Origin of the sequence: Catellatospora paridis (assembly GCF_009720365.1) — a bacterium.
In the GTDB taxonomy this organism is placed as follows: Bacteria; Actinomycetota; Actinomycetes; order Mycobacteriales; family Micromonosporaceae; genus Catellatospora; species Catellatospora paridis.
The window spans coordinates 230,687-288,357 of record NZ_ML769312.1 but is presented as its reverse complement, the minus strand read 5'-3'; the positions used below and the strand labels follow the sequence as shown (position 1 = coordinate 288,357).

Sequence of the window (57,671 nt, the reverse complement as noted above, 5' to 3'; positions counted from 1 at the left end):
CTGCCACACCGGGGCGCTGATCGCCCCCGACGGCTCGGTCGACTGGCTGTGCGTGCCCGCCTTCGACTCCCCCAGCGTCTTCGGCAGCCTGCTGGACCGCGAAGCCGGCATGTTCCGGTTCGGCCCGTACTCCATCGCGCATCCGACCGCGCGGGTGTACCGGCCCGGCACCAACGTGCTGGAGACCACGTGGCGCACCCCGGCGGGCTGGCTGCTGGTCACCGACGCGCTGGTCATCGGCCCACGGGAGGGCGCGTGCGTGGTCACCCCGCACACCCGGCCGCCGGCCGACAACGACGCGGCCCACCTGCTCGTACGCACCGCCGTGTGTCTTAAGGGTCAGGTCGAGCTGGAACTGGTCTGCGAACCCGTCTTCGACTACGGGCGCACACCCGCCGCGTGGGCCCTGGCGGCCGACGACCCGTGCATCGCCGCGACCGTCAACGGCCAGCCCGACCTGCGGCTGCGTTCCGATCTGCCGCTGGGCATCGAGGGCACCCGCATCCGGGGCAGGCACGTGCTGCACCCGGGCGAGCGGGCGTACTGCGTGCTGTCCTGGGCGGACCCGTCCACGACACCGCCGGACAGCGACCAGGCGCACGCCATGATCGAGGCCACCACCGAGTACTGGCGCACCTGGCTGGCCGGGGCGCGCATCCCCGACCACCGCTGGCGCGACCCGCTGCAGCGCTCGGCCCTGGTCATCAAGGGCCTGACCTACATGCCCACCGGGGCCACCGTCGCCGCCCTGACCACGTCGCTGCCCGAGACGCCCGGCGGCGAACGCAACTGGGACTACCGGTTCACGTGGATGCGCGACACCACCTTCACGCTCAAGGCGCTGCATTGGCTCAACCTCGACTGGGAGGCGGAGGAGTTCATGCAGTTCATCGCCGACGTGGAGGCGACCGAGGACGGTTCACTACAGATCATGTACGGCATCGACGGCCGCCGCGACCTGCCCGAATCGACCCGCGACGAGCTGTCCGGCTACGAGGGCGCGCACCCGGTGCGCATCGGCAACGCCGCGTTCGACCAGCGGCAGAACGACGTCTACGGCGCCGTGCTCGCCTCGATCCTGCTGCACACCCGGCACAGCAGGCGGCTGCCCCGGCGGCTGTGGCCCATCGTGGTCTCCCAGGCCGAATGCGCGACGAACGTCTGGCAGCAACCCGACCAGGGCATCTGGGAGGCCCGCGGCGAGCCGCAGCACTATGTGTCGTCGAAGCTGATGTGCTGGGTGGCCCTGGACCGGGCCGCGACCCTGGCCGGCATCAGAGGCGACAGCACGCGGGCGGCGGCCTGGCGCGACACGGCCGAGCAGATTCGCGCCGACATCCTCGCCAACGGCGTCACCGAGCAGGGCGTGCTGCGCCAGCACTACGGCACGGACTCCCTCGACGCCTCGACGCTGCTGGCGGTGCTGTTCGGCTTCCTGCCGCCGGACGACGAGCGGATGCGCAACACCGTCGACGCGATCGCCGACGACCTGACCGAGCACGGTTACGTGCTGCGATACCGCACCGAGCAGACCGACGACGGCATGAGCGGCAAGGAGGGCACCTTCCTGATCTGCTCGTTCTGGCTGGTGTCGGCGATGGCCGCGGTCGGGCAGCTGGATCGCGCCCGCGACATGATGGAGCGGCTGCTAACCATCGCCTCGCCGCTGGGCCTGTACGCCGAGGAGTTCGACGCCGAAGCCGGCCGGCACCTGGGCAACTTCCCGCAGGCATTCTCACACCTGGCGCTCATCGAGGCCGCCGGGCGCATCATCCTGGCCGAACTCCTTGAGGAGCTATAGCGATGGAAAGCTACGACGTCATCATCATCGGCACGGGCGCCGGCGGGGGCACGCTCGCGCGGCACCTGGCGCCGTCGGGCAAGCGCATCCTGCTGCTGGAGCGCGGCAGCTGGCTGCCCCGCGAGCCGGCCAACTGGTCCGCCGCCGACGTGTTCATCGACAACCGCTACATCTCGCCCGACACCTGGTACGACTCCGGCGGCAAGCCGTTCCAGCCGCAGGTCCACTACTTCGTCGGCGGCGCGACCAAGCTCTACGGCGCGGCGCTGTACCGGCTGCGCCGCGAGGACTTCGGCGAGCTGCGCCACCACGACGGCATCTCACCGGCGTGGCCCATCGCCTATGAGCAGATGGAGCCTTACTACACCCTGGCCGAGCAGCTGTACCAGGTGCACGGCGCCCGCGGCGAGGACCCGACCGAGCCGCCCGCCAGCGCCGACTACCCGTTCCCGGCCGTGTCGCACGAGCCGCGCATCCAGCAGCTGTCCGACGACCTGGCCAAGGCCGGCTACCACCCGTTCCACGCACCGTGCGGGATCCGGCTCACCGAGACGAACATGCCCTACAGCGTCTGCGTACGCTGCCCGTCCTGCGACGGCTTCCCGTGCCCGCTGCACGCCAAGTCCGACGCCGAGGTGTTCGGCGTCCGCCCGGCGCTGGAGCACAACAACGTCACGCTGCTGACCAACGCGCACGTGATTCGGCTGGAGACGAACCCGCAGGGCACCGCCGTCACCACCGTGGTGGTCGAGCACGAGGGCCACGAGGAGCGCTACGCCGCCGACATCGTCGTCGTGTCGGCCGGTGCCGCGAACTCGGCGAAGCTGCTGCTGCGCTCGGCCAACGAGCGGCACCCCAACGGGCTGGCCAACGGCTCCGACCAGGTGGGCCGCAACTACATGTTCCACGCCAGCCAGGCCGTGCTCGCGCTGTCGAAGGAACCGAACCCGACCGTGTTCCAGAAGACGCTCGGCGTCAACGACTTCTACTTCCGCGGCCCGGACTTCGACTACCCGATGGGCAACATCCAGATGATCGGCAAGTCGCAGGCGGACATGTTCCGCGGCGAGAAACCGATCGCGACCATGCTCGCCCCGACGTGGGCGCTGGCCGACGTCGCCCGTCACGCCGTCGACTTCTGGCTGTCCACCGAGGACCTGCCGATGCCCGAGAACCGGGTCACCCTCACCGAGGACGGCAACGTCAGGCTGAGCTACCGGCAGAGCAATCCGACCGCCGCCGATCGGCTGTATCACCAGCTCAAGTCGATGCTCGGACACCTGGGCATGCATTCGGGCCATCTGCTGCACCGCTTTGCGTACATGAAGAGCGAGATCCCGGTGGCCGGGGTCGCACACCAGGCCGGCACCTGCCGCTTCGGCACCGACCGGGCCAGCTCGGTGCTCGACACCGACTGCAAAGCCCACGAACTCGACAACCTCTACGTCGTCGACACCAGCTTCTTCCCGAGCATCGGCGCGGTCAACCCGGCACTCACCGCCATGGCCAATGCCCTACGCGTCGGGGATCACCTGCTGCGCCGCCTCGGCGCCACCACCGCCGCCACCACCGCGGCCGGACCGGGCAGCACACGGTGACCTGCTGATCCATCGGCCTCGACGAAGGGCTGGACATGGTTACCCTCGGCGCCGGCGACGTGGCGGAGCCCAAGCACCGGATCACGAAATGGCTGGTCTTCGTCGGCGCCGTGGTCATGCTCGCCGGTCTGCTGTTCGGCTACGACCAGGGTGTCATCGGCGGCGCGCTCAACGGCATCGAGGACACGTTCCACCCGAGCACGTTCGTCATCGAGATCATCACGAGCTGGGTGACGCTCGGGGCGCTGTTCGGCGCCCTGGCCGCCGGTGTCATGGCGGAGAAGCTCGGCCGCCGGGTGGCGGTCATCTGGGCCGCCGTCCTGTTCACCATCGGCGCGCTCATCGAAGCCCTGGCACCGGGCACCGACGTCATGATCGTGGGACGCCTCGTCGTCGGGTTCGGCGTCGGCGTCGCGTCGCTGGCCGCTCCGCTCTACGCCGCCGAGATGGCGCCCACCCGGCTGCGCGGCCGGTTCGTGTCCATGTACCAGCTGGCGATCACCTTCGGCATCCTGATCGCCGACATCGTCGACGAGCTGCTGTCGTCCGGCAGCCAATGGCGGCTCATGCTGGGCCTGTCGGTCATACCCGGCGTCCTGCTGATTCTGGCCATGTTCCCGCTGCCGGACTCCATGGTCTGGTACATGAAGACCGGGCAGCGGGACAAGGCAGTCGACGCGATCCGCAAGGTGCGTCCCGAGGAGGACGTCGAGGCGAACCTGCGCGACATCAAGGCCAGCCTGGGCACGGGGCAGGCGTCCTGGGGCGAGGTCTTCTCCGCGAAGTGGCGGGCCCCGCTCGTACTCGGTGTCGGCCTGGCTATCTTCCAGCAGTTCACCGGGATCAACGCGGTGATCTACTACTCCGACAAGATCTTCGCGGCGGCCGGGTTCAGCACACCGCAACAGCAGACCGCCGCCACCACCTGGTCCATCGGCGTGGTCAACGTCCTGGCCACCCTCATCGCCGTCGCCTACGTCGACCGGCTGGGCCGCCGGCCGCTGATGTTCGCCGGCCTCATCGGCATGGGACTGTCCCTGCTCGTGATGAGCCTGTCCTTCCGCTACCTCGGCAAGATCGCCACGGCCACCACCGGCGCAACCGCCAACACTCCCAGCGACGCCGGAGTCGTCATGCTGGTGGCGATGGTGGTCTTCATCGCCAGTTTCGCGTTCTCGCTGGGGCCGGTGGTGTGGACGGTCATCAACGAGATCTACCCGGGCTTCGTCCGCGGCCGCGGCGTCGCCATCGCCACCGCCGCGAACTGGGGCGCCGCCTGGCTCGTCACCCGCTTCTTCCTGACCCTGGTCGACTGGATCGGAGAGTCAGGCGTCTTCTTCCTGTTCGCCGTCATGTGCGTGGTCACCTACGTCTTCGTCTGGAAGCTGCAACCCGAGACCAAGGGCCGCACCCTCGAACAGATCCAGCAGATGTGGATGACCAAGGCGGCGGCCAAGCACCCGGCCACGTCGTCGTAGCCGCGCAATGGCCTGGCGTCGCCGGGTCCGGCTGCCCGACTCCGCCCGACCGACTCCGCGAGTAACATCACGACTACTAAACGTAACTGCCCGTTCGTGCCGGAAGGTTCTGCGAGATGGATCTGAAGTTCGAAGCCGTCGTCATTCCCGTCTCCGACGTCGACCGCGCCAAGGCGTTCTACGCCGACACGCTGGGCTGGCGGATGGACATCGACCATGCGGCGGCCAGTTACGGCGAGGCCATCGGCCACCGCAATCCCGGAGCCGCCAGGTACCGCATCGTGCAGCTGACGCCGCCGGGTTCCGCGTGCTCGATCCACATCGGCGAGGGAATCACCGAGGCGACCCCCGGCTCCTATCGCTGGATGCACCTGGTCACCAACGACATCGAGGCCACCCGGGCAGATCTCGTCGGCCGCGGGGTGAACGTGAGCGAGCCGTTCCATCTCGGCGCTCAGGGCGAGGAGCCCGGCCCGGAGCCGGCCCGTGCCGACTACTCCAGCTTCCTGACCTTCGAGGATCCTGACGGCAACACCTGGCTGGTGCAGGAGATCGTGAACCGCGCTCCCGGCCGGTGAGCGGTCATGCGTTGTCGGCGGTCCAGCTGGCGAGCAGGCGCAGCGCGTCTTCGGACGGTGATCCGGTGCAGGGTGTCGAAGTCCGCGAAAAGCACATGTCCCAGGTGATTGATCGCCGGCACGTCCAGGCGATGCCCCAGCAGCTCGGCCGGTATCTCGGTGATGCTCTCCAGGACTCGCTGCAGCCCGGGTCGCGCCTGCTGCTCCACCGCCGCACGTGGCCGCGGCCGTTCGGGTCCGGCGAGCGCGAAGAGGTGGCGGCGCTCGGTGTCGTCGAGTTGCAGGGCCCGAGCCACCGCCGCCAGCACGGAGGCGGAGACGTTCGCGCTGCGCCCGCGCTCCAGCCGGACGTAGTAGTCGACGCTGACCCCGGCCAGCTGTGCCACTTCCTCGCGCCTGAGGCCGGGTACTCGGCGCGAGCCCGGAAGCGGGGCGATGCCGGCGTGAAACACGCCCTTCCAGGACATCTCCGACCGTGGTGACCTGGGGCCGGGTCCGGTCAGCCGAGCCGGGAGACCTGATAGTGGCCGATGAGCCAGGAATCGCCGACCCGGCGCAGGATCACGCCGAGATTCACCGCCAGCGTCGGACGGTCGGTGAAGCCGAAATCGACGCCGAGGTAGCCGAGGATCACGTCTTCGGCCAGACGCCGGGTCTGCAGGATGTCGTAGTCGGCGGTCAGGCCGATCGGTTGCGAGTCGTAGTAGGCGGCCACGCCCTGCGGGCCGATGCTGTACGGGTGCAGGCCCTGGAAGATTGCGTCATCGGTGAAGCACGACGCGACGCGCCTCGGGTCGTGCGCGTCGACGGCCGACTTCCACTGGTCGAGGACGGTTCGGAGAATCTCGTCTTCGGTGCCGGTCATGAACGGTCTCCCCTCCTGGCTGGTCGTGAACGGCCGCGGCCCGGTCGACACGTCATGGTCAGTGGCCGGCGCTCTGACCGCCGTCGACGTGCAGGATCTCACCGGTGACGAACGGGGCGTTCTCCAGGTAGACGATGGCCTCCACGACGTCGCTGATCTCGCCCAGGCGGCCCATCGGGTGCATACCGGCGAGAGCCTCGTAGGTCTCGGCGGGATGCATCGGCGTACGGATGACGCCGAGTGCGACGGCGTTGACCCTGATGCCGCGGGCGGCGTACTCGATCGCCAGGGACTTGGTGACGGCGTTGAGGCCGCCCTTGGTAAGCGACGCCAGCGCAGACGGCACCTGGGAGCTGGCGTGGTCGACCAGGCTGGTCGAGAGGTTGACGACGTGCCCGCCGCCCTGGGTGAGCATGGCTGCGACGGCCCGCTGCGTCACGTCGAAGAACCCGCGCAGGTTCACCCCCGTGACGAACTCGTAGTCCTCGGCGGTGTACTCGGTGAACGGCTTGGCCACGAAGACGCCGGCGTTGTTGACCAGTGTGTCGATGCGGCCGAACGCCGCCAGGCCCTGCTCGATCACGCGGGCGCCGACCGCCGGGTCGGCGATGTCGCCCGCGACGGTCAGGATCGCGGGGTCTTCCGACGGCGCGATGGAGCGGGAGTTCGCGACGACCGCGTAGCCGAGCTTGCGGTACGCGGGCACGAGAGCCGCGCCGATGCCCTGGGACGCGCCGGTGATGACGGCGACCTTGTGCGCACTCATGGATGCCTCTTCCTTCACGGAGATCTGGTGCCCGGGGTCGGCCCCAGCATCCGGACGGACCCCTCGGGGGCCTGGCCGTCATCCTGCTCCCGGGCCTGGTACATGGCCGCGTCGGCGCGAGCGATCAGCTCCTCGACCGTGTGCGGGGTGTCGTGGTCGAAGATCGTCGCCCCCACGGTGAGGGCGAGCCGGTACGGCTGGCGGCTCGTGTCGTTGTGCCGGGCGACGTGCTCCCGCAGCCGGCCTGCCCACAGGTCGACGTCGGAGAGCCTGCTCGCCTCGGTCAGCAGCACGCAGAACTCGTCACCGCCGATGCGGCCCAGCACGTCGCGGCGGCGGATGTTGGCCCGCAGCAGCCGGGAGGTGCTCTCCAGGGCGTGGTCGCCGGCGCCGTGGCCGTAGCTGTCGTTGATCTTCTTGAGTCCGTCGAGATCGATGAAGAGCAGCACGCCAGGGCGACTCGCCCGCTCTGCCAGCGCCAGCTCGTTGCGCGCGGCGAGCAGGAATCCCCGCCGGTTGTTGACTCCGGTCAGCTCGTCGATCACCGAGAGCTGGCGGAGTTCCTCGGCCATCTCGCGCTCCGAGGTGATGTCGGCGAAGGCGGTCAGCACGTAGCGGACCTGGTCGCCGTCGCGAATCGGCGTCGCCACCACCTGCAGCTGCCGACGCTGCGCATCCCGCTCGACCTCGATGTCGTCCGCGGTCACGACGTGGCCCTGCCGTGCCAGCGTCCCCGGCAGCCGCTCGGCAGGGAAGGGCTGGTCGGTGCCGCCGTGGTAGAGGTGGGGCAGTTCCCCCGGCACGTCGACCCGCCCCGGGTCGTAGCCGAGGATGCGTCCGGCCACCTGGTTGACATATACGGGGTGGCCGGTGCCCGCGTCGCGGACGTCGACCCCGACGGGTATCGCCTCGAGGAACTGCTGGAGCCGCTCGTGTTCGCGACGGCCCGCGGCGAGGATCTTCGTCAGCAGGTCGCCCACCCGCAGCATGACGAGGAGGAACATGATCGCCGAGGCGACCGAGAGCACGATCGGCTCGATGCGCCGCCCGTCGCGCACCGAGTCCACCACCAGCGCCGGCACCGCCAGACCGCAGAGGCCGAGCGCGATCAGCCGTACGCGGCCCGCAACCTCGGGCTGCTCGCGACACGTGGCGACGTCCCGCATCGCCGGATGGAGCGCGGCCACGCCCACGAAGAGGAATGACGCCAGGTAGCCGAAGAACGGCAGGTCGCCGTCCCGTCCGATGCCCTGGACCTGCTGAAGGCCGTAGACGACGTCGGCCAGGAACAGCGCGGCGGCCCACGCGGCGAGCGGCGCAAGCGCGCGCCATGAGTTCCCGGCGCCGAAGAACAACCTGGTCGCCAGCAGGAAGAAGATCATGTCCAGGAACGGATAAACCCCCGCGAGAAACTGGGCATACGGGGACAGCCGCGTCGTGGTGAGCAGGGGCGCGACGATGAGTACGAAATAGGCGCTGGTGATGGCGACGGTGACGATGAGGGCGTCGAGCAATGCCGACCAGTCCCTGCCGGCACGCCTGGCTCGGACGAGCCGCAGCAGGGCGAGCGCGTTGAGCAGATAGGAAGCCAGGAAGACCTCCACGGCCGGCGATGGGAACATGGTCGGTCTGCCTTGCGCCGCCGCGGTGACGTACCAGAGCACGTTGCCCACCAGGTACGCCGCCTGCCCGGCGGCGAGCAGATACCACGCGCTCGGGCAGGTGGGCCGGTTCATCCGGATACCGACCAGGATCGCCACGACCGCGGCCAGGTTCGAGCCGGTGAATATGATCGCCTGGGCCAAGCCGTTGCTGGCTGTGGCCAGATAAGCCGCGATGAAGGCCAGCGACACGGCTGCGTATGCCATCCACAGCCGCGTGTGGGCGGGCGTGCGCGGGAGTGCGTTCCCGCCGGCGGCTGTGCCGGAGCTTGCGTCTGTGGACATGCCGACCGCCTCCGAACACGCAGCCTTCGTCCCCAGGATGCCCTAGGTAACTTCTCTGGGCAAATGTTACTAAACGTCGATAATAGGACGCCGCTAAGGCTGGTGCGCGGCACCGGCTCGATCCGGCCGGGCCTGCCCGCCGGCGAGCCACGTGAGCGTGTCCGCTTCGGGCATGGGGGTGGCGAAGAGGTAGCCCTGGCCGTAGGTGCAGCCCGTGGCGGCGGACGCCCGCCGCTGGTGCTCGGTCTCGATGCCCTCCGCCACGATGTCGAGGCTCAACGCGCGGGTCAGCGTGACGATCCCCTCCACCAGATCACGCTGCCTTCGGGAGGTGGTCAGTCCCCGGACGAACAGTCGGTCCAGCTTGACGATGTCGAGCGGTATCTGCCGCAGGTAGCCCAGGGCGGAGTAACCGGTGCCGAAGTCGTCGATGGCGACCCTGGCGCCCCTGCCCCGCAGCAGTTCGAGCGCGAGCCACACCTTGTCGTCGTCGCGCAGGAGCATGCTCTCGGTTATCTCGAGGACGAGCCGATGCGCCGGCAGGCCCGTCTCGGCGAGCAGGCGCGTGACGGTCTCGGCGAAGTCGTCCGATCGCAGCTGCTGCGCCGATACGTTGACGCTCACATACGGGGCACGGACCTGCGCCGCGGCGGGCCAGCGGCAGGCCGTCCGCATCGCCGTCGCGAGCACCCACTCGCCGATCGGCACGATCAGCCCCGACTCCTCGGCGAGCTCGATGAATTCGGCCGGCGGGAGCCGGCCGTAGGTCGGGTGCTGCCAGCGCAGCAGGGCCTCGAACCCGACGGTGCGGCCGGTGCCGAGGGCCACGATCGGCTGGTACTCCAGGAACAGGGCACCCTCCTCGGCCGCCCGGCCCAGGTCCGCACGCAGCTCCGAGTGCCGAGCCTGGTCGGTCATCGACGGCTCATACCGGTGCCACTGACCGGCGCCGGCGGACTTCGCCGCCCGCAGCGCCAGGTTGGCGTTGCGGAGCAGTTCGTGCGCGCTGCCGGCGTGCGCGGTGGTGGCGACCCCGATGCTCGCGCCGTAGACGACCACCGTCCCGCCACTGGTGTGCACGGGTGCGGCAAGCGAGCCGCACAGACGCACCACGGTGCGCTCGACGTCGGCGGCGGTGATGGCGTCCTGGATGAGTGCGGCGAATTCGTCGCCGCCGAACCTGGCGGCGACCTCGCGGTCGCCGACGACGTCGCGGAGCCGCCGGCTCACCTGGTGGAGGACCTCGTCGCCGACGGCGTGGCCGAAACTGTCGTTGACGGACCCGAAGTCGTCGAGATCGACGAGAAGGACGGCGGTGAGCCCGGTGTTCGCGGCGACGGCGTGTTCGGTGCGCTCGGCGAACAGCACACGGTTGGGCAGGCCGGTCAGCGAATCGTGGAACATGCGCTCGGTCAGATCGTGTTCCAAGCGCCGCTGCGCGGTCACGTCGTGCATGGTCAGCGCCACGTCGCGGGCCGCGTCCCCCGGCCGCAGCTCACGGCAGCTGACCTCGACCACCGGTGCCCGGCCGTCCAGCGCCCGGACCGTCCAGTCCGCGCGGCTCTCCCCCGCACCGGCGGCGCCGGCGCGTACATGACGAAGGAGGAATTCGGCCGCCGGCCGTTGCGCGGCGTCGATGAAGTCCAGCAGTTTGACGTGACGGAGTGCGGACGTGCCGAAGACGTTGCGGGCCGACGGGCTCGCATACCGGATGCAGTCGTCCCCATCGACGATCAATACCACGTCGTGGGTCTGCTCCATCAGTGCTTCGATCTCGCGGAAGCTGCGATAGCGGCTCACCTCGGCGGCCAGCCGAATCCGCTCCATCGCGAGCGCGGCCTGCGCCGACATGACCTCGAGCACCGGCCGCAGGTGGGCAATGGCCGCGGTGTCCCGGTCCACCAGGAGTATGCCCACCCTCCCCACCCCGGGCGTACTCACCTCGATCGGCAGGAGCACGCCGGGTAAGTCCCCGCCCGGACCGCCGGCGGAGTCCTCCAGCAGGCGGATGCGCAGTTCGTGCGACGAGCCGGGTGCGGTGAGCCGGGTGACGGCGCGGTCCAGGGCCGCCATGACGTCCTCGGCGCCCGCGGCCACCGCGAGTTCGGCTGCGGCATCGCGCAGCGTCGCGTCGACCTCAGCCCGTTCGGGCGGCGGTGGGTCCACGTCACGCATGTCGGCGGTCATCCTCGCCGCCGCAGGCTGTCCGGTCGCGTCTCAGACGGCCAGGGCGCCGTCGGCCGGGCTGCGGTCTGCCCCTGATCGACCGGCGAGGGCCGAGACCTTTGTCAGCGCACGGCCCGCCGCTGCGGCAAGCCTTTCGAGGACGGCCACCTCCTCATGGCTGGCCTGGTGCAGGTCTGCCCAGTAGGCGCCGATCGCGCCGACCGGCGACCCGGCGACCCGGATCGGCACCATGAGCAGGCTCCGGACGAACGTCGGACGATAGGCGGCCTGCGGGATCCGGCTGTCGGTGCGGATGTCCCGGATCGTTACGGTCTGGTCGTTGAGCATCGCCCACCCGCTGATGCACGACTCGGCCGGGAACCGCTGGCCCTTCCACAGCGGGCTCATCGCATCCTCGTCCAGATAGTGGCACTGGCCGTCCTCAAGCTGAACCACAGTCACCCCCTGGGCCTGGACCGCGGCACGAGCGCTGCAGCGCAGAACGGTCTGGACGTCCTCGGCGGTTTTCGCCTCATCCAGCATGTCGATCGCCCAATCGATGGGACTGACCGAATTAATCTGCATTATCCGTCCCTCCCACTCTTGGCTTGGCAAATATAAATATACCGGGCGAAAACGGCGACCACGCCATCTTGCTGGGCGAGCGCCTGCCCGCGGCAGGATGCCGACCGCCGGACCAGTCGATGATCTAGGAGTGCGGCGACCAGGTCATCCCGGCCGCCCGGCCCCCGCATAGATGCCCGTCTTGACGGGACGTGCCAGGCACCGGAGACTTGAGCCGCATCCGGAGAGCGCTCTCCCGATCTCGTCGCACGCCTGGGCACGTCCACCTACTCCCCTGGAGTGAATCCATGAACCGTCGACGGCCCGCGCTGCGCCTCTGCGCCGCGACGATCGCTGCCATCCTGCTCGCCGCCTCCGCCGGCACGCCCGCGTCGGCGCTCACCCTGGGCAACACCGGCAGTGGCCGCCCGGCGCTGGCGCTGGCCGGCTCCAGGATGTACATCGCCTGGGCGGGTTCCTCCGGCACCGCTGCCGCGAAGCAACTGGTAGTCGGTTACTCCACCAGCGCCGGCCTGCGCATCACCAAGGTGGCCGGCACCGAGCGGGTGCCCCAGGGCGAGGGCGCCGCGCTCGACACCGACGGCGCCGGCGTCTACGTGGCCTGGCCCGCGGGCGACAACGGCAACACGCTGACCGCCGCGTACACCACCGGGCCGGCGCTGACCTGCCGGACCGCCTTCACCGGGGTCGTCTCCGCGCACGCGCCCGCCCTGGCCTCCGATCCCGCCGGCGTACGCCACCTGGCCTGGACCGACCCGGCCGGCCACCTCAACGTCGGCCGCCTCAACACGTCGGCATGCGCGGGCGGCGGAACGATGACCCTGACCAACCGCGTGGTGCTGCCCGACACCAGCGTCGCCGGGCCGGCCCTCGTCTACGACGACAGCGGCAGCAGCAACCTGGGGCTGGTGCTGGCCTGGGCGGCCGGCGACGGCGCGCACAGCATCCAGGTCGGTTCGTTCACCGGGTCAGCGGTGCTGAGCCACCGTTCGCGGGTCAACGCCGCGGTCGGCAGCACCGCCGCGCCCGGCCTGTCGTCGGCGATCGCCGACCTGTACGTCACGTTCCGCGGCGACAACGGCTCCGTCTTCTACGGATACTCCGAGGGCTGCATCCCGACCTGCTTCAACGCCAGCGACCTGGGCGAGCAGGCCGGCGCAGGCGTCGGGCAGCCCGCCGACGGCGACTACCACTACTACACCTATTTCGACCTCACCGGGCATCTGGTCATCTCACGCCTGTGACGGGCCCGGCGTCCGGCGGGCGGTTCCTCTTGCCCCGATCGTCCTCCTTCGATACCGTCCGGTGAGGTGCGGCGACCGTCCCGCTCATTACATGCCGCGCCGGTTGGGCCCCCTCGACACGAGAGGCGCGACACATGACATCCACCTCGAGACGCACTGTCCGCAGTGCACTGGCCGCCACCGCGGCCGCCCTGCTCCTCGCCGCGCTGACGCCGGGTGTGGCATCAGCCGATGATCCGGACCCCCGCATCGGCCTCGGCCCTGGTTGGCTCGACGCGCCGTCGGCGATCAGCAACCTCGAACACCTCGCCCACGTCGACAAACCGCCGGGCTTCGTCAACCCCGCGAACCCCGGCGACTTCGGGTTCGTCGCGTCGGACCTCGCGTTCACCGGCGACTACGCGATCATGGGCAACTTCAACGGGTTCAACGTCTTCGACGTCTCCGACCCGTCCGCACCGTCGGTCGTGACGAGCGTGGTCTGCCCCGGCGGGCAGGGCGACGTGTCCGTCCACGGCGACCTGCTGTTCATGTCGGTCGAGGAGAGCCGCGCGCGCGTCGACTGCGGCACGAACCCCACCGTCGGCGAGCGCTTCCAGGGCGTGCGCGTGTTCGACATCAGCGACATCACCACGCCGACGCAGGTCGCGGCCGTCCAGCTGTGCCGCGGCTCGCACACGCATTCCGTGGTGACCGATCCGGACGACCCGGCCAACGTGTACGTGTACGTGTCGGGCACCGCCGGCGTCCGGCCGGTGGCCACGATGGCGGGCTGCAACAACAACCCGGCGAACGGCGAGAACCCGTCGCGGTGGCGCATCGACGTCATCAAGGTGCCGGTCGCCAGTCCCGCATCGGCGGCCGTCGTCAACGGTCCGCGGCTGTTCGCCGATCCCGCGACCGGCGCGGTCGACGGGCTGCAGAACACGCCACCGGCCCCGACCCACCCGTCCGGCATGAACTGGGGTCCCACGCCGATCACCGACGCCTGCCACGACATCACCGCCTATCCGGAGCTCGGTCTGGCGGCGGGCGCCTGCGAGGGCAACGGCATCCTGATCGACATCTCCGACCCGGCCAACCCCGTGCGCCTGGACGAGGTCGCGGACCCCAACTTCGCGTACTGGCACTCGGCGACGCTGACCAATGACGGCAAGAAGGTCATCTTCACCGACGAGTGGGGCGGTGGCACGGCGGCCCGGTGCCGTCCGACCGACCAGGCCAGCTGGGGCGCGAACGCGGTCTTCGACATCGTCGCCGGCAAGATGGAGTTCCGCAGCTACTACAAGCTGCCGGTGCCCCAGACGCTGACCGAGAACTGCGTCGCGCACAACGGTTCGCTGATCCCGGTGCCCGGCCGCGACATCATGGCTCAGGCCTGGTATCAGGGCGGCATCTCGCTGGTGGACTACACCGACTCGGCGCACCCGAAGGAGATCGCGTACTTCGACCGCGGCCCGATCTCCGCCACCGGGCTCGTCCTGGGCGGCATGTGGTCCGCGTACTGGTACAACGGCGAGGTCTACGGCAGCGAGATCGCGCGCGGGTTCGACGTCTTCGGCCTCAAGCCGAGCACGCACCTGACCGCGGCGGAGATCGCCGCGGCCCGGCAGGTCCGGCTGACCGAGTTCAACGCCCAGAGCCAGCAGAGGATCACGTGGGCGCCGAGCTTCGCGGTCGCGCGGGCGCGCTTCGACCAGCTGGCACGTACCTGCACCACGACCATCGACGGCCGCCATAACGGCCCGCTGACGGTCTCGGGCGTGACCTGCCTCGACGGCGCGACCGTCAGCGGCCCGGTCTCCGTCCGCAGGGGTGCGACGCTGCTCGCGATCGACTCGACGATCTCCGGCCCCGTATCGGCGTCGTCGGCGGCCGCGGTGCACGTCTACCACAGCACGGTCCGCGGTCCACTGTCCGTCTCGGGTGCCACGGGCAGCGTGGCGGTGGTCGACTCCACGGTGCACGGCCCGGTCTCGCTGTCGGGCAACACGACGCCCGGCGTGGAGCCGATCGTCGCGGGCAGCACAATCAACGGTCCGCTCGCATGCTCGGGCAACTCCCCCGCGCCGATCAACCTCGGTGCGGCCGACACGGTCCGCGGCCCTGCCGGCGGCCAGTGCGCCACGCTCGACTGAGCGCGACGCGAAACCGTCAGGGGGCGGCTCACCGGCGACGGTGGGGCGCCCCCTCCACGTATCGGGCAATATAGACAGCATGCCCGTACAGCTCAATCACACGATCGTCATGGCCACCGACCGCGACCGGACCGCGGACTTCCTGGTCGATCTGCTCGGCCTCGCACCGGCCGCGACCTACGGCCCGTTCCGGGTGGTCGAGCTGGCCAACGGCGTCTCGCTCGACGTCGTCAAGGCCGACGGCCCGATCCGCACCCAGCACTACGCGTTCCTGGTGACCGAAGACGAGTTCGACCAGATCTGGGCGCGCATCCGCGCCCATCGGCTGCCGTTCTGGGCCGACCCGTTCCACAGCCGGCCGGGCGAGATCAACCACAACGACGGCGGCCGCGGTCTCTACTGGGAAGACCTCGACGGGCACAACCTCGAGATCATCACGCGGCCCTACGGCGGCTGACCGGCAGGGGCGGGCCGTCACGCTAGGTGCTGGCGTCCCATCAGGACGCCGGTCGCAACGCTCGCCGTGCGGGCCGTACATCGGTTAACGTCTTGACTCATGCTCGGATCCCGCCGCCTCGTCATCGCCGCCGTGGCCGCCGTCGTGACGGCCGGTCTCGCGGTGTTCGCGGTCGTCGCACTGTCGGGCGACGACGCCGGCCCGGTCGCGGCCGCACCGACGCTGCGGGTCGTGCAGCCGGGCGCACCCGGCCAGTCCGCGCGCACACTCTCGCCCGAGGATGTCGCCCGGCTGTCCGCGCCGCCGCACAACGCGGCCGACACCGAGTTCATGCGCAGGATGATCCCGCACCACGGGCAGGCGCTGGAGATGACCGCGCTGGTCGCCGGGCGCAGCCAGAGCCCCGAGATCGCCCAGTTGGCAGCACGGATCAAGATCTCACAGCAGGATGAGATCACGCTGATGGAGCAGTGGCTGGCGAGCCGGCGGGAGGCGCTGCCGTCGCCGCACGCGAACCACGTCGGCCACGGTGAGCTGATGCCCGGCATGCTCGACCAGACCGACCTGACGCGTCTCGCGCAGGCGAAGGGATCGGCGTTCGACAGGCTGTTCCTCGATTACATGATCCGGCACCACCAGGGCGCGGTCACGATGGTCGAACAGCTCTACCAGGCCGGTGGGGGCATCGAACCGTCCAGCGACCGGCTGGCCCGCGACGTCAACGCCGACCAGCAGATCGAGATCCGGCGCATGAAGGAGACTCTCGCCAAGCTCGCGGCGTGAGGCCCTATGAGCGGGCCGGCGCGATACCGGCCGGACTCGTCACGAAGGGCGGCATATCGAAGGTGTTGACATTCTGGAGATCGACCCTGTTTAGTAAGGAAAGTTACCTTACAGTTCATGGCTTGGCCGCTCCCGAGCCCTGGAGTCTTCAGGGAGGACGCCGATGCTCCACACCCGACGGCGGATGCCGCTCGCCCTCGCCACGGCCCTGATCGCGCTGCTGGGCACCACGCTCGCCGTGATACCCGGCGGGTCGGCCCGGCGCGCCGAGGCCGCACCCGCCATCTTCGCCCACCCCGGCGTGCTCGTCAGCCGCGCCCAGCTCGACTTCGTCCGCGGCAAGGTCAACAGCAACGCCCAGCCCTGGCGGCAGGCCTACGACCAGATGATGGGCAGCCGTTACGCCTCGCTGAGCCGCGCCCCGAAACCGCGCGCCGTGGTCGAGTGCGGCTCCTACTCCAATCCGAACCTCGGCTGCACCGACGAACGCGAGGACGCGATCGCGGCGTACACCATGGCGCTCGCCTGGTACATCACCCGCGACAGCCGGTACGCGGACAAGGCCATCCAGCTCATGGACGCCTGGTCGGCCGTGATCGTCGACCACACCAACAGCAACGCCCCGCTGCAGACCGCGTGGGCAGGGTCCACCTGGCCGCGCGCCGCCGAGATCATCCGCTACACGTACACCGGCTGGCCCAACGCGACCCGGTTCGCCACCATGCTGCGCAACGTGTACCTGCCCGAGGTCATCAACGGCAACACCACCAGCAACGGCAACTGGGACATGTCCATGATGGAGGCCGTCATCGGCATCGCGGTCTTCCTGGAGGACCGCATCGCCTACGACCGGGCCGTCACCAGGTTCCGCAACCGCATGCGCGCCTACTTCTACCTGGCCACCGACGGCACCGTGCCGTACGGACCCGGAGGCGGCATCGACACCCCCAGCGAGATCATCAACTACTGGCAGGGCCAGAGCACCTTCGTCGACGGGCTGTCGCAGGAGACCTGCCGCGACTTCACCCACACCGGATACGGCATCTCCTCGGCCACCCACATCGCCGAGACCGGCCGCATCCAGGGCCAGGACCTCTACCCGGAGTTCACCGACCGGCTGCGCCACGCGCTGGGCCTGCACGCCAAGTACCAGCTCGGCACCGCCGCGCCGTCGTGGCTGTGCGGCGGCAGCCTGCACCTGGGCCTGGGGCCGATCACCGAGGTCGGTTTCAACGCGCTGAACTTCCGGCTGGGCATCGGCATGACCAACACCCAGACGCTCACCCTCAACCAGCGCCCCGCCGGCACCAACAACCTGTTCGTGGCCTGGGAGACACTCACCCACGCCGCCAACCCGAACTGACCCGCCCGGCCGCAGCGCCCTGGAGACCCCGGCTTGCCGGCTCTCCTGGGCGCTGCCCCGTCACCGGCCCGACGTCACGCCCCGTAGGGCGACTCGATCTCCAGGTCGAAGTCGAGGCCGTGTTTCTGGAACCAGGCCAGCGGGTTCTGCGCCGCGCCGTCGACGTGCACCTCCAGGTGCAGGTGCGGGCTGCGGGACAGGCCGGTGTTGCCCAGTAGCGCGAGCTCGGTGCCGGCGGCCACCTGCTGGCCGACCTTGACCAGGACCTTGCTGGCGTGGGCGTACACGGTCTGCACGCCGTCGCCGTGGTCGACGATCACGGAGTAGCCGAACGCGCCGTTCCAGCCCGCCTGCGCCACCGTGCCCGCGTGCACCGCCGCGAACGGCGTGCCCTCGGGCAGGCCGGTCAGGTCGATCCCCGGGCGCGAGTCGCCGTGGCTGGTGCGCAGTTCGTACCCGTGCAGCGGCAGCACCCAGCCGTCGGCGGTGCTTGCCGCCAGGGTCGGGGCGCGCTCGTCGGCACGGTTGGCGCGCTCGGCCGCATCGGCACGGGCGCTCAGGTCCGGGGACTGGGCGTAGGCGGCGACCTCGCCCGCGGCGGCGTCGGTCTTCGCGTCGTCGACGGCCGCACCGGTGCTGAGCGCCACGGCCCCCGCGCCGACCGCGGCGGTCGCGAGCACGGCGGCGTACCTGCGACGTGAGGGCACCGGAGCACGACGGCGACCTCGGTAGCGCTCGCTTTCCTTCAGCAGCTCTGGCCGGTAGGTCACGAACGCTCCATAGCTCTCGGGTGGTCTCCGGACCAGCCGGAGTCGGTTCAACCGTGATGCGGCCACCAACGTAACGAGACTCGACGGCACCGCCAAACACGACGGCGTCACCGCGTGATCACTTCCCGTAGCGGTCGTGGTCGATGGCGCAGGCCGGAGCCGCCGTCGGCGACCACGGCTCTCGGACGCTGGGAGTGACGAACGTCTCCTTCGCCGACGTCCAACCTTGCGGCGGGTCGCCTTGCTCAGGAAGCCGTCGCGGCGATACTCCATACCCCCAGCCGGTTGCCGTCGTAGACACAGGCGATCCGCTGCCGCGTGTGGAAGCACCGCTGCACCGGGGGCAGTGTGCCCAGCAGCCGGACCTGCCCGTCCTCGATCCGGGCGAGCTGGACTCCCTCGGGCGTCGACCGGGTGAGCAGCGCCTGCCTGCTCTCGTCGAACGCGAGCTGGACGGCCCATCCGGTCAGATCGAGCAGCGTACGGCCGTCAGCCAGGTCGATCAGCCGGTCGGCGGGCACGCCGAGCTGCGCCGACCCGTCCGCCCGGACCGTGATCGCGCCCTGCGCGCTCGGTATCAGGTGCACGCCCGGTTCGAACCGGTAACGCACCTGCAGGGTGTCGCGGTCCAGCACCGCCAGCGGCGTGCGCACGCCGCCGTCGTCACCCACCTCGCACAGGTAGTCGCCGCACCCGAACCGCAACGGCGAGGAGGTCGCGGCGACCACGCGCATGGTCCGCGTGTCGTACCTGGTCTCCAAGAACTCACCGCCGGGCAGGCGGGCGGACAGCACCAGCATCCCGCCGTAGACCGTCGCGAACTGCGGGACGCCGGGCGGGAACGCGACCGCGCCGGTGCGCAGCACGCGGCCGTCGCTCAGGTCGGACACCGTGAACTCGCCCTGTGGGGAGACCGTCCAGGCCTCCAGCCTCGACTCGTCGGCGGCAGCGAAAGGCGTCCCCCGCAGGACCCAGCGCTCCCGGCCGGTCCTCAGGTCGCGCACCGTCAGCTGCATCGGATCGGGCGGGGTCGGCGACGCCTCGTCGCGCGACACCGTGGAGACAGGGCTTTCCAGCGCGTACGCCCCGACGACCCAGACGTCGTTCCGCGTGCTCCAGCGCACGGCCCCGGTGTGCGGGTCGACGGCCGCCACATACACGCCGCCGTCCTCGAGGTCGTCGGCGACGACCACGACGTCCGGCACCTGCGGGACGGCCACCAGGTTGCGCTGGCGGCCCGCGGCGTGCGGCAGCCGCCAGCGAAGCGAGCCGTCGTCCAGGTCGTACGCGGACAGCGCCCCGTCACCACGCACCAGCAGCAGGTCATTCACCAGTTCGACGTTGTCGATGCGCATGTCGCCGGCATCGCCCAGGGCCGGCACCGCAAGCTGCGTGAGCATCGGCGTCACGGGAGTTGCGGCGCCGAGCGCGCCGGTGAACAGCAGCGCGACGGCCAGCGCCACCGGTCTGAGGTAGCGGGCCGGTCGGCGCGGGCCGGTGTCGGGATCCGGGTCGGTCCAGTCCTCGCCCAACTCGATGATCTCCGGCTTCACCCGCAGCCTCCCCGCCGACATGTGGACAGTCACCACCGCATGAGTGAGCGCAGACTAATCCACTGGCCGACGCTGCGTGGCGACCGTTCGAGACGGGTCCCGCCCAGCCCGACGAGCTGGGCGGGACGCACCGACGCCCGGCCGGGTGCCGCCCGGTGGCGATGCAGGGCCGCTCAGCCTGCCGATTCAGGCGTCAGGCGGAGCTGTGTGTCGACACGGGAGTCCCGCCGCCGCCGAGCCAGCGCGGCCCGGTATGCCTGCACGTACCCGGCCGCCATCCGCTGGGCGCTGAAGCTGCGCGCAACGTGCTCACGGCACTGCACCGGATCGAGCATTGCGGCAGCGTGCAGCGCGGCGGGCAGATCGCTCTGCTGACTGCAGACCAGTCCTGTGACGCCGTGCCGCACGACTTCGGGCACCGCTCCGGCACGCAGCGCCACCACGGGCGTGCCGCAGACCATCGCCTCGATCATCACCATGCCGAAAGGTTCCTCCCACTGCACAGGGAACAGCAGACAGCGGGCATTCGCCAGCAACTCACGCTTGAGTGTCGCGTCGGCGATGCCGATCATCTGGTCGTTCGGCCCGAGCAGCGGCTCGACCTGCTCGGCGTAGTACTTCTTCTCCGCGGGCTCGGCGCACTTGCCGGCCAGGATCAGCGGCAGCCCGGCCGCCTGCGCGGCGAGCACCGCGGTGTGCGCGCCCTTGTCGGCGTTGAAACGCCCCAGGAACAGCGCGTAGTCCTTCTTCTCCCGCTCGAACGGCCAGTCGGCTGGACGCAGCCCGTTGTGGACGGTGCCGACCCACCTCAGTTCCGGAGCCAGTGAGCGCTGCCGGGCGCTGATCGCCACCAGGGAAAGGTCACGGCCCAGCGTCTGGTAGTAACCGCGCAGCTCCGAGTCGACCGGACCGTGCACGGTGGCGATCGTGGGCAACCCCATCGCGTCGTACGCCGGGGCGTTGAGCGGCCCCGCGAACGTGTGGTCGTGCACGATGTCGACCTCGCCCGCCTCGGCCAGCTTCTGCACCACCCGCCGGGTCAAGGTCGCGTAGATGATCTCCGGTCCCGGTTCGCCCAGCCGTTCCGGCACGGCCCGCTCCCACACCTGCCAGAACCGCGCCTGGGTGCCGTCCCGACCGGCACCGATCACGGTCACCTGGTGGCCGAGTTCGACCAGGGCGTTGGACAGGTCGGCGAGGACCGCCTCGATGCCGCCGTACGCCGCCGGCGGCACGTCGAAGTACGGCGGGGCGATCATCGCGATCTTGAGTCGGACCGTGTTGTCGGCGGGTGGATCGCACCGCACCCTCATAAGTGATCCGGGCGCATCGTCTCCGCCCTTCACCAGCATGTTCGTCACGGCTGAGGGAGTATCCCCGACCCGAGCAGATCATGCCGATGTGCCGAAGGATCACCCGGTGGTGTCAGTTCCGCGATGCGCCTGCGCTTCGACCTCGCCACCGGAGACGAGCCGTCAGGCCTCGTCGTTGAGCACGCTGCTGACTCCGCGGAGCTGCGCCGCGTACGCCGAGGCGATGACGCCGGACGGGATGAGCCTCGTGAGCACGCGCACCGGCGCGGGGACGGGCTTGTTGGTCCGCTCGCTCACCGCCCGGCGGGAGACCTTGCGCACCCGCGGCGCCCGCAGCCGCTCGTAGCGGCGCAGCGCGTCCGGAAGCGACGCCGGAGTCGCCCGCAGCACCCGGCTGAGCACCCACGCGTCCTCGAGGGCCTGGTTGGCGCCCTGCGCCTGGGTGGGCGGGAAGGCGTGCGCGGCGTCGCCGAGCAATGTCACGCCGCCGTGTCCCCACTGGTCAGGAACGCGGTGCGTCACGTGCCGGAACGCCTCCAGGTCCGCGTCGCGGACCTGCTCCAGCAGCGCGGAGACGAGCGGGCCGTATCCGGTGAACCGCTCGGCGAGCGCGGCGGCGGGTGAGCCCGTGAGCGGGCTCGGCACGTCGAACCACCACTGCAGGAGCCCGTCGCCGGAGGGCAGCATGCCGACCAGTCCGGCGGGCCCGACGACGCAGACTCCGGTCGTGCTTGCGGCCAGTTCCGCAAGCACCTGGGTCAGGCCCTGCCAGGTGGTCCACTCGTTCTCGACGGCGGGTGCGGGGTCGAGGACCGCGCGGCGCACGGCGGAGCGGTGGCCGTCCGCGCCCACCACCACGTCGGCCTCGTGGCGGTCGCCGGTGGCGTCGGTGACGGTCACCCCGTCGCGGCGCACCTCGACGTCGACGATCTCGCGGGAGAACTCGACCTCCACGCCCCGCGCGAGGTGCTCGACGAGCCGGGCACGGGGCGTGCTCACGACCGGGAAGCCCGTGCGGCGGGCGACGGCCGCGAGGTCGGCGGTGACCATGGTCGCCCCGTCGGCGGTGTCGAACCGCAGGACGTCGAGCCGTCCGCCGAAGCCGTCGAGCGGTGCGCCAAGCCCGGCGAGCGCGGCGGCGCCGTTGCTGAAGATCGTTACGGCTGCGCCGCCGGTCCGCAGGGCGGGGGCGGCCTCCAGCACGCGTACCCGGTGGCCGGTGTCGATCAGGCCGCGGGCCAGGGCCAGGCCGCCGATGCCGCCGCCGGCGATCAAGATCTCCACGAAAGTCCCTCCGACACCGTTCACTACGTTCGTTGTACAACGCATGGTGCCATATGATGACCGGGTGCCACCACCCAACGAACAGCGGCGGGCGCAACTCGCGGACGCCGCCATCGAGCTGCTCGTCGAGTCCGGGGTCCACGGGGTCACCCACCGGGCCGTCGACCGCAGAGCCGGGTTGCCGGCCGGCACCGCGTCGAACTACTTCCGCTCCCGCGAGGCCCTGCTCGTCGCGACGGCCCGGCGGGTGATCGAGCAGCACCAGGCCGACATGGCACAGGCGGCGCAGAGCGCGGCCCCACCGGACCCCGCGGCCCGAGCCGGTGACCTCGGCGGACGGACGCTCGCGAGCGAGCTCATCGCGGGTTCTCTGCTGCTCGCGGCGGGTCCGCACCGCAACCGGTATCTCGCGATCTTCGAGCTGCGGCTGGAGAGCCTGCGCCGACCCGCACTGGCGGCGGCGATCGACGAACTCATGGCCGCGATGGCCGCCTTCACCGGCGACCACCACGCCGAGGTCGGGTTGTCGATCCCGCCGGCCGCGGTCCCGGCGATGCTGGTGATGTACGGCGGTGCGCTGTTCGCACTGGTGACCGGGCCGGTCGAGCTGGTGACGCCGGAGGCGGTCCGGCCGCTCGCCGTCGCCATCGTCGAAGGGGGTCTGGCCGCCGCCCGTGACGCCGGCATCGACGTTTCCGCGCAGTGAGGCCGTATCCCCCCGTCGACGGCGGTCCCCGGATCACCGGGGACCGCCCGTCGACTTCGTGGACTCGCGCCGTCAGCCGGTGGGGAAGCTGTCCGCGGTACGGATCCGGTCGCGTACCCAGACCCCGGCGGGCTTGAGCCGGCTGGTTCCGGCGTACGGGCCGGTGCCGCAGGTCCCCGTCGTGAAGACGGCCCCGGTGCGGAAGTCGTCGCTGTAGTTCCAGTTCGTCCAGCTGATCTTCTTGGCGGCCATCAGGTCGAGATACGCCTGCGCCTGGGTGAAGTTGTTCGGGCCGTCGCCGGACGCCTCCTGGGTGCCGAACTCGGTGACGAACATCGGGATCTGGTCAGCCGCCCGCGACAGCGCGTTGAGGTAGCTGCTGCCGTGGGAGGCGGCATAGAAGTGGAAGGTGTACATGATGTTGGTCGCGTTCACCTTGTTGTTGATCACTTCGGTCTCGCCGGCGCCGTCGGACAGGCCCAGTGACGACCAGGCCCGGGTGCCGACCAGCACCACCGCGTCGGAGTCGATGGCGCGGATGGTCGGGATGATCTGCTCGGCGTAGCTCTTGATCGCGGCCCAGCCGACGCCGTTGGGCTCGTTGGCCACCTCGTACAGGATGTTGGTCTTGGCGGCGTGCCGCTGGGCGATCGCGGTGAAGAAGGTGCGAGCGCGGGCCAGGTTGTAGTTCGGGTCACCCGGGGTGAGCATGTGCCAGTCCACGATGACGTACATGCCGCGTGCGGTGGCCTGCTCGATGTAGCCGTGCACCCGGTCGGTAAACAGCTGCGGGTTCGTCTCGTAGCCGTCCTCCTGGATGTACATCGACACCCGCAGCACGTCGGCGTTCCAGTCGGTGGCCAGCGCGTTGAGCGAGGCGTCGTTGACGCACTGCGGATACCACTGGATGCCGTGCGTCGACATGCCGCGCAGCTGGATCGGCTGGTTGTACCGGTTGCACAGCTTCACCCCGCAGACCCGCAGCTGCCCGTTGATCGCGACCGGCGTCGTGCCGGTGGGCGGGCTCGGCGAGGCCGACGGGCTGGGCGGCACGGACGGGCCGGTGCCATAGACGTCGAACTCCCACAGCGAGTACCCCCACTGGGTCGCCCGCGCGGTGCCGTACACCCGCACGTAACGGCCGTTGGCGGTCAGTCCGGTGATCGCGTCCGTGCCGCCGTTACCGCTGGTCGTGCTGTAGACGCTGGTCCAGGCATTGCCGTCGGGCGAGACCTCGATCCGGTACGCGGTCGCGTAGGCCGCCTCCCAGTTCAGCTCGACCCGGCTGATCGCCGATGACGCGCCCAGGTCGACGCGCAGCCACTGCGGGTCGACGCCCGCCGCACTGGCCCACCGGGTCGTGGTGCTGCCGTCGACGGCGTTCCCGGCCGGCAGGGTGGCATCCTCGACCGACGACGCGGTCGCGGGCCTGCCGCGCGACAGCAGCGTCTGCGTCGGAGCGGTGCTCACCTCGACGTCGAGGTAGTCGAGGTTCGCGGTGCCCTGGGCGGTGGTGGCCGCCACGCGGACGGTGTTGGTCCCGGCCGCGAGGAGCGCGGTGACGGTCTTGTCGGTCCAGGTGGTCCACGCGCTCGTGGCGTTGAAGGCGCTGGCGGCGGACACGACGGCGCCGTTGACGATGATGTCGGCGGGCCGGTTGGCGCCGCCGCCGTTGGCGTACCGGATGGTCAGGGTCGCGTTTCCGGCGCTGGGCAGGGTGACCGTCCACTGCACCGCCGAGCCGGTCGCGTTGTCGGTGTTGACGAACCCCGAGCCGGAGTATCCGGCGTGGTTGGACTCCACCACGCCCTGCGCGATGGTCGCCGACTCCGCCTCGTAGCGGGTCGGCGCGGCCCACGCCGGCAGGGTCGCGCCGACGGCGAGGGCGGTCAGTGTCACGAGTGACGCGACGGTGGCCGCGCACCAGGGCCTGCTGATGATCTTCATGCACGAACTCCTTGCTGTCGTCGGGGTGCGGGCCCGTGGCAGGTCGCCACGGGCCCGCACCGGTCAGGACGCGAAGCGCAGGCGCACGATGACGTTGTTGAGCACCGTCGGCGTGCCGCCGTTCATGTCGTTGTTGGTCGAGGTGAGCCAGAGCCCGCCGTCAGGCGTCTTGACCACGGTGCGCAGCCGGCCCCAGGAGCCGTTGAAGAAGGCCCGTGGCGTGTCGGTGGTGTTCCCGGTGATCCGCATGACCCACAGCCGGGTGCCGCGCACGGCGGCCATGTAGATCCAGTCGTTGACGATCTCCAGGCCGCTCGGCGAGGCGGACGCGGTGCTCCACGTCCGCACCGGGTTGACGAAGCTGGGATTGCTGCAGGTGCCTTCGCAGGTCGGCCAGCCGTAGTTGGACCCGGCGGTGATGATGTTGAGCTCGTCCCAGGTGTTGTCGCCGAACTCCGACGACCACAGCCGGCCCTGGGAGTCCCAGGCCAGGCCCTGTGGGTTGCGGTGGCCCCAGCTGTAGACCCGGGTGCCGAACGGGTTGCCCGGCGCGGCCGCCCCGGTGGTGGTGACCCGCAGGATCTTGCCGTTGAGCGAGTTGAGGTTCTGCGCCCGGCTGCTGTCCTGACCGTCGCCGGTGGTGACGTAGATGTATCCGTCCGGGCCGAACTTGACCCGGCCGCCGTTGTGGAACCGGTTCTTGGCGATCCCGGTGACCAGCGCCTCGCGTGGGCCGATGGTCCCGTTCTCGAACTTGAACCGGACCAGGCGGTTGTCCGACGCCGCGGTGTGGAACGCGTACACCCAGTGATCGGTGGCGAAGTTCGGGCCGACGGCCAGGCCGAGCAGGCCGCCCTCGCCGGTGGTGGTGACCGCCTCGGTGATGGTGCCGACCACGGTCTTCTGCCCGGCCAGGGTCACCCGGACGATCTCGAACCGGTCCCGCTCGGCGACCAGCGCGCTGCCGTCGGGCAGGAAGGCGATCCCCCACGGCAGGTCGAGCTGCGTGTTGACGTTGCGGTCGAAGACCGGATCGCCGCCGCCGGCCTGCGTCGAGGTGGTCACCGCCAGCACCGGGCTGACCGGCGACGTGTTGCCGTTGGCGTCGTAGGCCAGCACCGTGTACTGGTACGTCGTCGCGGGGGTGAGCCCGGTGTCCGACGCGGTCAGGTCGGGCACGTCGGCGATCTGGGCGCCGTTGCGCGACACCCGGTAACCCCGCACGCCGACGTTGTCGGTGGCGGCGTTCCAGGCCAGCGTCACCGTGCTCGCGGTGACGCCGGTGGTGCGCAGGTTCGCCGGGGTGGTCGGCGGCTGGGTGTCGGTGCTGGGCGGGGTGGTGACCGCGAGGTTGTTGCTGCCCTGCGACGGATTGCCGGCCGCGTCGTAGGCCAGCACGCTGAACACGTACGACGTGTTCGGCTGCAGGGTCAGCGTGGCGGTGAGAATGTTGCCGCCGACCTCGGCGACCACGTTGCCGCCGTTGTAGACGACGTACCGGGCGACGCCGACGTTGTCGGTGGCCGCGTTCCAGGCCAGGTCGACGCCGGTGGGCCGGACCGCGCCGACGACCCGCAGGCTGCTGGGGGCGGTCGGCGGCTGGCTGTCCGACGGGGCCGTGACCCGCAGCCGGTCCAGGTTGGGCCCGCCGTTGACGGTGGTGGCCGCGGCCCGGATCGTGTTGGTTCCGGCGGCCAGGCTCGCGGTGATCGTCTTGTCGACCCAGGTGGGCCAGGCGCCGGTGCCGGGGAAGGACAGTCCGGGCGCGGCGGGGCTGCCGTTGACGGTGATGTCCATGGGCCGGTCGATGGTGGTGCCGTTGGCGTACCGCAGCGTGAGCGGGTAGTTGCCGGCGGCGGTCACCGACACGGTGAACTGCACGTACGACCCGGTCACGTTGTCGTAGTTGACGAATCCGGTGCCGGTGTAGCCGGCGTGGTTGGACTCGACCAGGCCCTGCGAGATCGTGGCGCTCTCGGCCTGGTAGTCGGTGAACGCGGGCGGCGGTCCGGCGGCCAGGTTCCACTGCTGGCTGGTCAGGCCGGCGATGCAGGTCCAGAGGTGCAGCTTGGCGGCGTCGGCGGTGCTGCCGTTGACGACGTCGAGGCACTTGCCGGTGACCGGGTTGACCAGCGTGCGGGCCGCGCTGCTGTAGGTCCACTGCTGGTTGGGGTTGGTCGCCGAGCAGTCCCAGATCTGCACCTTGGTGCCGTTGGCGTTGACGCCGCCGGCGACGTCGAGGCACTTGCCGCCCAGCGCGCGGACGGTGCCGTCGGTGCCGACGGTCCAGGTCTGGGCCGCGGACGCGTTGCAGGTGTAGATCTGCACCTGGGTGCCGTTGACGGTGCTGGCGGACGGGATGTCGACGCATTTGCCGGACGCGACGCCGGTGATCGGGCCGACGGTGTCGGCCACGGCCGGGGCCGCGGCGGCGACCTCGATGGTCGCGGCGACGCAGAGCGCGGCGGCGAAGGCGGCGATGCGCCTGATCGGCGGGGAGTTCATCGGGGGGCTCCGTTCCTGGTGGCTGCGCGCGACGAGATCGCGGGCGCTCGGACGGGTGGACCACGCGGCGTTGCCAGCCAGTGTTAGTTAAGTTAACTTATAGACCGTGGACCATATTGGCTCTCATGAGTGCGGTCAAGCCGAACAGTCCGAATTGGCATGCCCGACACCCATCCCCCAGCCCGTTTGACGCATTCGCAAACACCGATCTACGATGTGGCTCTTCGGCGAACCGCATGTGTTTCACCTGCCCGTCCGTCCCCCATCCGGGAGCGCCCGCATGAGCCGCCGCCGAAGTATCCTGCCCGTCATCGTCACCCTCGCCGCCCTGGTGCTGTCGACCTCGGTGGCCGGGCCCGCGTCCGCCGCACCCCGGTTCCGGGTGCTGGTCTTCTCCAAGATCACAAACTTCTACCACGACTCGATCCCCGCCGGTGTCGCCGCCGTGCAGCAGCTCGGCGCCGCGCACAACTTCGAGGTCGAGGCCACCACCGACGCCGCCGCGTTCACCGACGCCAACCTGGCCCGGTTCGACGCGCTCGTCTTCAACAACACCAACTCCACGCCCGCCTCCGGGGCGCTGCTCGACGCGTCACAGCGGCTCGCCCTGCAGAACTTCGTCCGCGGCGGCGGAGGCTGGGCCGGCCTGCACGCCGCGTCGGCCAGCGAACGCGACTGGGCCTGGTACGACGGCCTGGTCGGCACGATCTTCGACTACCACCCGGACTTCACCGCGACCGGCGGCGTGTTCCCGGGCCGGATCAAGGTGCTGGACCGCGCGCATCCGTCCACACGCAACCTTCCCGAGCTGTGGGAACACAGCGAGGAGTGGTACAACTGGAAGACCAACCCGACCGGCCGGGTGCACACCCTCGCGCAGATCAAGGTCCGTGACGGCATCTCCGGCCTGGACGAGGGCGTCGACCACGCGTACTCGTGGTGCCAGAACTACGACGGCGGCCGCTCCTGGTTCACCGCCGGCGGGCACAGCATCTCGTCGTTCAGCAACGCGCTGTTCCTGGACCACCTGCGCTGGGGCATCGAGTGGGCCGCCGGCGCGGTCGCCGGCGACTGCAGCGCCACCCAGAACGGGCAGTTCCAGCGCGTGCCCCTGGTGAACGAGGACCTGGCCGACCCGTTCGAGCTGGCCGTCGCACCCGACCGGCGCGTCTTCTACATCCAGCGCACCGGCGCGGTGAAGGTCGTCGACCAGACCACCCTCGCCGTCACCACCCTGGTCGACTTCGCCTACACCCCCGCCCAGACCAGCCAGTCCGACGGGCTGCTCGGCCTGACCCTGGACAACGGCTTCGCCACCAACAACTGGCTCTATCTGCTGTGGTCGGACAAGACCCTCAACCAGCTCAACCTGTCGCGGTTCACCGTCACCGGCGCGACGATCGCGCTCAGCTCGGAGAAGCGGCTGCTGACCATCCCGACGCTGCGCGGCGAGGCCCGTGCCAACTCCCACATGGGCGGCTCCATCGCCATGGGCCGCGACGGCAACCTCTACGCCGCGATCGGCGACAACACCGACCCGTTCGAGTCCAGCGGCTACACCCCGATCGACGAGCGGGCCGGGCGGCGGGCGTTCGACGCCCAGGGCACCTCGGGCAACACCAACGACCTGCGCGGCAAGATCCTGCGGATCCGCCCGCAGGCCGACGGCACCTACACCGTTCCGGCGGGCAACCTCTTCGCGCCGGGCACCGCCAAGACCAGGGCCGAGGTGTACGCGATGGGTTTCCGCAACCCGTTCCGGATCACCATCGACCCGCTCTCCAACGCGGTCATGGTCGCCGACTACGGACCTGACGCGACGGCGGCCAACGCCAACCGCGGGCCGGAGGGCACCGTCGAGTTCAACCGGGTCACCAGCGCCGGCAACTACGGCTGGCCGTACTGCATCGGCAACAACATCGCCTTCAACGACTACAACTTCGCGACCAGCACCTCGGGGGCGAAGTTCAACTGCGCCGCCCCGGTCAACAACTCCCCGAACAACACCGGCCTGACCACCCTGCCCGCCGCCCGCAGCGCCCTGGTCTGGTACGCCTACTCCGCCTCCGCCCAGTTCCCGGAGGTCGGCACGGGCGGCGGCGGCCCGATGAGCGGTCCCGTCTACGACTACGACCCGGCCAACCCGCGCATCTCGAAGTTCCCCGAGTACTTCGAGGGCAAGTGGATCGTGTACGAGCTGACCCGGCAGTGGTGGAAGACCCTCTCGCTGCACAAGACGGCGCAGACGTTCACCGACCCACGCTTCGGACCCACCACGGTCGGCGGGCTGCAGTCCATCAACGGCGTCTTCGCGGGCATGAGCTGGATCCAGCCGTTCGAGGCCGAGTTCGGGCCCGACGGCTCGCTGTACGTGATCGACTTCGGGGCCGGGTCCGGCAGCGGGCGCGGCGGCTCCAACGAGGGCGCGGGCATCTACCGGATCGACTACGTGGCCAACGGTCTGCCGCCCACCGCGAAGATCACGGCGAGCCGGGACAACGGCCCCGCGCCGCTGGCAGTGACCTTCTCCAGCGCCGGATCGGCCGGGGCGACCGGCTACGCGTGGGACTTCGACGGCAACGGCACCACCGACTCCACCGCCGCCAACCCGTCCTACACGTACACCGCCAAGGGCCGGTTCAGCGCCCGGCTCACCGTCACCGGCGCGGGCGGGCTGACCGCGGTGGCCAGCACCGAGATCACCGTCGGCAACACCCGGCCGACGGTCACCATCAACGTGCCGCAGGGCGGCTTCTTCGAGTTCGGCGACCGCATCCCGTACACCGTCACGGTCACCGACCCGGAGGACACCACCATCGACTGCAACCGCGTCGTGGTGCAGACGCTGCTCGGCCACGACTCGCACGCCCACCCGCTGGACAACTACGTCGGCTGCTCCGGCACGCTGGTCACCGAGTCCGGCGGCGGCGACGGGCACGGCCCGGGCACCAACCTGTTCACCCTGATCAGCGCGCAGTACACCGACGCGGGCGCGACCGGCGCGCCGGCGCTGGTCGGCTCGCTGCAGGTGGAGCTGCAGACCCGCAGCATGGAAGCCGAGCACTTCGACGCCGCCTCCGGCGTGAGCGTGCTGGACCGGGCGACCGCGCAGGCAGGACGGCGGCTCGGCGACGTCGACAACGGAGACTGGATCAACATCGGGCCGGTCAACCTGCAGAACATCAGCGGCGTCGTGGTCGGTGCCAGCTCCGCGGGCACCGGCGGCACCATCGAGTTCCGCAACGGCTCCCCCACCGGCGCGCTGCTGGGCACGGCGACCATCCCGGTCACCGGCAGCTACGACTCGGTGGTGTCGCCGACGGTCGCGCTGACCAACCCGGGCGGCACCTTCACGCTCTACCTCAGGTTCGTCAAGTCCGGGCAGACCGGTGACCCCGACATCATGGCCCTGGACTGGCTGCGCTTCAACGGCCGGGGCGTGAAGGCCGAGACGGGTGCGACGCTGTCGGTCACGGCGACGCCGACCACCGGCACCGGCCCGCTGACCGTCGCCTTCAACAGCACGTCCACGGCCCCGCCGGGACGCACCATCGTGGACCGCGAGTGGCGGTTCGGCGACAACACCGCCACCGTGCACGCCGCGTCGGCCAGTCACGTCTACACCCGCAAGGGCACCTACACCGCCTGGCTGACGCTGACCGACAGCGTCGGCGCCACCCACTCCAGCAGCGCGGTGATCACCGTGAACTGACGGGTTCGCCTGCCGGCGGCCGCCGTAGGTGACGGCCGCCGGCTCAGGGCCACTGGTGAAAGCTCCCGCACGCGCTGCACATGTGCGTGGACCGGCGCACCAGGCCCAGCTTGTCCAGGGTCCACTCGTCGGTGATGTTCTCGTCCTCGGCCAGCAGCAGAATCCGGGTGAGCAGGCGCAGGGTCGAACGGCCCCGGCCGTCGACGGTCGGGAACAGCGCCCGGTGCAGGGTGTCGCCGAAGACGTACGGCAGGTCGCAGGGCTGCCTGCGCGAGCCGACGGTGACCGCTTCCGTGCCGAGGTGCACCCGGTACACCGCGCGCGAGCCGTCCACCACGACGGTGTCGCCGTGCCTGGTGATCCGTTTGGTGTCGTCGCCGAGCGCCGCGGTCAGCAGCTCGGCACGGGCCCGGGCCAGGCCGGTCGGGTAGTCGTCGACACCGCGGCGGCCCGCCCAGGCGGCCCGGTCCAGGTCGCGCAGGGCCTCGGAGAAGACCACCGCGGGCACCGCGTCGGCGGCGACGGTGGTGTCGCCGTCGCGGAACTCCAGCCGTGTGAAGCCGACGTCGCCCGCACCCCAGCACCCCGCCGCGACGACGTGCAGCACGGCGGTCCGGGTGCCGAACGTCCGGCTCGCGTACGGCTGTGCGCCATCGTGCACCGACCAGCCGCGGACCGTCAGTTCCCGGGACGCCGCGTCGCCGCCGATCACCCGGTCGGAGAAGCGGGTCGAGGCTCCGGCGGCCTCCGGCGGTGTCGGGGCATACCACTCGCGGAACAGTTGCGGGACGGGCTGGCACAGCCTGCGCTGGGCCGCCTCGACCTGCCAGCGGCCCAGCAGCCCGGCGGCGGCCAGCGCGGCCGGGTGCGCCGCCGTGACCGGCCCGGTGGCGTCCACGTCGTCGAGCAGCCCGAACCGGCCGGACGCGTCCTGCCACACCAGCAGCGGCAGCAGCGCCGCGCCGGCCGGGGTGGCGCGCAGCCGGGCCAGGTCCGCGGGCGGCAGCGGCGTGCCGGTGGTGACGAGGCGGTGCAGCATCGTGCGCAGCCGCGTGGTGTGGCCGCGCAGCAGTTCGTGCTGCTCGCGCAGGGGTGCGAGGCCGGGGTCCGCGCTCACGGCCTTGGGTGTCGACTTCAGCACCCGGGCGCCTTTCACCGTGACGATCGCCGGCTCGGAGCCGTCGAACCCGACCGTCGCCGTGTACGGCCCGACGATCAGCGGCGGCGGCACCGGCGTGGGCCAGTCCGACTCCCCGGCGGCGTCCAGCGCGGCGGCGTCGGCGTATCCGCCGACCTGGGCCAGGTGCTCCAGGGCAACGTTCACGGCGGCCTCGTGCTGGCGGCGGCGCTCCCCCGCGGTCATCTCCATGCCGCGCCGGTGCACCTCACGCAGCGCCACCCAGCGGTCCGTCACCGTCTCCGCGTCGGCGAGCGGCAGCATCCCGTACGCCGTGATGCCCACCGGCGAATCCTTGCCGACCCGCGTCATGATCGGGCGGCGGCGCAGGCCGAGTGCCGCCGCGACCACGTCGTTGGTCGCCAGCTTCAGCAGCCGGCCCAGGTCGGCGTCGCGGGCCTCGGCGGCGGCGGTAAGGATCGCCGCGCGGTCGTTGCGCACCACCCGGTTGACCGCCTGCCCGGACTGGATCAGGCGCAGCAGCTGCTCGGCACCCGCCAGGCCGAGCAGCGGCAGCAGCGCCTGCGCGTCCCCGGCCGCCAGGCGCAGCGTGAACGCCTGCTCCTGCCGCGCAGCCGGAGCGTCGCGCAGCAACTCGATCAGCCGAGCCCGCTCAGCGTCGGTCAGCGCCGCCGCGCCCAGGTGCCGGGCGACCCGCCAGTTGCCGGTGAAGTCCAGTGCCCACAGCACGAACCGCAGCCCACGCGGCCTGGGCCTGATCAGCACCCGGTCCCAGTCCACGTCCGGCGCGTTGACGAGCTCCCACACGTGCTCGTCCCAGGCGGCCCGGAACCGGTCGCCGGTAGCGGCGGAGACGACCGGATCGGCGGGGTCGACCAGGTCGCGGACCAGGTCCTCCTCGGCGACGACCCGCGCCACGATCTCGTCGTCCAGCTCGCCCGCCGCCTGCAGCGCGTCCAGCAGCAGCGCCCACGACGCGTCGTGGATCCGGCCGAGCGAGGTGAGCGCGACGGCGCGCAGCACTCTCCGGTCACCGGCGTCGAGCGCGGCGTCCACCAGCGGATCAAGCTGCTTCTCGTGAAAGGACCGCTCGTCCAGCAGCTTCGCCAGGGCCTGCATCCGGGCCGTGGTGGGCCAGGGCGCGTCGAGGACGTCGGCCGGGTCGGCGGGGTCGGTGAGCGGGAACGCCTCGTCGTAGAGCCGGTTCATCTCCTGCTCGTCGGCGTTCACCAGGGTGTCGCCGTCGAGCTGGCGCAGCAGGTGCCCGGCGGTCGTGCGCATGGCGTCGAGGTCTGCCGCGGCCGCCGCCTTCCGCGCCCGATGGATCAGCGCCATCAGCGCCAGCGCGCCGCCCGGGTGCTCGAACATAGCCGTCCTCCGCCTGTCCACGACTGGTTCTCCGTGATCGCCGAGCAGACCCTAGAGCCCGCCTGCGACAGTCGACCAGGCCGCCCACGGTTCACGCCGCGGCGGACTCCTGCGCTGCCGCTTCCACCGCGGGAGCCGGATCGCGCCGCATCGCACGCACGACGAAACCGAGTGCGATGACCGAGTACATCGGATACCCGACTTCGCGCATGTCAAGGACATCGCCGATGTACCACGTGGCCGGGTCGAGGCCGAAGTCGTAGTCGACGAGCGCGAACAGCAGCCACAGCGGCGCGTACGCGCGGTCGAAGGTCTCGGTCGGTTCCCCGACGAGCCCGGTCGACGGCATCAGCTGCACCAGCACCGCGACGTCGGCGACGGCGACCGCCCCGAGCACCCCGACGATCCACGCGGCGCGGAGCAGCCCACGGCGCGCGAGCAGCGCGGCGGCGACGAGCACGACCGCCAGGCCCGCCAGCCAGACCAGGCCGGCCTCCCACTTGCCGAATCCCTTGTCCCACTGCTGGATCGCGAACACCACGGCCGGTAGCAGCACGGCGAGGACAGCCGACCAGCCGCGCGCCCGCAGCGGCCCGGCGATCCGGTACGCCACCGCGGCCGCCAGCCCGGAGACGACCACGGCGGCCAGCAGGTAGACGTAGTCGACGTCGGCGTGGTCCATGGTCCGGTCGCCGCTGAGCCCCCACAGGAACACGTAGGCGATCACGCCGATCACCAGCAGCGCCGTGGACACCACCGGGGTGAGGACGATCCCGGCGATCTTTCTCGGATTGACGTCGGCCACGCCGCATCGTGCCACGCCCACGCGTCGCGCGGTGTCCCGCAGGCCGGCCGAGCCGGAACGCCCTGGGCCCGGGGTGTTCCCGGGCCCACGGGCAGGTGCTACCGCAGGCAGAACTCGTTGCCGTCGGGGTCGGCCAGCGCGGTCCAGCCGGGCTCGCACTGACCGTGGTCGCGCCGGGTCGCGCCGAGGGAGATCAGGCGGTCGACCTCCGCCTCGCGGTCGCTGCCGGCGGGCGGGGTCAGGTCGAAGTGCAGCCGGTTCCGGCCCGTCTTCTCCTTCACCGGTGGGCCGCCCCAGGTCAGCTTCGTGCCGCCGTGCGGTGACTGGATCGCGGTCTCCTGGTCCTGGTCCCAGACCAGCGGCCAGCCGAGCGCCGCACTCCAGAAGTAGCCGACCTCCTGCGTGCCGTCGCAGGCCAGTGCTCCGATGACCCCGCATCCGGCGAGGAAGTTGTTGCCGGGCTCGATGACGTCGAACTCGTTGCCGTCGGGGTCGGCGAGCACCACGTGCTCCGCGTCCGCGCCCTGGCCGATGTCGAGGTGCCGTCCGCCGAGTTCGAGTGCCCTGGCCACCCTCTGCTGCTGGTCTTCCAGGGAGGTGCTCGTCAGATCGAAGTGCGCCTGGTTCTGGCCGGACTTGGGCTCGCCGGTCGGCACGAAACGGATCCGGAATCCGGCGGCGTCGTCGGGCAGGATCACGACGCCTTCGTGCGGATCGTCGGCCAGCTGCCGATCCAGCACCCCCGCCCAGAACTTCGCGAGACCCGCTGGTTCGATCGCGTCGAAGCAGACCGCAAACAGTTCACTGGCCATCGCCCGCTCATCTCCGTTCCGCCGGCGACGTCATGCCGGCTGCTCGGTCGGCAGCCTATGGGTGGGCCGACCGCACTCGCAGCCGAGTTATTCACTGCACGGGGCGCAGCATCGCGCCCTCGGCGGCGTGTCCAGAAGCGGGTGCCCTGCCTCGATGGCGTAGAAATGTCGCTAGCTGGCCAATCCGGGCGATACCGAGTAAATGTCGAAGTTAACTTGAATCGCTCCAGATCGTGGCATATTAGGTAGGTGACGTCGGGCTTCGAGGCGCAGCTGCGGGCGGTCTCCCTGCGGGTGACCCAGCCCCGGTTGGCCGTGCTCGCCGTGCTGGGCGAGCACCCGCACGTCGACACCGAAACCGTGATCTCGCTGGTGCGCGCCGAGCATCCGACGGTCTCCCACCAGACGGTGTACGACGTCCTGCGTGCGCTCACCGAAGCCGGCCTGGTGCGGCGCATCCAGCCGGCCGGTGCGGTCGCCCGCTACGAGTCCCGCGTGGGCGACAACCACCACCATGTCGTGTGCCGCTCCTGCGGTGTCATCGCGGACGTCGACTGCGCGGTCGGCGCAACCCCCTGTCTCACCGCCTCGGACGACCACGGCTTCGTGGTCGACGAGGCGGAGGTCGTCTACTGGGGCGTCTGCCCCGGCTGTGCGACCGAACGTTTTTCCCGTTGATCGGCCAGTTCGGAGGAAGCAGATGAGCGACACCCAGGACAACACGCCTGCGAGCGCGCAGGGCGTGGAAGAGAAGACGGCGGCCGGCTGCCCGGTCGCACACGATTCGGTGACCGCGCAGGGCAGCGAGAGCGAGAACCCTGCGATCCCGTCGCCGACCCCGAAGACCGGCGGCCGCCCGCGCACCAACCGGGACTGGTGGCCCAATCAGCTCGACCTGTCGGTGCTGCACGCCCACTCGGCCAAGGGCAACCCGCTGAGCGACGACTTCAGCTACGCCAAGGAGTTCGAGAAGCTCGACGTCCAGGCGCTGAAGCAGGACATCGTCCAGGTCCTCACCACGTCGCAGGACTGGTGGCCGGCCGACTTCGGCCACTACGGCGGCCTGATGATCCGGTTGAGCTGGCACGCCGCGGGCACCTACCGCACCCACGACGGGCGCGGCGGCGCGGGCGACGGCGGCCAGCGCTTCGCCCCGCTCAACAGCTGGCCGGACAACGCCAACCTGGACAAGGCCCGCCGGCTGCTGTGGCCGGTCAAGCAGAAGTACGGCCAGCAGATCTCCTGGGCCGACCTGCTGGTGCTCGCCGGCAACGTCGCCCTGGAGTCGATGGGCTTCAAGACGTTCGGCTTCGGCTTCGGCCGCGAGGACGTCTGGGAGCCCGAGGAGATCTTCTGGGGTCCCGAGGACGCCTGGCTCGGCGACGAGCGCTACGTCTCGGAGAAGGAGATGGCCGCCGGGGTCGGTGCGACCGAGATGGGCCTCATCTACGTCAACCCGGAGGGCCCGAACGGCAACGCGAACCCGGCGGCGGCGGCGCACTTCATCCGCGAGACCTTCGGGCGCATGGCGATGAACGACGAGGAGACCGTCGCGCTCATCGCCGGCGGCCACACCTTCGGCAAGACCCACGGCGCCGCCGTCGCGGCCGACCACGTGGGCCCGGAGCCCGAGGCCGCCCCGCTGGAGGCACAGGGCCTGGGCTGGCTGAGCAGCAGCGGCACCGGCAAGGGCGGTGACGCGATCACCAGTGGGCTCGAGGTGACGTGGACGGACCGGCCGACGCAGTGGAGCAACCGCTTCTTCGAGATCCTCTTCGGCCATGAGTGGGAGCTCACGACGAGCCCCGGCGGCGCGAAGCAGTGGGTCGCCAAGGACGCCGAGGAGATCATCCCCGACGCGTACGACCCGGCGCGCAAGCACAAGCCGACGATGCTCACCACCGACCTGTCGCTGCGGGTCGACCCGGCGTACGAGAAGATCTCGCGGCGCTTCCTGGCCAACCCCGACGAGTTCGCGCTCGCCTTCGCCAAGGCCTGGTACAAGCTGCTGCACCGCGACATGGGCCCGGTCAGCCGCTTCCTCGGGCCGTGGGTCCCCGAGGCCCAGCTCTGGCAGGACCCGGTGCCTGCCGTCGACCACCAGCTGGTGAGCGACGCCGACATCGCCGCGCTCAAGGCGAAGGTCCTGGACTCCGGTCTGTCGACCGACCAGCTGGTGTCCACAGCGTGGGCCGCCGCCGCGAGCTTCCGCTACACCGACCGGCGCGGCGGCGCGAACGGCGGCCGGCTGCGCCTGGAGCCGCAGCGCAGCTGGGAGGTCAACCAGCCCAGGCAGCTCGCCACGGTCCTGCAGACCCTGGAGGGCGTCCAGCGGGAGTTCAACGCCGCGGGCGGCGCGCAGATCTCCCTGGCCGACCTGATCGTGCTGGCCGGCTCGGCCGCGGTGGAGAAGGCGGCCCGCGACGGCGGCGTGGAGGTGACGGTGCCGTTCCACCCGGGCCGCACCGACGCCGCCCAGGAGCAGACCGACGTCGAGTCCTTCGGCTTCCTCGAACCGCGTGCCGACGGGTTCCGCAACTACCTGCACGCCGGCGAGAAGCAGATGCCGGAGGTGCTGCTCGTCGACCGTGCCTACATGCTCAACCTGACCGGGCCCGAGATGACCGTCCTCGTCGGCGGCCTGCGCTCGCTCGGGGCCAACACCGGCGGCACGAAGCACGGCGTGCTCACCGACCGGCCCGGCGTGCTCAGCAACGACTTCTTCGTCAACCTGCTCTCCCCGGGCGCCCGGTGGAAGGCGGCCGAGTCCGGCGAGCACCTGTACGAGATCCGCGACGTGGCCACCGACCAGGTGAAGTGGACCGCCACCGCGGTCGACCTCATCTTCGGGTCCAACTCGCAGCTGCGGGCCATCTCGGAGGTGTACGCCAGCCAGGACGCTCGTGAGAAGTTCGTGGCTGATTTCGTCGCGGCCTGGACGAAGGTCATGGACCTGGACCGGTTCGACCTGAACTGATCGGCCCCACCGCCGGGCCCGGCCGATCCACGGTGATCGGCCGGGCCCGGTCGGCTATGACCAGGTCATCAGGCGGCGGGTACGGCTGAGGGGACGGCCACCCCTCAGGACCGTCCCCTCAGCGGAGTGCGAATGGGCTCCGCCCTAGGGCGGGCTCGCTCAGCACCACGACCACACCATATCGGCTTAATCGGCGCATAGTGCATTCGCCGCGCCGTGTCGGCCGCCTCCGATCCTCACAGCCGCAGCCAGAGGGCCGCCACGTTCGGCGGCTCCCAGCCGACCTGCGACAGGTGCGGCTGACGGCACTGCCAGCGCGCACCGGTGTACGTCACGACCGTCCCCGCCGCGTACGACACGTTCGGCGCCCAGGCGGCCTCGGACGGCGGTGGAGTCGGCGGGGTCGACGGACCCGCCGTGGCCGCCAGCAGTGCGCCGAGACCGGAGGCCTGGGTGCGCCAGTCACGCGCGTTCGGCGTGCCACCGGCCCAGCGCAATCCGATCCGGTTGAGGCTGTCGCGATCGGACTGCCAGATCGCGTCGGCCTGCCGCTGCGCGTAGGTCCGGTACGCGGCCACCCCGGAGGCGTCGGCCAGGTCCATCAGATACCGCATGAAGATGCCCTTGAACTGCTTCTGGTTGTCGTCGCAGCTGTTGGCCGGGTCGCAGGACTCGGTGAGGATCCCCGAGCGGGTCAGCACGGTCGAGTTCATCGCCGCGTCGGCCAGCTGCCGCGCCGAGGCCAGCAGCGACGCGTTGCCGGTGGCCCGCCACAGCTCGACCGCCCCGCCGATGGCCAGTCCCTGGTTGTACGTCCACACGGTCTGCCCGTTGTTGGCGCAGCCGCCGGTGATCCCATCGTTGACCAGCCCCGCAGAGTTGATCATGCCGCTCGCGGCGAACCAGTTCCAGCCCGCGGTCGCCCGGCCCAGCCACAGCGTGTCGCCGGCGAGGCGGTTGTGCAGCGCGGCGGTGAGCCGGATGTACAGCCCGATGGTGACCGCGTTCTTGTACGTGCGCTCCCGGTTCCACCAGATGCCGCCGCCACAGGAGCCGTCCCAGTACGAATGCATGTAGTTCGCGATGGTCACGGCCATGTTCAGGTACTTGGTGTCGCGAGTGACGTCGTACGCCTGCACCCAGGCCAGCGCCCACCAGCCGGTGTCGTCGATCGCGCGGCTGATGAAGTTGCCCTCGATCGCGTCGGTGCTCTTCTGCCCGGCCGGCATCACGCCCTTGTTCAGCTCGTACGTCCGGTCGATCAGCCAGCGGTAGTCGGTGCGGCCGGTGCGGGCCGACCAGTCCCCGAGCGCGGTGACCGCGACCGCGGAGTTCCACCAGCTCGACGGCCACCACGCGGTGTCGGTGCGGTACGCGTGGGCCAGTGCGTCCGCGGCGGCGGCCGGGCGGTCGAGGGCGGGCCGGGCCCAGGCCGTGCAGCTGCCGCCGGCTCCGCCGGTGGCCCGGCCGCAGGCGCGCACCGCCCCGCCGTAGAGCAGCGACCGCGGATCGCGCGTGTTGACCATCGTGGTGCGCACCGAGGAGGCCCCGGCCGGGACGCTGACCCGGCCCAGCGACGAGCCGCCCGGCCACGACGCGCCCTCGTCCCACGAGCGGTCCAGCCACACCTCGTCACCGGCCGCGCCCGAACCCAGCGTGGCCCAGGCCAGGCCGCGGCTGTCGATATGCAGGTCGATGCGGCGGTTGCCGATGGTGGTCCCCGGCACCGGCTGGCTGTCGCCGACGGCGGTGGCCGCGTCCACGCCGTCGCAGACGGCATCGCAGACCTTGACGTACACCCAGGCGGTGCAGGTGACCCCGCCCGCGTCGCCGCAGGCGCGGACCATGCCGCGCCGGTGGGCGGCCGGGTCGGCGACGTTGTACATGAGGGTGCGGGTGCCGGTCCAGGTGGCCGGGATGCTCGCCCGCCCGAGTAGACCGTCCCAGGTGGAGCCGTCGGTCCAGCTGCGGTCGAGCCAGACGGAGTCGCCCAGCACACCGTTGTCGATGCTGCCCCAGGCCATCCGGTCGATGTCGGAGACGTGCAGGACCAGTCGCCGCCCGTTGAGGTTGACCTCGGGCACCGGGAAGGTCTCCTGGCGGGCCAGGGACGGGTCGCGGGTGTCGCAGTGGAGCGCGCACACCGCCGGGGCGGCGCTCGCCGGGATCGCGACCACGGCGCCCGCCGCCCCGGCGAGCAGTGCCGTGATGAGGACTGTGAGCTTGCGCATCGGATCCACCTCGGTGTTCACACGAGTTCCCGCACGTACGAACAGATTCCCGTTGGTATCTGTCGATGTCTGTGGATCGAAGTTAACAAACTTAACCGTTGACTGTCCACGGCGCGGCCGTGCCAGGACGGCCGGATGAGGTGCGCGCGCACGGAACCGGCTTCGGCGACATCGACGTCATAGGAACCGACGACCCCGACCGCGGAGGCGACCATGCACCAAGGACATCTCGACGCTGCCACCGCCACGCGGCGTGCGCTGCTGCTGGGGCTGGCCGTGGCCGCCGCGGTGCCGCTTGTCGGCTGTGCCGGTGAGGACGGCGGGCCGGAGCTGGTCACCGCGGGGGGTGTCGACCGGGTCGAACCGCCGACCGACGCCCCGGTCGCGACCTCAGTGGACGGCCTGGCCGCCTTCGGTCACCGAGTGCTCCAGGCGGCGGCCGAACCCGGGGCGAACTTCGTCGCCTCGCCGTTGAGCATCGCGCTCGCGTTCTCGATGGTGCGGGCCGGTGCCGGCGGAACGACCGCGAAGGAACTGGACGCCGTCTTCGGCTTCCCGGCGAGCGGACGCGACGAGGCGTACAACGCCATCAGCGGTCAGCTCGCCACCGTCGACATCCCGCCGAAGCCCAAGGGCGGCCCGCGCGACGGGAGCGCGAAGCGCAACCCGCCGGTGGTGAGCATCGGCAACGCCCTGTTCCCGCAGCAGGGCTTCACGATCGGGGCCGACTTCCTGCGCACGCTGGCCGAGCAGTACGCGGCGGGCGTCCGCCCGGTCGACTTCGGCGGCGACGCGGCCGGCCAGATCAACGCGTGGGTGGACCGCCAAACCGCGGGCCGGATCAAGAAGGTGTTCGACGACCTCGACCCGAGCACGAAGCTGGTGCTGGCCAACACCGTCTACTTCAAGGCGGACTGGCGCAGCTACTTCCTCGACGTCGCCGACGCCGCCTTCACCAAGGCCGACGGCACGGTCGTCTCCACCCCGACGATGCGTGACGGCCTGCGCATCCGGTATGCCGAGACCGCCGGCATCTCCGCGATAGAACTCCCCTATGCCGAGGGCCCCTACGCGATGTGGCTGATGCTCCCGCCGCCCGGCGGAAAGCCGGAGGACGCGCTGGCGCACCAGGTGCTGGCCCGGTTGCGCGACTCGTTCACCGAGCTGCAGGTCGAAGTCGCCATCCCCAAGTGGGACTTCGACACCGCGATCGACCTCACGGCGGTGCTGGCCAAGCTCGGCCTCACCGCCGCCTTCCAGAGCGACGCCGACTTCAGCGGCATCGCAGCCGGGCTGTTCATCTCGGACGCGGTGCACAAGGCGAACATCACCGTGGACGAGTGGGGATCCGAGGCCGCCGCCGTCACGGGCATCGCCATGGCGCTCAGCGGCCCTCCGCCCACGCAGGCGAGGTTCATCGCCGACCGGCCCTTCGCGTTCGCCATCGTCGGCGGCAAGGACAGCATCCCGCTGTTCATCGGCAGGGTCAGCGACCCGTCGGCCACCCGACCGAGCTGACCCTCAGGTGAAGGCACTCCTGCCAGGTCGCAACGCCACCGGCGGGCGGGCGCCCTGCACCGACCCCATAACACCCCCGTTTGGGCACGTCAGGCACCATAGGATCGACACCGTGACACATGGCGGACGGCTAACGGAATGAGCTTCAGCGACGAGGTGCGCGCGGCCTTCCGGCGCGGTGAGACCGATGCCGTGGTGCGGATGAGTCGGGCCGAGATCGACCGGGCGCAGGCGGTCGGGGATCTGGCCGGTGAGGTGGAGGCCAGGTATGCCCTGGCCCGGGTGGCCATCCGCGGCGGCGATCTGGCGGACGGAGAGGTCCGGGCCCAGGAGGCGCTCGCGGTCGCGCTGCGCTCCGGCGACCGCGCCCTGGAGGAGCGGCCCAGGCATGTGCTGGCTGCCGTGGCGCGGATGTCGGGTGACCTGGCCAGGGCCAGGGAGCTGTACCGGGAGAGCATCGCGCTCAACGAGGCGCTGGACCGGCCCGAGACCGTCAACTCGGAGTATCACAACCTCGCGTTCTGCGAACTGGGGCTCGGCAATCTCGATAAGGCGCGAAGCCTGTTCAAGGCAGGTCGTGAGCGCGTGTTCCAGCAGGGCTGGGCCGATTTCGTGCCGTACGTCTGCGTGGCCGGCGTCGCGCTCGCCTCGGCCGAGGGTGATCAGGCGAGGGCGGCGCGCATGGTCGGCGTCGCGGATGCGGCGTTCGCCGCGCTCGGGCAGGTGCCTGACCCCGATGACGCGGCTGACCTGGCCGCCGCGCGGACGGCTGCGATCGAGGCGCTGGGCCCGGTCGCATTCGGCGAGCAGTACGCGCAGGGCCAGGCACTCGATCCGCGCGAAGCGTTCGGCGACGACTGAGGCGGGACCTACCGCGCATCACCCGCCGGCGTCATACGATTACACCTCGTAAAGGAGGTGGGTTGGATGAAGGTCCTGATGGTGATCACCTCGCATGATCAGCTTGGGGACACCGGTCGCAGGACGGGTTTCTGGCTCGAGGAACTCGCCGCGCCTTATTACCGTTTCCGCGATGCCGGCTGGGACGTCACCTTGGCGTCACCACGCGGCGGACGGCCACCGCTGGATCCCAAGAGCAACGAACCGGAGTTCCGGACCGACCTGACCCGTCGGTTCGAGGCCGACGCGGACGCGGAAGCCCAGCTCGACACCACGCTGCGCCTGGACTCGGTGTCCGCCGACGACTTCGACACCGTCTTCTACCCGGGCGGTCACGGCCCGATGTGGGACCTGGCCGAGGATCCCACCTCGGTCGCACTGATCGAACAGGTCGTGCGGTCGGGCAAGGCCATCGCGCTGGTCTGCCACGCCCCGGGCGCGCTGCGCCACGTCAAGACACCCGAGGGCACTCCCCTGGTGGCCGGTCGGAAGGTCACCGGCTTCACCGACACCGAGGAGGAAGCCGTGGGCCTGACGAAGGTCGTGCCGTTCCTGGTCGAGGACGAACTCGTCGCCAAGGGAGCCCACTTCAGCAAGGCCGACGACTGGCAGCCGTACGTGGTGACCGACGGCCGGCTCATCACCGGCCAGAATCCCGCGTCCTCGGGCCCGGCAGCCGATGAGCTGATCTCGCTGGTCGAAAAGATCAACAAGTAGCACCCGCGCCGTCAGACGGGTTTGACGGGCTGCCTGAGGATCGTCTTGAGCTTTGCCGGCTCCGTGCGCCGTGCGTCGCTGAGGTAGATCTCGTGATGGTCGCCGTTGAAGGTCAGCCCGTTGTCGGGCAGGTAACGGTGGTGCAGGCGGTCCAGGGTCGGCGCTTCGTCGTCGTAGGAGCCGACGTGCAGGATCTGCACGCACCTGCCTTCGATGAGGCTGATCAGCCGGACGTCGGCCAGCGCCGGGTTGTCCTTCTTCTTGGCGGCTTCGGCGACGGCCGCGCGGACCATGTCCTCGGTGATCCAGTCCGGTTGGCTGATCATCATCGTCCACGCCCAGGCCTGCTTGTCGCGTGTCACGAACGCCTGGGGATCGTCGGCGCGCCACAGCCCTTCCAGCGGCCCGACCACGAAATCCCGGTCGAGGGCCTTCTTGCTGGCGAACTTCAGGGTGTATGCCGTCGTGAAGAGGGCCTCGACGGCCGCGGCGTACGCCTCCGCCGTGTTCGGATCACCGTGGCCGTCGACCGCGAGGTATCGCAGCTCGGGAACGTCGACCACGACGAAGTCCAACGCCCGCGGCGCGTACAGCTCGCGACGTGCCTTCTTGATGTCGTACTTGTCCACCGCGTTCTCCTTGGTCAGTGTTCCCAGCGTGGCTTCGGTCCAGCCGGCGTCGGCCTGGAGCATGGCTTCGCTGTAGTCGAAGATCGCCGAAGCGGCGGCGGGCAGCGGCTCCTGCCGCGCCCTGGCCGCACGAACCTCCACCAGCTGGCTCCGCAGCGCCGCCAGGCGCCGGGTCAGTCCGGCGACCACGTCCTCCTCCGGCAGTCCGGGGCTGTTCGCCATCCCGACCAGGACCCGAGAGCGCACCGGCGTCAGCGCCGCCAGCGCATCCCTGCTGGCGGCAGCGCACAGGTCACGGCCCGCTGCCGTCGCCTGGTAGGTGGCACGCGACTTCGCCGACCGCTTCTCGGTTGCCGGCGTCACGGTCGTCTCGATCAGGCTCCGGGCCGCGAGCTTGTCGAGGAGGTAGTAGATGGACGAGAAGCCCAGCGCCGTCCAGGCGCGCACGCCCCGTTCCTCGATGACCCGTTCCAGCTCGTATCCGTGGCGCGGCTGCTCCAGGAGCAGCCCGAGGACGGTCAGCTCGGCATCGGTCAGCGTCGGCTCCACGTGCCTATTCTAGCGCTAGAATAATGTGCCGTGCCGGCACCGTCGGCACGCGCTCAGCGGCTGTCTCGACCCCGACTTCGCCGGCGCGACCGGGACCTGATCGGAAGGTGCAGTCTGTCGATCGCGAAGAAGGTGAGCGAGCTGGCCAGACCGACCAGAACGCCGGACACGTACAGGTTGCGCTGCCCCTGCAGTTCGGCCCGCCGGTCGACGAAGCTCGCCACCGGCGGCTCGGGGCTGTAGCCGAACGAGTGGGCGTCGGTGAGGTCCCACTCCAGCCGCTGGTCGTCTCCGCCCGTGGAGATCGCGTCGAGCCGCCACGCCGGCGACGCCGGCCGCCCCTTCAATTTGACCGTCACCATCTCCTCGGCGCAGGTCTCATAGTCGATGGTGGGAGACAGGATGGGCAGCACGACGGTCGTCCGGGGCCCGTCGACGACCACCGCATCCCGGCCGAGGTCGCTGAACAACAGGACTCGCAGCTCCTTGTCGTCATGGGACACCGTGACAGTCGCGGCACTCCCCAGCTGGGCGGAGTACCGGTCACCCACCCGGGGCACCACCAGCACGAGTCCCACGGAACCGTCCTTCCGGACGGCCGACCATTGCACGAAGTCCGCGGGGAGCGCCGACTCCCGGTCCGTGCGGTCGGGGTTCATCGTGCCGGTGATGTGCGGGTATCCGGAAGCTTCGGGCCACACTGCGGCACCCTCGAAGGTGAGGGTGACGTGAGTGGGCGGCACGGATGTCCGGTCCTTCGCGAACGCGGCGATGAGGGCCTGCTCGGGAGGGTTGTCCTGGGTGCGCGGCGTGCCTGGGGCAACGGCATAGGACAGGTTGTACACCAGGGAGAGTTCGCAGGACTTGAGGTGCGCTGCCCCACCGACGCGCACCCTGACCAGGTTCTGCTCGAGCGGCGGCGGGTCGGGCAACTCCGGCACGAAAGACGCCTGGTACAGCCATACGCTCCCGAGCGCCAGCACGGCCGACGTGAACAACATGACGGCCGCCGCCACGAACCGCCTGCCGGCAGGTGGATCGGGCGGTGCCGGCGCACTCCGGTGAATCAGCGTCCCGGATCGCTGACGTACCCAGAGGCCGTTCGGCCGGCGGACCCATCGACTACCACGGCCACTCATCTACGAAAGTCTCTCCCCATGAAGACGAGTGAACTGTAGGGCCTCCGCGCACCACCCCGCGGGCCGGCGGGGTGCGGGCGGATTATCATCGCGGCGTGTCCGATCTCATGTGGCCGATGGTCGCAGGCTCCGAACCGGACGGCCGGGCCGGCGGCGCGTTCGCCAATCCGGTGATCGCCGGGTTCCACCCGGATCCGAGCGTGTGCCGGGTGGGCGAGGACTATTACCTGGCCTGCTCCAGTTTCGAGTACTTCCCCGGGATGCCGATCTTCCACAGCCGGGACCTGGTGCACTGGGAGCAGATCGGCAATGCCCTGGAGCGGCCGAGTCAGCTGACCCTGCCGCCCGGCATGCCGTCGTCGGCCGGCGTGTACGCGCCCACGCTGCGCCACCACGACGGCCGTTTCTGGCTGATCACCACCAACGTCGCCCCCGGCGGCGGCAACATGCTCTTCACCGCCACGGACCCGGCGGGGCCGTGGTCCGATCCGGTCCGGCTGCCCGGCGTCGGCGGCATCGATCCGGATCTCGCCTGGGACGAGCAGGGCCGCTGCTGGTGCACGGTCGCCGGGATCCAGCAGGTGCGCATCGATCCCGAAACCGGCCAGACCATCGGCGAGCCGCGCGGGCTGTGGTCCGGCAAGCCCGGTGCGCAGGCCCCCGAGGCCCCGCACCTGTACCGGATCGGCCCGTTCTGGTATCTGATGATCGCCGAGGGCGGGACCGAACGCGGGCACGCGGTGTCCATCGCCCGCGGACCGGCCCCCGACGGGCCGTTCGAGCCGTGCCCGGGCAACCCGATCCTGACCCACCGCGGCACCAACCGTCCGATCCAGAACACCGGGCACGCCGACCTGGTGCAGGCGCCCGACGGATCGTGGTGGATGGTGCTGCTGGCGGTCCGGCCGCAGGGCGGCACCCCCGGCTGGCACGTGCTCGGACGGGAGACCTTCCTGGCACCGGTGAGCTGGGTCGACGGCTGGCCCGTCGTCGGCGAGCTCGCCCCGGTCATGGCAGCCCCACCATGGCCGGCGCATCCGGTGGCCGCCCCGCCCGTCCGGGACGACTTCGACGGCGACCGCCTGCACCCCCGGTGGATCTGGGTACGGTCCCGGCCGGACGAACTCCGGTCGGCCGAGCGCCCCGGCTGGCTCACCCTGCGAGCGCGCGGCGCCGGCCTCGACGAGCCCGACGTGACGTTCGTGGGCCGCCGCCAGCAGCACCAGTCATGCCGGGCGCGGACGCTGGTCGACGCCACCGGCGGACGCGGCGGGCTCGCGATGCGGGTCGACGAGGCACACCACTACGAGATCGAGGCCGGGGACGGCCAGGTGCGGGTCCTGGCACGTACGGCGTCGCTGCGGTCGACGGTCGCCACCCGGGCCGTGCCGGACGGTCCGGTCCGGCTGCGGATCGACGTCATCGCCTGCTCACCGCAGCAGTGGCATCCCCGCCTGGAGCCCGACACGCTGCACCTCGGGATCGAGGACGCCGACGGCACGTTCGACGTGCTCGCCGAACTCGACGGCCGTTACCTGTCGACCGAGGTGGCCGGCGGTTTCACCGGCCGGGTCATCGGCATGTACGCCGCCTGCGGCGAGGTCGGGTTCGACTGGTTCGACTACGAACCGCTATGACCAGGGCCAGGGTCGAAGCAGTCGTGGCACCGCGTCGGGCAGCTGTCACTGCCGCGGGGCGCGGCGGTCGCGGCGGCGCTCCAGCTCGTCGTCGTCGACGTAGATCAGCATCGGCTGGCCTGGCACGCAGTGCATGACGACCACGAAGCGGCTGGTCGCGTCGGGCAGGTTGTTGGTCGACAGCTGCCGCTCGTTGAGCATGGTGAGCACGGAGGTGCTCCGGTTGTCTGCGACGTCCATTCGGTTGACCTCCTCGCGCGGTGCAGCGATGGCCGCTGGGCTGGTCCGCTACCTGTCCCTGCCGGTACACCGGCCAGACCCATCGTCGCAAAGGGCGGCGCTTCCCGTGCCCGAACTTGGTCACTCGGGCGTGGCAGGCCGCCGGTCTGTTGTGGCGCGGTCTGACGTAACGCTCCATCCTGATGGGATGACCACACAGACGTTCGCCCGCCCGCGCCTGCTCGTGCTGCGTGCCCGGTGCCTGTTCGACGGCGGGGGCGGTCCCCTGCTCGACGATCCGTCAGTGGTCGTCGACGGCGGCCGGATCGTGTCGGTGGCGCAGGGTCCGGCGGGCGTGCCCGACGGCGCGGATGTCGTCGACCTGCCCGGGGCCACGCTGCTGCCCGGGCTCGTCGACTCACACGTGCACCTGGCATTCGACGCCTCCGCCAGGCCGGTCACCCGGCTCGGCGAGCGCGACGACGCGGCGGCCTACGCAGCGATGTGCACAGCCGCCCGCGCCGCCGCGGCAGGCGGCGTCACCACCGTGCGCGACCTCGGCGACCGCGGCTACCTGGCGCTGCGGGTGCGCGCGGCAGCCCGCGGCGGCGATCACACGCTGCCGGACGTCGTCGCGGCTGGGGTGCCGATCACGACACCCGGCGGGCACTGCCACTTCCTCGGCGAGACCGCTACCGGAGCCGCGGACCTGCGCGCCGCGGTGCGGGCGCGCGCCGACCGTGGGGTCGACGTCATCAAGGTCATGGCCAGCGGCGGTCACATGACCGCGGGCAGCCGCCCGGAGCAGGCGCAGTACTCGGTGGACGAGTTGCGGGTGGTGGTCGAGCAGGCGCACGGGTTCGGACTGCGGGTCACCGCGCACGCCCACGGCACGTCGGCGATAGTCGCGGCCGCCGAGGCCGGCGTCGACAGCCTCGAACACGCCACCTTCATGACCGCGGACTCCGTCGACGAGATCCCCGACGGGCTGCTCGACACGATCGTGTCCCGCGGCATCGCGCTTAGCCTGACCTTCGGCACCCGGCCGGTGGACGGGCACGCGGTGCCGCCGAGCATCGCCACCCGGATGCCGCAGTTCATCGCCAACGCGGCTCGGATGCGTGCCGCGGGAGCGCGGATCGTGATCGGCACCGACGCGGGCATCGCACCCGTGAAGCCGCACTTCGTGCTGCGCCACGCGGTGCCGGAGCTCGCCCCGCTGGGCATGAGCGGCGCGGAGGCGCTGCACGCGGTGACGGCCCGCGCGGCCGAGGTGATCGGGCTGGGCCACCGCAAAGGGCGGATCGCGGCCGGCTACGACGCGGACATCCTGGCCGTCGCGGGGAACCCGGTCGCCGAGCCGGCCGCGATCCACCGCCTGCTCGCCGTGTACGTCCGCGGGGTGCGGCTGGCCGCTCACCATGCCGGCTGATCCGCCGGGCGCGGCGCAGACCACCAAAACCGATCTTGAGGCGGCATACGCCCGACAGATCGGGTGTATGGTGCTTTGCAGGGCTTAGCCGGACTACGCTGGTCGAAGACTGCTCAGACCTGACTACGCGCTATTGCCAGAGGTGCGCCCGGACATGAGCGTGCATCGATCGATCGTGAAGGCGCTCCAACGACTGACCGGGACAGCCGCGACGCCGACGGCACCGGCTCACCCGGGGCCTGCACGGACGAGCACGCAGGAGCACACCGGCGAGCCGCCCGGCCGACCGGCCGCCGTCGAGATCACGTCCGGCAGCGAACTCAGCGAACTCGCAGCATCACTCAACGCCGTCACGCAACAGGTGCAGGCAAGGGCGCGGGAGCAGCGACGCGTCCGCGACATGATCACCGCTGAGCGCGATCTGGTGGATTCGGTCCTGGAGATCGCCGGCAGCCACATCCTCGTCGTCATCCTCGACCAGGATGGACGCGTCGTCCAGTTCAATCGGGCCTGCGAATCGACGACCGGCTACAGCCGCGCCGAGGTCGAGGGACGGCGGATCTCGGAACTGTTCCTGCTCCCGGCTGAGAAAGGCCGGGCAGCTCCGGCATTCGGCGAACCCATGGTGTCCGCACCGGAATCCGCGCCGCCCGGAAACTTCGTCTGCACGTGGCTCGACCGTGCCGGCAGGCACCACCACATCGCCTGGTCGAATGCCACCGTGATCGACCGGCCGACCGGAAACACCTACGTCATCGCCACCGGCCAGGACATCACCGACCGCCTGATCGCAGAGGCCGAACTGCACGAGGCGCGGGAGCGGTTCCGGCTCGCCTTCGACAACGCACCGATCGGCATGTGCCTGGTCAGCCGGGAGGGCCGGTTCCTTCAGGTGAACCGGGCGCTGGAAGAGACGCTCGGCCGGCCGGAGGCGCAGCTGCTGAACCTGGGCGTCACGGACGTCGCCCACCCCGGCGACGCCCAGGCGATCCTCCAGACGATCACCGACATGCGCGCGGGCCAGAGTCACGCCGGCCATGACGAGGTCCGCCTACTGGGGCCGGATGACCGGGTTGTATGGGCACGAATGTCCGCTTCCGCGGTGCACCGGGACAACGGCGAGCTGCTCTATTACCTGACCCAGGTCCACGACATCACCGCGCGCCGGACGGCGGAGGAGCGACTCGCCCGGCAGGCACTTCACGACCCGCTCACCGGCCTGCCGAATCGGGCTTCGCTGCTGGCCCGGCTGGAGCGGGAACTGGGCCGTGAACACCCTCCGGGCAGCCTGACCGGGTTGCTGTACGCCGACCTCGACGGCTTCACGATGGTCAACGACAGTCTGGGCCAGACCGCCGGTGACGAGGTGCTTCGCGAGGTCGCCCGCCGCCTGCGGGCCAGCGTAGGACCGTCGGACACGGTGGCCCGGGTCGGCAGTGACGAGTTCGTCATCCTCTGTCGGGAGGTGCCCGACCAGTCTCATCTGCTCGACCTGGCCAGGCGGGTGGCGGACGCCGTGTCCGCGCCGATCATCGTCGGCGGGCAGCGCGAGTCGGTGATCTCCATCAGCACCGGGATCGCCTTCGGCCCGTCCGACGACCTCGACGCGGACCGTCTGGTCCGGAACGCCAACATCGCCTTGTGCCAGGCCAAAGCAGGCGGAAGAAGCGGGTGCCGGCTCTACGACGAGTCGCTCGGCCAGTACGTCATCGACCGCGCACGCATCGAACAGGCGCTTCGCCAGGGGCTGCGCGACGGTCATTTCGTGCTCCAGTTCGAGCCGATCGTCGATGTGACGACCCATCAGGTCGTGGCCGTGGAGGCGCTGGTGCGCCTGAACCACCCGCAGCTGGGCCTGCTGATGCCCGGCGCGTTCATCGAGATCGCCGAGGACAGCGGTCTGATCGCGCCCATCGGCGCCTGGGTGCTGCAGGAGGCCTGCCGCCTGCTCGCCGACTGGCGGGGCGCCGACCTGGGCTGCGGACGGCTCGGCATCACCGTCAACGTGTCGGCTCGGCAGGTGGCCCGGCCGGACCTGGCCGACACCGTGGCACAGGCCCTGGCGCAGTCAGGCATCCCGCCCCAGTGCCTGTCGCTGGAGCTGACGGAGAGCGCCCTGATGGAGGCCGACGTCGGCGCGCTGCGCATGCTGGAGCGCATTCGCGACATGGGGGTCAGGCTCGGGATCGACGACTTCGGCACGGGCTATTCGTCATTGCTGTACCTCAAGCGTCTGCCGGTGAGCTTCATCAAGATCGACCGGTCCTTCGTGTCGGGGCTGGTGCCCGATCCCACCGACCGCGAGATCGTCACCGCGGTCGTCAGGTTGGGCCGGGCACTCGGCCTGGTCACCATCGCCGAAGGGGTCGAGAGTCCCGAGCAGCTCGACATTCTGAAGGATCTTGATTGCGAGCTGGCGCAGGGCTACCTGTTCGGACCGTCGACGAGTGGCGCGCCGAACGTCGCGCAGCCGTGGAAGATCCTGCTCGACCAAGGTCGGCGCGCACCAGGCGCGGACTCGGCCGTCCCGCCCGGACCCGGTGCCGGCCTCGGGGGCAAGGCCGCCCGCTGATCCGGCACACGCTGGCGGGTCAATCGAGTTCGGTCGCCACATCGGACAGCTGCCGCGTCGCGCGCTCAAGGAGCCGGAAGGCCAGATTCCGCTCCGTGGTGAGCGCTGCGAGCAGCAGCCCGGTCAACGCCGCCGAGCCGTTGAACGCCTGCAAAGTGATCATTTTGACGAGCAGGTCCTGACCGGCGAACGGTCCTGCCCCGACCGCGGCTGCGTGAATCGCCAGGCCCGTCACGCCCAGCACGCAGCACGCGGCCCCGCCCAGCTGGAAGCGCACCGCGGCCCAGATCACGAACGGGAACACCAGGAACAGGAGGTTTATCGGTACACGGGTGACCGTCACCGTCACGGCCAGTGCGCTGATCAGCAGTGCCGCTGCCTCGACGTACCGCCGCACCGGGACGTCGCGTGGCCGTCGAGCCGTGCGCAGGACGAGCAACAGCGGCGCGATGACCAGGACGCCCATCGCGTCCCCGGTCCACCACACCGACCACACCGTCCAGAAGTCGCCCGCCTCGATCGCGCCGGCCGCACGCAGTGCCGCACTGCCGATCGTCGCGCTGACCAGCATCCCCGCCAGGGCGCCGAGCAACACCAGCGCCAGCCCGTCGCGCAGCCGGTCCAGTTCGACCCGGAACCCCACCCGGCGCAGCATCCCGTAGGCGCAGAGCGGGGCCAGCGTGTTGCCCGTCGTGATCGCGACGATGGCGACCGCCGACGGGCCGATCGGCGCGTTGATCAGGAATGCTCCCAGCGCGATGCCCGGCCACACCCGGGCGCCCCACAGGAGCAGGCAGACCAGCGCGACGCCGGTCGGCGGCCACAGCGGCGTGACCTGTCCGCGGACCAGTTCCTGCAGCAGGCCGATCCTGGCGGCGACGTAGTAGGCGGCCGCCACGCCCAGGATCTGCAGACCTACGGTGACGCTCCGCGGCAGCCTCCCGCGTTTGCCCTGGTCACCCGCTATTGCAGTCATCGGATCCCCATGGCTGATTCTAAGCGCGCCGCCAGTCTCCCCGGCCCGGGTGACCGGCTACTGAGGCGATGTCAGCAGCCGGTAGCCGACGTCGGCCGTGCCGCCGGCGCCCGGCCGGCCGTGGCGCGCCTGCCAGTCCCCGCCGGCCAGGTCGCCCCGCAGCCGCTGCATCGCCTGCTCGACCCGGGCCGGGTCGAGCCTGGCCAGCGAGGAGACCGAGGCCCGCACGACCGGGTCGAGGTAGGCGTGCGGCCGGTCCCAGTAGGCGGCCAGAAAGCCGTCGCTGCAGTCGTGCGGCACCGGCACCTCCATCACCTGCGCCGGGGCCAGGTGCCGGGCGATGAAGTCGCAGGCGGGCAGCCCCCGCTCGGCCTCGGCGATCTCCGGCAGATAGTCGGCGACCAGCCAGAACCGGGACATCACCGCGTGATCCCAGGTCAGCACCACCTGGCGGCGCGAGACGCGGCGCAACTCGGCGAGCCCGCGGGCGGGATCGGTCCAGTGGTGCACGGTGAGCACGGCCAGCCCGACGTCGAAGCTCTGGTCGGCGAAGGGAAGCCGTTCCGCGACGGCTCGTACCACGGGGGCGCTGCCCGGCGGCCGTTGCGCGATCATCACCGGGGACGGCTCCACGGCGAGCACGCTCCGGTCGGCCGGCTCGTAGGAGCCCGCCCCCGCGCCGACGTTGACCACGGTGCGGGCCTCGCCCAGCGCCCCATCGATGATGGCGGCCAGGCGTGGATCCGGGCGCCGACGCTCGGCGTAGCCGGCCCCCAGCGTCTGGTATGGATCAATCATGTCCGCATGTGTACCAGCCGCGCCGGGGCTGCCGGAAGTGCCCTGCGTATCCGCGATCCACCCCACGCGGCGCGGTCTCGCCTTCCACAGTTGACGCCTCAGCCCCGTGATGCCGCTTCGGCCTCGGCCGGGTTCACTGCGGCAGCGGCGCGCCGGACGCCTCGGCCACCATGTACGCGGCATACCAGTCGGGCCAGTCGGGGTCGGCCCCGCCGATGCGCTTCTCGTGCTCGCCGTGGGCCTGGGAAGCCCGGCGCATCGCGGTCGCCAGGTCGGTCGTGGAGGTGAACGCCGTCGCGCCGGGGTCGACGCGGCCGGGCAGCCGGTTGGTGATCTCCTGCAGCACCCAGGTGTTGCCGTCGGGGTCGGCGAACTCGGCCCGCGACCGGTACGTGCCACGATCGGGGTCCGGGCCCTTGATCGGACCGTCCGAGCCGAGGTGGAAGACGTCGCTGACCTGGACACCGGCAGCGGCGAGCGCGTCGTGGGCCTGCTCGATGTCGGAGACGATCAGGAACGACCTGGCCGAGCCGGGCGCGGCCGTGGTGAGGTTCGTGCCGAAGTGGACCGAGCACTCCGAGCCGTGCGGCGTCAGCTGGACGACGCCCGAGCCGGGTGGGGTCTGATCCGAGCGCCAGCCCAGGCGGCCGTAGAACTCCTCGGCCCGGGCGACGTCCGAGACCGGGATCACCACGACTTCGAGCTTCATGTCGATGTCGGCGACACCAGGCGTCGTGCCCATCGCTTCCTCCCAAGTCCCATGCGATTTCTCGTTCCTGACGATACCGATGAATCGCTCTTACCATGTCTTATAGTGTCAATCCCACCTCAGTGGCCGACGCGTCCCCGGCCGGCAGCCCAAGCCGACTGCGCGGAACCGCGTACAGCGGGGACCGCAGGGAGGTATGCAAGCAGGGGAATCGTTCGCCAGGAGGCTGCGCCATGACCACCTACAAGGTCGGATACTTCATCGGGAGCTTGTCGTCGACGTCGGTCAACCGGGAGCTGTCCCAGGTACTGATCCGGCTCGCGCCCGAGGAGCTGGAGTTCACCGAGATCCCGATCGGCAACCTGCCGCTGTACAGTCCGGACCACGACGCGAACTACCCGCCCGAGGCGGTCGCGCTCAAGGACGCCATCCACCGCTCACAGGCGATCCTGTTCGTCACGCCCGAGTACAACCGGTCGATCCCGGGCGCGTTGAAGAACGCCATCGACTGGGCGTCGCGGCCGTGGGGCAAGAACGCGTTCGACCACATCCCCGCGGCGGTCATCGGGGCCTCCATCGGCCAGATCGGCACCGCGCTGGCCCAGCAGGCGCTGCGGGGTGTGCTCAGCTTCTGCAACGCCCGGCAGATGACCGCCCCCGAGGCGTACATCCAGTTCAACAAGACGCTGTTCCCGGGCAACGGCGAGGTCGTCGACGACGCCGTGCGGACTTTCCTGGCGGACTTCATGGGCGAGTTCCGCGACCACATCGTGCGCGTCCTGTCGGTGCTGCCCCGCCAGGGCCACGGCGCGCAGTGACGCGCCTCAGAGCCAGTCGTTGCGTTTGAACACGGTGTAGAGCAGCACGGACAGCACCGCGATGAGGCCTGTCGACACGAACATGCCCGAGGCGCTGCCGTAGCCGGGATAGGGCAGGTTCTGCCCGTAGAAGCCGGTGATCGCCGTCGGCACGGCGATGATGGCCGCCCAGCTCGTCACCTTCTTCATGATCGTATTAAGCCGGTTCGCCTGGGTGATCAGATTCGTCTGCACGGTCGTGGCAGCGAGGTCGTGCAGGGCGTCGGTCCAGTCGGCCGCGCGCATCGCATGGTCGTGGAGCTTCTGGTAGTACGGCGCCATGGTGCCGCCGACGGCGAGCACGTCCTGGTTCAGCAGCGACTCGACGACCTCCTCCATCGGCTTCACCACCCGCCGCAACGCGATCAGGTCGCGGCGCAGCTGAAACAACCGCTGCTGCACGGGCTGGGCGTTGGACCTGCGGGCGTCGAACAGCTGCTCCTCCAGGTCGTCGACGGCCTCGTCGAGTTGCCGGACCGCCTGGAACTGGCCGTTGACGATGTGGTCGAGCAGCCCGTAGAGCAGGTAGGCGACGCCGTGGCGGGTCTGCTCGGGTGAGGCGTCCCAGCCGGCGACGACCGGCTCCAGGTCGAGGCCGCAGTCCTTGCGGACCGTGATCAGCACCCGGTCGTTGCAGAAGACGGCGATCTCGAACAGCATCAGTGCCGAGCTCTCGGGGTCGAGGGCGGCCCCGTACGCGTCGAGGGACAGGTGCTCGGGGTAGCGGTTGAGGCTCGGGCGCTGGCCCTTGTCCAGGCACTCCCCGATGGCCAGCTCGTGCAGGCCGACGTCGGCTTCGAGCATGGTCATGTCCTCGGGGCTCGGCTGGTAGAGGTCCAGCCAGATCACTGTCGCCGGGTCGGCCAGATGCTTGGCCACGTCGTCGACCGGGAAGTCCACGAGCGTGCACACGCCGTCGCGGTACAGCCGGGACCTGGCCCGCCGGAGCGACTCCGGTGGATCACGATCGCCGCCGCGGCCCCCGACGACCCTGCCGTCCCCGCCCACGTTTCCAGCGTAGGCGGGCGCAGCCCGTCAGATGACGGCCAGGGCGATGATGAGCGCGCCGAGCGCGAGCAGGAAGAGCTGGACGATCAGCGTCACGCGGGTGTCGACCGGGTCGGCGGGCCGGGGTTCGGCGTCCATCGCCCGGCTGAACACGTAGGAGTTGGAGTAACGAGTGCTCATGCCGACCACGCTGCTACATGGGCGGGCGTACCGCCACGATCTTGATGCGTTCGCTACGGCCCCGGCCGTGATCCTGACGCGGTCCCGACGCCGTACGCAGCTCGTGAGGGGCGGAGATCGGGCCTACGGGTGGGTGTAGGTGCCGGGTGTGTGACCGGTGGCGCGGCGGAACGCGGCGATGAACGCGCTGGTCTTGCGGTAGCCGACGGCGCGGGCGACGGCGTCCACCGCCGTCCCATCGGCCAGCAGCTGGATCGCGGCGCGGACGCGGACCTGGGTGCGCCAGCGGGCGAAGCTGAGTCCGGTCTCGCCGGCGAACAGGCGCGACAGGGTTCGCACGCTAGCGTGCACGTGGTCCGCCCACGCGGCGAGTTCCCGCTGGTCGGCCGGGTTCGCGAGGATCCGTTCGGCGACGGCGCCCGCTCGCGGGTCGGTCGGCATCGTGACGTGCACGTGGTGGGCGGGCAGCGGGGTGAGCAGGTCGAAGACCAGCGCCTCGGCGTGCCGGCGGCTCGGCTGGTCGGCGCCGGTCTGGTGCAGGTGCACGATGAGCTCCCGGAGCAGCCGTCCGACCGGGACACCCGTGGGCTCGGTCCAGGTGATCGGGCAGCGGTCCGGCGCGAACATGATCACCGCGAGTTCGCCGGCGCGCAGGCCCGCGACGGCGTGCTCGACCCCGCCCGGAACCCACAACCCGTACCCCGGCGGAACCAGCCAGTCGCGCGACCGGGACAGGACGGTGAGGGTCGCGGTGGAACTCGACATCAGGATGGGCTCAGGGTGCGCGTGCGCCGCGAACCTGTCGAACGGTCCGGTCTCACCGTGGAAGATGCTCAGGATCGGCGAGTTCGCAGGTGCCGCTGCGGCAGGCGACGACAGCGGGCGCGCGGGACCGCTCATTGCGCCATCCTTCCGGCCGTAGCCGGGCTGGCCGTTTCGGGG

45 protein-coding genes and 1 pseudogene (1 of these 46 cut by a window edge) are annotated in these 57,671 nt (G+C 70.7%); 20 read left to right on the top strand and 26 right to left on the bottom strand.

Annotation, left to right across the window (positions count from 1 at the left end):
* The 4 genes from F9C41_RS01170 to F9C41_RS01155 all read left to right on the top strand — a co-directional run.
* Positions 1–1,801, top strand: partial view of a glycoside hydrolase family 15 protein gene (locus tag F9C41_RS01170; RefSeq protein ID WP_155384701.1) — the 3' portion only. It extends 92 nt beyond the left edge of the window; the window shows 1,801 of its 1,893 coding nt (coding positions 93–1,893); the start codon falls outside the window, past its left edge; it ends in the stop codon at positions 1,799–1,801.
* 2 nt (positions 1,802–1,803) lie between these two features.
* Positions 1,804–3,399: a GMC oxidoreductase gene (locus F9C41_RS01165; protein WP_155384700.1), complete on the top strand. Its 1,596-nt coding sequence runs from the start codon at positions 1,804–1,806 to the stop codon at positions 3,397–3,399.
* A 35-nt stretch (positions 3,400–3,434) separates the two neighbouring features.
* The gene (locus tag F9C41_RS01160; protein ID WP_155384699.1) at positions 3,435–4,877 is read left to right on the top strand and encodes a sugar porter family MFS transporter; all 1,443 of its coding nucleotides are present in this window, start codon (positions 3,435–3,437) and stop codon (positions 4,875–4,877) included.
* Between the two features lie 116 nt (positions 4,878–4,993).
* On the top strand, positions 4,994–5,455 hold the full coding sequence (locus F9C41_RS01155; RefSeq protein ID WP_155384698.1) for a VOC family protein: 462 nt from the start codon (positions 4,994–4,996) through the stop codon (positions 5,453–5,455).
* On the opposite strand, the gene F9C41_RS01150 is transcribed toward F9C41_RS01155, so the two are convergent.
* The 6 genes from F9C41_RS01150 to F9C41_RS01125 form a co-directional block, all read right to left on the bottom strand.
* Positions 5,371–5,922, bottom strand: a complete 552-nt coding sequence (locus F9C41_RS01150) for a helix-turn-helix domain-containing protein (RefSeq protein ID WP_155384697.1) — start codon at positions 5,920–5,922, stop codon at positions 5,371–5,373. The two genes, F9C41_RS01155 and F9C41_RS01150, sit on opposite strands and share 85 nt — an antisense overlap.
* 32 nt (positions 5,923–5,954) lie before the next feature.
* Positions 5,955–6,320, bottom strand: coding sequence for a nuclear transport factor 2 family protein (locus tag F9C41_RS01145; protein WP_155384696.1), 366 nt, complete (start codon positions 6,318–6,320; stop codon positions 5,955–5,957).
* Positions 6,321–6,378: 58 nt separating this feature from the next.
* Positions 6,379–7,086 (bottom strand): SDR family NAD(P)-dependent oxidoreductase, encoded by a 708-nt coding sequence (locus F9C41_RS01140; RefSeq protein ID WP_155384695.1) that lies wholly within the window; start codon positions 7,084–7,086, stop codon positions 6,379–6,381.
* 14 nt (positions 7,087–7,100) lie between these two features.
* Entirely contained in the window at positions 7,101–9,032 is a 1,932-nt protein-coding gene (locus tag F9C41_RS01135; RefSeq protein WP_155384694.1) for a GGDEF domain-containing protein, read from the bottom strand.
* Between the two features lie 93 nt (positions 9,033–9,125).
* Positions 9,126–11,207 (bottom strand): putative bifunctional diguanylate cyclase/phosphodiesterase, encoded by a 2,082-nt coding sequence (locus tag F9C41_RS01130; protein ID WP_155384693.1) that lies wholly within the window; start codon positions 11,205–11,207, stop codon positions 9,126–9,128.
* Between the two features lie 42 nt (positions 11,208–11,249).
* The gene (locus F9C41_RS01125; protein ID WP_155384692.1) at positions 11,250–11,783 is read right to left on the bottom strand and encodes a GAF domain-containing protein; all 534 of its coding nucleotides are present in this window, start codon (positions 11,781–11,783) and stop codon (positions 11,250–11,252) included.
* A 287-nt stretch (positions 11,784–12,070) separates the two neighbouring features.
* Here F9C41_RS01125 and F9C41_RS01120 point away from each other — a divergent pair, with 287 nt between their 5' ends.
* The 5 genes from F9C41_RS01120 to F9C41_RS01100 all read left to right on the top strand — a co-directional run bounded on the left by F9C41_RS01120 (position 12,071) and on the right by F9C41_RS01100 (position 17,768).
* Entirely contained in the window at positions 12,071–13,027 is a 957-nt protein-coding gene (locus F9C41_RS01120) for a hypothetical protein (RefSeq protein WP_155384691.1), read from the top strand.
* A 134-nt stretch (positions 13,028–13,161) separates the two neighbouring features.
* On the top strand, positions 13,162–15,165 hold the full coding sequence (locus tag F9C41_RS01115; RefSeq protein ID WP_155384690.1) for an LVIVD repeat-containing protein: 2,004 nt from the start codon (positions 13,162–13,164) through the stop codon (positions 15,163–15,165).
* 79 nt (positions 15,166–15,244) lie between these two features.
* Entirely contained in the window at positions 15,245–15,622 is a 378-nt protein-coding gene (locus F9C41_RS01110; RefSeq protein WP_155384689.1) for a VOC family protein, read from the top strand.
* Between the two features lie 99 nt (positions 15,623–15,721).
* Positions 15,722–16,405, top strand: a complete 684-nt coding sequence (locus F9C41_RS01105) for a DUF305 domain-containing protein (RefSeq protein ID WP_155384688.1) — start codon at positions 15,722–15,724, stop codon at positions 16,403–16,405.
* 163 nt (positions 16,406–16,568) lie between these two features.
* The gene (locus tag F9C41_RS01100; protein WP_155384687.1) at positions 16,569–17,768 is read left to right on the top strand and encodes an alginate lyase family protein; all 1,200 of its coding nucleotides are present in this window, start codon (positions 16,569–16,571) and stop codon (positions 17,766–17,768) included.
* Positions 17,769–17,842: 74 nt separating this feature from the next.
* Here the strand turns inward: F9C41_RS01100 and F9C41_RS01095 are convergent, their stop codons facing one another.
* The 4 genes from F9C41_RS01095 to F9C41_RS01080 all read right to left on the bottom strand — a co-directional run bounded on the left by F9C41_RS01095 (position 17,843) and on the right by F9C41_RS01080 (position 22,688).
* The gene (locus tag F9C41_RS01095) at positions 17,843–18,538 is read right to left on the bottom strand and encodes a M23 family metallopeptidase (protein ID WP_230689186.1); all 696 of its coding nucleotides are present in this window, start codon (positions 18,536–18,538) and stop codon (positions 17,843–17,845) included.
* 245 nt (positions 18,539–18,783) lie between these two features.
* Positions 18,784–20,091, bottom strand: a complete 1,308-nt coding sequence (locus tag F9C41_RS01090; protein ID WP_196279572.1) for an outer membrane protein assembly factor BamB family protein — start codon at positions 20,089–20,091, stop codon at positions 18,784–18,786.
* A gap of 173 nt (positions 20,092–20,264) precedes the next feature.
* Positions 20,265–21,404 (bottom strand): glycosyltransferase family 4 protein, encoded by a 1,140-nt coding sequence (locus F9C41_RS01085; RefSeq protein ID WP_155384684.1) that lies wholly within the window; start codon positions 21,402–21,404, stop codon positions 20,265–20,267.
* Positions 21,405–21,566: 162 nt separating this feature from the next.
* Entirely contained in the window at positions 21,567–22,688 is a 1,122-nt protein-coding gene (locus F9C41_RS01080; protein WP_196279571.1) for an FAD-dependent oxidoreductase, read from the bottom strand.
* A gap of 64 nt (positions 22,689–22,752) precedes the next feature.
* On the opposite strand from F9C41_RS01080, the gene F9C41_RS01075 reads away from it, so the two are divergent.
* Positions 22,753–23,394, top strand: coding sequence for a TetR/AcrR family transcriptional regulator (locus tag F9C41_RS01075; RefSeq protein ID WP_155384682.1), 642 nt, complete (start codon positions 22,753–22,755; stop codon positions 23,392–23,394).
* A 72-nt stretch (positions 23,395–23,466) separates the two neighbouring features.
* On the opposite strand, the gene F9C41_RS01070 is transcribed toward F9C41_RS01075, so the two are convergent.
* The 3 genes and pseudogenes from F9C41_RS01070 to F9C41_RS01065 all read right to left on the bottom strand — a co-directional run bounded on the left by F9C41_RS01070 (position 23,467) and on the right by F9C41_RS01065 (position 27,846).
* Complete coding sequence (locus F9C41_RS01070) at positions 23,467–24,864, bottom strand: cellulase family glycosylhydrolase (RefSeq protein ID WP_230689305.1); 1,398 nt, start codon at positions 24,862–24,864, stop codon at positions 23,467–23,469.
* A 12-nt stretch (positions 24,865–24,876) separates the two neighbouring features.
* Positions 24,877–25,341: pseudogene (locus tag F9C41_RS41025) on the bottom strand (CBM35 domain-containing protein); the annotation flags it as partial.
* A gap of 63 nt (positions 25,342–25,404) precedes the next feature.
* Positions 25,405–27,846: a PQQ-dependent sugar dehydrogenase gene (locus tag F9C41_RS01065; RefSeq protein WP_155384680.1), complete on the bottom strand. Its 2,442-nt coding sequence runs from the start codon at positions 27,844–27,846 to the stop codon at positions 25,405–25,407.
* A gap of 280 nt (positions 27,847–28,126) precedes the next feature.
* Between F9C41_RS01065 and F9C41_RS01060 the strand changes: the two genes are divergently transcribed.
* Positions 28,127–31,558, top strand: a complete 3,432-nt coding sequence (locus F9C41_RS01060; protein WP_155384679.1) for a ThuA domain-containing protein — start codon at positions 28,127–28,129, stop codon at positions 31,556–31,558.
* Between the two features lie 43 nt (positions 31,559–31,601).
* On the opposite strand, the gene F9C41_RS01055 is transcribed toward F9C41_RS01060, so the two are convergent.
* The 3 genes from F9C41_RS01055 to F9C41_RS01045 form a co-directional block, all read right to left on the bottom strand.
* Positions 31,602–34,064, bottom strand: coding sequence for a DUF4132 domain-containing protein (locus F9C41_RS01055; protein WP_155384678.1), 2,463 nt, complete (start codon positions 34,062–34,064; stop codon positions 31,602–31,604).
* 91 nt (positions 34,065–34,155) lie between these two features.
* Positions 34,156–34,869, bottom strand: a complete 714-nt coding sequence (locus F9C41_RS01050; protein ID WP_155384677.1) for a hypothetical protein — start codon at positions 34,867–34,869, stop codon at positions 34,156–34,158.
* A gap of 98 nt (positions 34,870–34,967) precedes the next feature.
* Positions 34,968–35,681: a VOC family protein gene (locus tag F9C41_RS01045; protein ID WP_155384676.1), complete on the bottom strand. Its 714-nt coding sequence runs from the start codon at positions 35,679–35,681 to the stop codon at positions 34,968–34,970.
* 249 nt (positions 35,682–35,930) lie between these two features.
* Here F9C41_RS01045 and F9C41_RS01040 point away from each other — a divergent pair, with 249 nt between their 5' ends.
* Positions 35,931–36,359, top strand: a complete 429-nt coding sequence (locus tag F9C41_RS01040) for a Fur family transcriptional regulator (RefSeq protein WP_155384675.1) — start codon at positions 35,931–35,933, stop codon at positions 36,357–36,359.
* A 22-nt stretch (positions 36,360–36,381) separates the two neighbouring features.
* Entirely contained in the window at positions 36,382–38,658 is a 2,277-nt protein-coding gene (katG, locus tag F9C41_RS01035) for a catalase/peroxidase HPI (protein WP_155384674.1), read from the top strand.
* Positions 38,659–38,894: 236 nt separating this feature from the next.
* On the opposite strand, the gene F9C41_RS01030 is transcribed toward katG, so the two are convergent.
* A complete protein-coding gene (locus tag F9C41_RS01030; RefSeq protein ID WP_196279570.1) occupies positions 38,895–40,889 on the bottom strand; it encodes a glycoside hydrolase family 76 protein in 1,995 nt (664 codons plus the stop codon).
* 213 nt (positions 40,890–41,102) lie between these two features.
* Between F9C41_RS01030 and F9C41_RS01025 the strand changes: the two genes are divergently transcribed.
* From F9C41_RS01025 to F9C41_RS01015, 3 genes are all read left to right on the top strand, one after another.
* Positions 41,103–42,407, top strand: coding sequence for a serpin family protein (locus F9C41_RS01025; RefSeq protein WP_155384673.1), 1,305 nt, complete (start codon positions 41,103–41,105; stop codon positions 42,405–42,407).
* 138 nt (positions 42,408–42,545) lie between these two features.
* Positions 42,546–43,268, top strand: a complete 723-nt coding sequence (locus F9C41_RS01020) for a tetratricopeptide repeat protein (protein ID WP_155384672.1) — start codon at positions 42,546–42,548, stop codon at positions 43,266–43,268.
* A 66-nt stretch (positions 43,269–43,334) separates the two neighbouring features.
* Positions 43,335–44,024 carry a type 1 glutamine amidotransferase domain-containing protein gene (locus F9C41_RS01015; RefSeq protein WP_155384671.1) on the top strand — a complete coding sequence of 230 codons (690 nt, stop codon included), beginning with the start codon at positions 43,335–43,337 and terminating at the stop codon, positions 44,022–44,024.
* Between the two features lie 11 nt (positions 44,025–44,035).
* Here F9C41_RS01015 and F9C41_RS01010 read toward each other — a convergent pair whose 3' ends face one another.
* Together F9C41_RS01010 and F9C41_RS01005 are read right to left on the bottom strand one after the other, a co-directional pair.
* Positions 44,036–45,202, bottom strand: a complete 1,167-nt coding sequence (locus F9C41_RS01010; protein ID WP_155384670.1) for a GyrI-like domain-containing protein — start codon at positions 45,200–45,202, stop codon at positions 44,036–44,038.
* Between the two features lie 53 nt (positions 45,203–45,255).
* Positions 45,256–46,218, bottom strand: coding sequence for a hypothetical protein (locus tag F9C41_RS01005; RefSeq protein ID WP_155384669.1), 963 nt, complete (start codon positions 46,216–46,218; stop codon positions 45,256–45,258).
* A gap of 218 nt (positions 46,219–46,436) precedes the next feature.
* On the opposite strand from F9C41_RS01005, the gene F9C41_RS01000 reads away from it, so the two are divergent.
* Entirely contained in the window at positions 46,437–47,978 is a 1,542-nt protein-coding gene (locus F9C41_RS01000) for a glycoside hydrolase family 43 protein (protein ID WP_230689185.1), read from the top strand.
* A gap of 45 nt (positions 47,979–48,023) precedes the next feature.
* Here F9C41_RS01000 and F9C41_RS41020 read toward each other — a convergent pair whose 3' ends face one another.
* Entirely contained in the window at positions 48,024–48,218 is a 195-nt protein-coding gene (locus F9C41_RS41020; RefSeq protein ID WP_230689184.1) for a hypothetical protein, read from the bottom strand.
* Between the two features lie 187 nt (positions 48,219–48,405).
* On the opposite strand from F9C41_RS41020, the gene F9C41_RS00990 reads away from it, so the two are divergent.
* Complete coding sequence (locus tag F9C41_RS00990; protein ID WP_155384668.1) at positions 48,406–49,629, top strand: amidohydrolase family protein; 1,224 nt, start codon at positions 48,406–48,408, stop codon at positions 49,627–49,629.
* A gap of 154 nt (positions 49,630–49,783) precedes the next feature.
* The gene (locus tag F9C41_RS00985; protein WP_155384667.1) at positions 49,784–52,201 is read left to right on the top strand and encodes a putative bifunctional diguanylate cyclase/phosphodiesterase; all 2,418 of its coding nucleotides are present in this window, start codon (positions 49,784–49,786) and stop codon (positions 52,199–52,201) included.
* A gap of 19 nt (positions 52,202–52,220) precedes the next feature.
* On the opposite strand, the gene F9C41_RS00980 is transcribed toward F9C41_RS00985, so the two are convergent.
* The 3 genes from F9C41_RS00980 to F9C41_RS00970 form a co-directional block, all read right to left on the bottom strand.
* Positions 52,221–53,177, bottom strand: coding sequence for an MASE1 domain-containing protein (locus tag F9C41_RS00980; RefSeq protein ID WP_155384666.1), 957 nt, complete (start codon positions 53,175–53,177; stop codon positions 52,221–52,223).
* 57 nt (positions 53,178–53,234) lie between these two features.
* Positions 53,235–53,975, bottom strand: coding sequence for a class I SAM-dependent methyltransferase (locus tag F9C41_RS00975; RefSeq protein WP_155384665.1), 741 nt, complete (start codon positions 53,973–53,975; stop codon positions 53,235–53,237).
* A 133-nt stretch (positions 53,976–54,108) separates the two neighbouring features.
* Complete coding sequence (locus tag F9C41_RS00970; RefSeq protein WP_155384664.1) at positions 54,109–54,717, bottom strand: VOC family protein; 609 nt, start codon at positions 54,715–54,717, stop codon at positions 54,109–54,111.
* Positions 54,718–54,917: 200 nt separating this feature from the next.
* Between F9C41_RS00970 and F9C41_RS00965 the strand changes: the two genes are divergently transcribed.
* Positions 54,918–55,502 carry an NADPH-dependent FMN reductase gene (locus F9C41_RS00965; protein WP_155384663.1) on the top strand — a complete coding sequence of 195 codons (585 nt, stop codon included), beginning with the start codon at positions 54,918–54,920 and terminating at the stop codon, positions 55,500–55,502.
* 6 nt (positions 55,503–55,508) lie between these two features.
* On the opposite strand, the gene F9C41_RS00960 is transcribed toward F9C41_RS00965, so the two are convergent.
* From F9C41_RS00960 to F9C41_RS00950, 3 genes are all read right to left on the bottom strand, one after another.
* Positions 55,509–56,453: a magnesium transporter CorA family protein gene (locus F9C41_RS00960; RefSeq protein ID WP_230689183.1), complete on the bottom strand. Its 945-nt coding sequence runs from the start codon at positions 56,451–56,453 to the stop codon at positions 55,509–55,511.
* Positions 56,454–56,576: 123 nt separating this feature from the next.
* Positions 56,577–56,729, bottom strand: coding sequence for a hypothetical protein (locus F9C41_RS00955; protein ID WP_155384662.1), 153 nt, complete (start codon positions 56,727–56,729; stop codon positions 56,577–56,579).
* A 123-nt stretch (positions 56,730–56,852) separates the two neighbouring features.
* Positions 56,853–57,629 carry a helix-turn-helix transcriptional regulator gene (locus tag F9C41_RS00950; protein ID WP_155384661.1) on the bottom strand — a complete coding sequence of 259 codons (777 nt, stop codon included), beginning with the start codon at positions 57,627–57,629 and terminating at the stop codon, positions 56,853–56,855.
* Positions 57,630–57,671 lie beyond the last annotated feature (42 nt).

What these genes read in the sequence shown, in the direction of transcription:
- F9C41_RS01165 (WP_155384700.1), top strand. Translation starts at nt 1,804, where the DNA reads ATGGAAAGCTACGACGTCATCATCATCGGCACGGGCGCCGGCGGGGGC.
- F9C41_RS01160 (WP_155384699.1), top strand. Translation starts at nt 3,435, where the DNA reads ATGGTTACCCTCGGCGCCGGCGACGTGGCGGAGCCCAAGCACCGGATC.
- F9C41_RS01155 (WP_155384698.1), top strand. Translation starts at nt 4,994, where the DNA reads ATGGATCTGAAGTTCGAAGCCGTCGTCATTCCCGTCTCCGACGTCGAC.
- F9C41_RS01150 (WP_155384697.1), bottom strand. Translation starts at nt 5,922, where the DNA reads ATGTCCTGGAAGGGCGTGTTTCACGCCGGCATCGCCCCGCTTCCGGGC.
- F9C41_RS01145 (WP_155384696.1), bottom strand. Translation starts at nt 6,320, where the DNA reads ATGACCGGCACCGAAGACGAGATTCTCCGAACCGTCCTCGACCAGTGG.
- F9C41_RS01140 (WP_155384695.1), bottom strand. Translation starts at nt 7,086, where the DNA reads ATGAGTGCGCACAAGGTCGCCGTCATCACCGGCGCGTCCCAGGGCATC.
- F9C41_RS01135 (WP_155384694.1), bottom strand. Translation starts at nt 9,032, where the DNA reads ATGTCCACAGACGCAAGCTCCGGCACAGCCGCCGGCGGGAACGCACTC.
- F9C41_RS01130 (WP_155384693.1), bottom strand. Translation starts at nt 11,207, where the DNA reads ATGCGTGACGTGGACCCACCGCCGCCCGAACGGGCTGAGGTCGACGCG.
- F9C41_RS01125 (WP_155384692.1), bottom strand. Translation starts at nt 11,783, where the DNA reads ATGCAGATTAATTCGGTCAGTCCCATCGATTGGGCGATCGACATGCTG.
- F9C41_RS01120 (WP_155384691.1), top strand. Translation starts at nt 12,071, where the DNA reads ATGAACCGTCGACGGCCCGCGCTGCGCCTCTGCGCCGCGACGATCGCT.
- F9C41_RS01115 (WP_155384690.1), top strand. Translation starts at nt 13,162, where the DNA reads ATGACATCCACCTCGAGACGCACTGTCCGCAGTGCACTGGCCGCCACC.
- F9C41_RS01110 (WP_155384689.1), top strand. Translation starts at nt 15,245, where the DNA reads ATGCCCGTACAGCTCAATCACACGATCGTCATGGCCACCGACCGCGAC.
- F9C41_RS01105 (WP_155384688.1), top strand. Translation starts at nt 15,722, where the DNA reads ATGCTCGGATCCCGCCGCCTCGTCATCGCCGCCGTGGCCGCCGTCGTG.
- F9C41_RS01100 (WP_155384687.1), top strand. Translation starts at nt 16,569, where the DNA reads ATGCTCCACACCCGACGGCGGATGCCGCTCGCCCTCGCCACGGCCCTG.
- F9C41_RS01085 (WP_155384684.1), bottom strand. Translation starts at nt 21,404, where the DNA reads ATGAGGGTGCGGTGCGATCCACCCGCCGACAACACGGTCCGACTCAAG.
- F9C41_RS01065 (WP_155384680.1), bottom strand. Translation starts at nt 27,846, where the DNA reads ATGAACTCCCCGCCGATCAGGCGCATCGCCGCCTTCGCCGCCGCGCTC.
- F9C41_RS01060 (WP_155384679.1), top strand. Translation starts at nt 28,127, where the DNA reads ATGAGCCGCCGCCGAAGTATCCTGCCCGTCATCGTCACCCTCGCCGCC.
- F9C41_RS01055 (WP_155384678.1), bottom strand. Translation starts at nt 34,064, where the DNA reads ATGTTCGAGCACCCGGGCGGCGCGCTGGCGCTGATGGCGCTGATCCAT.
- F9C41_RS01045 (WP_155384676.1), bottom strand. Translation starts at nt 35,681, where the DNA reads ATGGCCAGTGAACTGTTTGCGGTCTGCTTCGACGCGATCGAACCAGCG.
- katG (WP_155384674.1), top strand. Translation starts at nt 36,382, where the DNA reads ATGAGCGACACCCAGGACAACACGCCTGCGAGCGCGCAGGGCGTGGAA.
- F9C41_RS01030 (WP_196279570.1), bottom strand. Translation starts at nt 40,889, where the DNA reads ATGCGCAAGCTCACAGTCCTCATCACGGCACTGCTCGCCGGGGCGGCG.
- F9C41_RS01025 (WP_155384673.1), top strand. Translation starts at nt 41,103, where the DNA reads ATGCACCAAGGACATCTCGACGCTGCCACCGCCACGCGGCGTGCGCTG.
- F9C41_RS01020 (WP_155384672.1), top strand. Translation starts at nt 42,546, where the DNA reads ATGAGCTTCAGCGACGAGGTGCGCGCGGCCTTCCGGCGCGGTGAGACC.
- F9C41_RS01015 (WP_155384671.1), top strand. Translation starts at nt 43,335, where the DNA reads ATGAAGGTCCTGATGGTGATCACCTCGCATGATCAGCTTGGGGACACC.
- F9C41_RS41020 (WP_230689184.1), bottom strand. Translation starts at nt 48,218, where the DNA reads ATGGACGTCGCAGACAACCGGAGCACCTCCGTGCTCACCATGCTCAAC.
- F9C41_RS00990 (WP_155384668.1), top strand. Translation starts at nt 48,406, where the DNA reads ATGACCACACAGACGTTCGCCCGCCCGCGCCTGCTCGTGCTGCGTGCC.
- F9C41_RS00985 (WP_155384667.1), top strand. Translation starts at nt 49,784, where the DNA reads ATGAGCGTGCATCGATCGATCGTGAAGGCGCTCCAACGACTGACCGGG.
- F9C41_RS00980 (WP_155384666.1), bottom strand. Translation starts at nt 53,177, where the DNA reads ATGACTGCAATAGCGGGTGACCAGGGCAAACGCGGGAGGCTGCCGCGG.
- F9C41_RS00975 (WP_155384665.1), bottom strand. Translation starts at nt 53,975, where the DNA reads ATGATTGATCCATACCAGACGCTGGGGGCCGGCTACGCCGAGCGTCGG.
- F9C41_RS00970 (WP_155384664.1), bottom strand. Translation starts at nt 54,717, where the DNA reads ATGGGCACGACGCCTGGTGTCGCCGACATCGACATGAAGCTCGAAGTC.
- F9C41_RS00965 (WP_155384663.1), top strand. Translation starts at nt 54,918, where the DNA reads ATGACCACCTACAAGGTCGGATACTTCATCGGGAGCTTGTCGTCGACG.
- F9C41_RS00955 (WP_155384662.1), bottom strand. Translation starts at nt 56,729, where the DNA reads ATGAGCACTCGTTACTCCAACTCCTACGTGTTCAGCCGGGCGATGGAC.
- F9C41_RS00950 (WP_155384661.1), bottom strand. Translation starts at nt 57,629, where the DNA reads ATGAGCGGTCCCGCGCGCCCGCTGTCGTCGCCTGCCGCAGCGGCACCT.